Below are 57,671 nucleotides of genomic sequence, written 5' to 3' on the forward strand. Positions count from 1 at the left end.
GTCGTTGAGAGCTTTCCCGATGGATAGTGCGGAGCGGGCAGTCCAACCCCTTGTGGGCGTAGACTTTTAGCGAAGGGTGAAAAGAGAAGCTGGTTTTTTCCACTAAAGTAGGATCAAGGCAATCCTTAAAAATCCCAGCAAGGATTGGATTTTATCAACATAATCATGTACAGTCATATCAATGATAAAGAAATATACGGACAAACGAGGTTACGATATGACAGAAACAGGCTTCAGTCACTATAAAATAAGTAATGAAATTCTGCGAGCATTAGATGGCTTGGAATATAAAAATCCTACAGAAGTTCAAGATAAAGTAATACCTGTGGCTCTAGATGAGAAGGACCTAGTGGTTAAGTCTCAAACAGGAAGTGGCAAGACAGCGGCATTTGCTATCCCTATCTGTGAAAATCTGGAGTGGGCAGAGAATAAGCCTCAAGCACTGGTATTAACACCAACTCGTGAGTTAGCTGTTCAAGTCAAAGAGGATTTTACGAATATCGGCAGGTTTAAACGGATTAAAGCGACTGCGGTGTATGGCAAGTCACCATTTGCCAGACAACAGGCTGAATTAAAACAAAAAAGCCACGTGGTTGTAGGAACTCCGGGACGTGTACTAGATCATATCCAGAAAGGGACGCTAGCTCTATCGCGTTTGAAATATCTTGTAATAGATGAAGCGGACGAAATGCTAAATATGGGGTTCATCGATCAGGTAGGAGCGATCATTGAACAGCTGCCTACTGATAGGATGACTATGTTATTTTCAGCAACGTTACCGGAGGATGTGGAAAAACTAGCGGAAACGTATATGAAAGATCCGATATACATTGAAATCATCGCAACTGGTGTAACAACGGATAAAATTGATCATGCCCTGTTAGAAGTAGAAGAGAGAGATAAATTTTCTTTGCTAACAGATGTTTTAACCGTAGAAAATCCGGATAGCTGTATTATTTTTTGTGGAACTCATGAACAGGTAAATCATGTATGTAGAAAAATGGACGAGCTAGACTATCCATGTGACAAAATCCATGGGGGGATGATACAGGAAGACCGCTTTGGAGTCATGAATGATTTTAAAAGAGGAGAATTCCGATACCTGATAGCGACGGATGTAGCAGCAAGAGGGATTGATATCGAGAATATTACTCATGTCATTAACTATGATTTGCCAACAGACAAGGAGAGTTACGTACATCGAACAGGCAGAACTGGACGCGCTGGTAACTCAGGAAAAGCCATCACCTTTATGGCACCAGATGAACGGGAAAAAGTAGAGGAAATTGAAAAGTACATTGGATTTAGCATAACTAAAATTGATAAGCCTTCCCTTGAGGAAGTTACAAGAAAGAAAGCCGCATTTGAAGAGAAGCTGGATGCAGGTCCTACACTAAAAAAAGATAAAAGTGCTGAGTTAAATAGTGAAATTACGAAGCTATATTTTAATGGAGGAAAGAAAAAGAAGCTGCGAGCCGTTGATTTTGTGGGCACCATTGCCAAAATCGATGGTGTAACAGCTGAAGATATCGGGATTATTACCATTCAGGACACGGCTACCTATGTGGAAATTTTGAATGGGAAAGGGTTGCTTGTCCTGCAAGAAATGAAGAATACAACGATAAAAGGGAAACTATTGAAGGTTCATAAAGCGAGAAAGTAAAGGGGAGCCATTCGTAATGAATGGCTTTCTTTGTTGTTCATAGATTTTCCTCGTAGACTTACTTAATTAACTGATGCCGAAGCGCCAACACAACAGCCTGAGTCCGATCCCCCACTGTAATTTTCTGAAGAATTCCATAAGAAAACAGGTTGCTTAGGTATTTTTAGGCAACCTGTTTTTATTACTGTATCAGAAAGCTTCTTCGAAAAGACTTCGATAGAAGTTTTTATCACTAATTAACCATTACAATCGTATGTTTCGGGAGATAGCCCTGTAAGAAACGGACTAACTCGACCTTTGTAATAAAGATGAAGCCCATGCATAGCCCGAGTACAAGCCGTATAGAACAACTTGCGGTCACTTTCCCTTCCATACTGTTCTTCTGAAGCATTGTAGATAATGACTGCATCAAATTCTACCCCTTTTGCGAGATAAGAGGGAATCACTACCGTACCTTTTTCAAAGGTAGCAGTATCTTTATTTATCAGGCGAATTTGGCAATCACCTTGTAAGACATCATAAGCTTCCTTACTCTCTTTAGCAGTTTTGCAAATTACGGCAATCGTTCGGTGTCCAGCTGCTTGTAGCTCTCTGATTCGTTCTTTGATTTTCCCCACATGATCCACTGAACTTTCAATTCGAGTAAGGGTAGGCTTAGTCCCTTCACGATTAAAAGGTTCAATCATCTCCCCACCTGTAACAAGTTCACGCGTAAACTCAATGATTTGACGTGTAGACCGATAACTCCGAGTAAGGTCGATTGTCTCTGTTTGCTCTGCTCCAAAGAACGAGGATAACTGTGAAAGGTCAATGCTACTGGCGGAAGCATGGGCAAAAATCGTTTGATTTACATCGCCTAGTATGGTCATTTTACTGTGTGGAAACAATTTCTGGATGAAAGCGAGCTGGAAAGGAGAATAATCCTGTGCTTCATCAATGAACACATGTAAAACGGTTGTATTCGTCTGAAAACCCTCAATCAACTCTTTCAAGTACAAGTAAGGAGTTGCATCCTCATAGGCTAACTCAGAGCGATCCAGCTTTTCAATTGTTTGAGCGCAAATAGCTGCCCACTGTTTGGGAATATCCGTTTCAGGTAACAAACGAGATAAATACTCGGGATCTTGAAATAACTGACGATAAATACGAGGTATATCAACATATTTAAATCGTTTTACAGCTGTCCGTATTGGTTTAAAGCGTTTGTTTACAATCATGGAACCAAGTAGCTTCTGCTCCATTGCGAAGTCATCGAAGGTATTACCCTTTAGACGATTCCTTTTGCGAAGTTCCTCATATGCCTGTTGGTACGCATCTTGATTGAGCAATTGGACTTCATCTTCTACCCATGATCTTTTTCGTTCGAGAAGAGCCAGCTTCTTTAATTGGATAAGCATGGATTGCGTAAGTAGTCTCATGCGATTGGGAATTGGTAGAGAAGAATCCCAGGAATAAAATTTCTCCTTCATATGCTCAGAGGAAAGGAGGGTAGCACCTCTGAATGTAATATCTTTAAAAAGTAAGCCTTCCCGTTTAAGCCTTTCCACGTACTGTTTGATGGCTTGTAAAAATGAGAGAGAGGCTTTAAAACGAATTCCTTCCATGCGTGCAGCGTACTCAGGTTCATGCATAGCTATATGCATATACTCGAGTTGAGTGAAGGGATCTTCGATGCGAAATGTTTTTCCAAGTCGTTTCTCTACATAATCCTGGTAGGTAGTCTGTTGCATGTTTTCCTCACCAAGCTCGGGTAGCACGGTGGATACATAGCTGTTGAACATGGAATTGGGGGAGAACAAGACGATTTGATCAGCACGGAGCATTCCTCTGAAACGATAAAGTAAATATGCGACGCGTTGCAAGGCGGCCGATGTTTTTCCACTTCCAGCAGCTCCCTGTACAATCAGCACTTTGCTTTTTTCATTGCGAATAATACGATTCTGTTCTTTTTGAATGGTGGAGACAATGCTTTTCATCTGCGTAGTTGCTTGTTTACCGAGCACCTCCTGTAACATTTCGTCGCCAATGGTAACACCGGTATTAAACATACTGCGAATCTGTCCGTCTCGGATGATGAATTGGCGTTTTAATTCCATGGTTCCGTTTACTGTGCCGTCTGGTGTCTCGTATTGCGCTGGACCGGGTGGATAATCGTAATAAAGACTGGATATGGGGGCACGCCAATCATATACCAGCCAGTTTTCTTCGCTTTCATCCAGTAGGGAAGCTACGCCTACGTAAATGGGTTCTATAAGTTGATTGATGTCGTTCTCATGAAAATCAATACGCCCAAAATAGGGAACCTGCTTCAGTTTCCGCAATGCGATAAGTTGTTTGGTAGCATGCTGATGGGTGCGTTCTCGTTCTGACAGTAGTTCCGCTTGCTGTTTCATGCTGGCATACGTATCAGCAGCCTCACTGTGATCATCAAAATTGACAGTGACATCATCCCAGAAGTTCTTGCGGATCTCCACAATGTCTTCCTTCAATCCGCTAGTATGCTGATCGAGTGATTCCATTTGTTTATCAATTTGATCGATCACCATGTCTACCCGCACTTGTTCTTCTCGCCAATCTTGATCAACTTTACTCATAGAATCGCCCCTTTTTTACTGTATCAGAAAGTATAAACTGCGAAGCTTCTCAGCCTGATATGCATGAAAAACATCCGCTAAGGAAAGAACAGGTTTTTCGAATGTATCTCAAAAAAATCAACTACTGCCTAAAAAAAGATTTGACATCATGGCATGTTTCGTTATATAATTAAATTGGGAAATACTAATCAAAATATTAAATTAACGATAACCAATCTTTATATTATCACGATGTTTATTTGATTTCAACCGATTGATTAATTTTCTGATGAATATAAAACGGAGATGCCTTGGGCACCTCCGTTTTTTTGTGGTCTTTCGATATCCAACCAGACCGATATATCGTTTTCTGAATTAAATCCTTGTAAAAAACCACCTATTGCTCCACACTGCCTCCGGTATCTCGAATCCAGCCATCTTTACCATCAAATGAAATTTGATACCATCCGTCTTTCTCAGCGATTTTCTTTATGGAAGTATTCTTGGCTAGTTGACCGATAACTTCAAAGGTTTCTCCTGGGCCAGCATAAACATTCATCATACCTGCATCAGAAGCATGTTCACCTGTTGTTTCTGTGGCATCTTTAGATGGAGTAGAAGGCTCTGTCCCAGGGATCTCGGAATTATCCAGAGGATCTGCTGGGTTCTCTAGACTTTCCTCGTCTTTTATAAGAGGTATAGAATTATTTTCATCGTATTCCAGCCCGGTATCTTTGAGATTGAAGTAGGCACGTTCATTTTCCCCTGTACCTTTTGGATTATCCACGACTACATTATTCAGACCTTCAATGGCAAAGCTGTCTCCCTCAATTTCAAATCGCTTCACCCATTTGGATTCTGACAGATCAGGAACGAATCCATAGTAGGTGGACAAGCGCGACTCACTATCTGTTTCAACCAGAATGATGGGACTCTTTCTTTTTAAAGGGAATTCAATCGTAGTGAAATTTTTTATGACACGATTGGAAAACGAGTCATCTTCCAGGTAGACAACTGATTTGTCTGGCATTTTTGCGGCAAAATGGATCAGTTGATCATCTTTTGAGAAGGCTGCCACAAAAATCTCTGAGTCCCATTTTTTCTCATCGGACATAACTAACTGGAATGTTTTATCAGGGTATTTCTCTTGTAACAAGCGAAGCGGTTCATGGAAGGTCCAACTTTCTTGCAAGCTAACGATCAACTCAGATGTATCTGTAACAGAGCGAAGACCTTCATAGAGAGCAAGTGCTTTTTCGAATTGATTAGATTCCTCATATCGCTTTGCCTGACGTAACTGGGAATCAATATGTTGGTCAATCAGTTCAAGTACCTGTGAATCAGATGGTAAGGCATTTTTAATGTTGCGATAAGCGGTTGCTTTGGCACTGAACAAATCTAGGTCATTTTTCTGAATAGCAAGATTGATCTCGGTACGTGCGTATTTTTCAAGGAGCGTAGGAAGCCAATCTGCTTCCAAGTCCTGGTCGTTGTAGAAATTGATTCGTTTTGCTGTGGTGGATAAAACGTCCTCAAAGGATTGAGTCGATGCTATATCCTTAAATTTTTTCTGATCGTAGGAACGAAAAACAGTAACAAATTCCTGCTCTTTCTTTTTTTCATCTCCAAAATACTCAGCAGGAACGGCAGCGAAAAAGAGGATCAATTGCTCCTCATCCTTATAGGTTTTTTGAGCGAGATTGGCTTGTAGAGACGCATTAATCTGCTCTTTACCTGTTAGAAAATACGCTTTTAGTTCTGCTTCCATTTTCAAGCGATTAGAAATATCGGTGAAAAAAGCAGAGGTGATCTCATCAGCCTGAAGGGAGCCTTTCTTCAAAAAATGGTAGCTATCATATACATCTACCATCAGTTCTGGATTGGTATATGTCTTGCCTGTCTGAATCTGTTCTGATAATACTTCTAGCTGAGTACGTGTATCCGTTAATGCAGACATCGATTCATTCCAGATTTCATCACCATAACGAATGGTAGTGATGGCATTAGCCTGAGCAAATACTTCCTCAGCAGCCACCCAGTTTTTTTCTTGGTAATAAGCCATCGCCTGATCATATAAAGTAATTTTTTTAATACTAAATCCAATTTTTACGGAGAGAATGATCAATGCTATCGTAAACAGACCGAATAAAATATTGCGCAGTAACAGTGAAGTTTGATAGTCGGACATTACTTTGCGTACGAATTGTTTCATAGAACTCCTTTAAAATCAGGATCAAAGGCATAATGTTGATCCACGTGTTTTTTAGTAGCTTCATATAAATTTGTCCAATCATATTCCTGTTCTGATTTCACTATTTTTGCAAGACGCAATACTCTCTCTTTAGGCAAGAAATCAATGACTTCAATAATAAAGTCTTGATAGCGATATACATTAGCTTTAACGCGAAGCGATGCACCGGCTACTTGACCAAGTATTTGATTGCCATTTTCGCGTTGCTCGATATAAGGCATATATTTGATTACATACTCCAGAACAGCCCGATTAACCAACCATGGCTGAACTTTAAGAGCTTCGTGTAGATAGAGAATAAAATGTTTGTTATAGTCTGATGGTATGAGCGTATCTAGCTCCAGATCCATATCTTTGCGTAAGACAAAGTGGTTCAGGTATTTGAGCTTTAATATTTTGATTAAATCAGAATCAAGGAAATAGCCTACCTCTCGAATTTTTTCATAGGCATCCTTTATCCGTTTTTCCTGCACATCGGCATCTATTTCGTCCAGTTGACGTAAGAGTGAATCCTTTATATTACGTTGCTCAGCCTTGAGGTGTTTTTTAAAATGGTATTCTTTTTCGTAGATGCCATACTGTTTCTGCATCAGTCCAAATAGCAAAAAGAGCAGGAGACCTCCACCACAAGCAAGAAGTAGTTTTTCTGTTGTATCGGCAAAGATTGCTGAGAGACAGGCAAATAAACCGATCCACAAAAAGCGAGTCTGAACGTTTCGTCTCGTAATTGCCAGCGAAATCGTTTTAATAGGAACGAGAGTCTCTTCCTTATCACATATTGTGCATTCTTCATTCCATAAGATCGAATAGGAATGGCAATTTTTACAATATTTTAATCGCTCGAAGGTATGCTGTGTCTTATTGGTTTTTCGAAATTGGACTCCAATTTTTGTCTTCATCTTCGTTCATCCTCATTGTTTAACAGGCTATGTAGCAGCTGATCTGTCTCTTCTAGCGCCTTATTTTTACGTTTGAACTGCAAAAGTTGGATCAATCTCGCTCCAAGCAATAGGAAAGCTATTCCGAAAAAAATATAAGTCATTATCTATCAGTCCCCATATATGCGATGTCGAAATATGTAACATAATAATGAACATCTCCGTATTACTAATATAGCTCACTAGGTCATTCCCATTGATAGGTAGTATAATATAGAGGTAATCTTGTCATATTGTTAAGTTGAATGCAACAGTTCTCCAAATAAGAAAGAAAAGTCGACAATAAATAAAATTGGTAGTGGGGGTTCATAAAGATGTTCCAAATTGGCAGGGTATTTCGGTTCTTACTGTGTGTGGGACTTCTACTTGGTTCAGTAACCACAGGTGCTTCATTTAGCTTTGCACAGACTGGCGGAGATAAAATGGATGCCGTGTTGGTTGTGGACGTTAGTAATTCCATGACGGACAGTGATAAGAACAAAGTAAGTAATGAAGCAATGAAAATGTTTGTTGATATGACTTCTATACAGGGTAACAAGATTGGGGTCGTAGCGTATACAGATAAAATCGAACGGGAAAAAGCATTGTTGGAAGTGAAATCCGATCAGGACAAGGAAGAGATAAAATCTTTTATTGATAGTTTGCAAAAAGGTGCCTATACGGATATCTCTGTCGGGGTAGAAGAAGCGGTAAAAATCCTTGATGCCGGACATGATCCAACTCACTCCCCAATCATTGTACTGTTGGCGGATGGTAATAACTATTTGAATCCAAGTTCGGGTCGCAATCAGCAAATGTCGGATCAAAAGCTGGATGCAGCGGTACAGACTGCAAAGAGCAATGGATATCCCATCTATACCATCGGGCTTAATGCAGATGGACAATTAAATCGAGTGCCCTTGCAGGAGATTGCTACTGAAACAAATGGTAAATTTTTCGAAACAAGCACAGCAGACAAGCTTCCACAAATTTTAAGTGAAATTTTTGCCAATCATCAGAAATTAAAAGTGGTTCCCATCGATAGTATTACATCAAACGGAGAATATCAGGAAGTCGCAATTGAGATCCCTAACAACGATGTAATGGAAGCAAATATATCGATCATGTCAGGAAAGCCTGTCGAAGTAAAGCTTTTCGATCCGGCTGGTAAGCAAGTAAATATTCCTTCTGACGTTGTTCGTTATTCTAAATCAAATGCTTATTCCATGGTGAAAATGCTTAAACCAACGCAAGGTAATTGGAAGTTACAGGTAAAAGGGGTAGCAAAAGATAAAATAGACATCAATATGATTTACAATTACGATGTACAGCTTGCGATGGAGGCAATTCCAGATAAAGCCTATAAGAAAGGTGACATCATTCCAATTAAAGCAGAGCTAGCAAGCAATGGACAGAAGGTAGCAAGTCCAGACCTTTATAAGACAATGAAGGCGAGGCTCATCATCAATGATCTAACGGATAACAAGGTTACAGAGAGTGAATTAAAAAACACGGGAAGCGGATTTGAGGGAAGCTTTACTGTACCTATGGACCATGAATACGAGATTAAGGTTAAAGCCGAGGATACGAGCTTCTATCGAGAAAGTACTCCAGTGAAGGTGGATGCTAGTGGAGCTGGTACTGGTACAGGAACTGTAACGGACCCATCAACTACAGCACCAGAAGAAGAGAAACCATTCCCATGGATGTGGGTTGTAGGTGGAGTACTTGGACTCATCCTGATAGGTGGTGGGGCATGGTACATGTCCACCGTATGGAAAAAGGCGAACAAAGGATTTATCGGACAGATGGCGCTGGAAATCGTTGATGAAGACACAGGTGAAAAATCAAGTCCTCAATACAAGAAACTGAATGCCTTTAAAGGAAAAGTAAAATTGCATCAGTTGTTACAGCTAGCACCAGAATTCCAGGAAACAGATAAAATTATCTTCATACCTGGGAAGAATGATACATTAATCATCCAGAACAATTCTTCATGCCAGATTGAAAAAGCAGGCAGAGTAATTGATGCAAGCGAAGGAAGAGAACTGAAGAAGAATGATCGCATTAAAGTAACGCTTACAAGCGTGAACAAGTCAGTCTTTATAGAGTATATCGTCTAGGAGAGGATCGATTATGAAAGCAATTGTTAGAGAGCATATCCAACAGTTAGATGTATCATTAGGCGGAGGGATTGTCAGTGATAAAATTCGTGTAGACACCATCGATAATCCTATGCTGGTTATTGGACTAGGTGGAACAGGGATCGATGCATTGCTTCGTCTAAAGTATCAGGTTAATCGTCGTTTTAAATTGCCGGTTGACCCTCTTTCCAAAAAAAGAAAAGAAAAGCCGGATAACATTGAGTTCGTTGCCTTTGAAACAAACGAACATGATCGCAACAAGCGTTATAAAGGTATTGGGCTTGATCCAATAACAGAATTTGTATTGCTCTCCAATCCTGAGATCGGGGGAGTTTTGCAAAACCGCAGTATTTTGGATCCTTATATTACAGAGTGGCTTTCTTCGGAGCTAACCATTACCGATGGAATCAGCGGTGCATCAGGGGTTAGACAAGCTGGACGTTTGCTCTTGTTTACTAAAATTACACAGGTTGTACAGACGCTAGAGAAAAAGATCAAAACACTTACCGAAGGCACAAACAAGAAGCTAACGGTCTTCATTTTGACAGGTATTTCAGGTGGTACAGGTAGTGGTTGTTTCCTTGATATCGCCTATATCGTACGTGGTATCCTGGAGCGTGAATTCGGCAGTACAGGCGTAGATAAGGTGAATTCCCTAGGTTATCTGTTTACACCAGACGTGAATCTGGCGAATAAGAGTCTTAGCTCCCATACTCGTGATTACATTATGAAAAACGGCTATGCTGCCTTAAAAGAATTAGATTACTGGATGAATGCAGACGAGCGTTCCGAGCGATTCAAGCAGCAATATGGCAATGTACTGAACGTCTCTTCACCTATGCCTCCATTTAACCTGTGTCACTTGATCTCTGCTACCAATCTGGAGGGCAAGGCACTGGAAAATGCTTATGACTATTGCATGAATGTAACAGCAGAGAACATTACCAACTTCATGGCGAGTGAGGAAAAAAGGTCGGGAGAAGAATTTGCGATTCACGACTATATCAGCAACATTCGCACTAATATTAATCAGATGCCAAAAGCATATGCAGCAAACTATCAGTACAACGTAATCGGTGCTTCTTCTGCTGTTCTACCAACCGAAGAGATGACAACCTATCTCGCCTATCGATTGTTCAAAAAGATGGAGAAGATGTTTACAGTAGCGCCTACCCAGGAGGATGCGGAGAAGTTCGCTCGTAAACTGGCTATTGATATCGATTCTATCTCCCGTAAATTCGAAGAGCGCGTTCCAGAACCAATTCCAGGCTATGAAAATAGTGAACGCTTGAGTTATAGCAATGTCATTAGCCAGCAAGTGGTTAGTATCGATCATGAACTGGAGCAGGGGTACTTATCCAAGGCGAGAGAAGCTTATATCAAATCAAAGAAACAATTGCCGGGTGAATTGGTGAATGTCTTTGGCGAAATGATTACTCGCGTGTTTTTACATCCGCAGCAGGGACCGTTTTATGCTTCCCGCCTGATCCATTCCGATAAAGGGTTCTGTCTGCTTAAAATGATTCTCTCTTATACCGAGAGCTTGAAGAGTAGCTTGGAGAGTTATCCACGCGAAATTGAAGCTGCTCGTGAAACAGCTAACGAGAAGCTGGGAGATGCCAGAAGCGCCTTTATTTCCAAAGAAAAGAAAAAGAATAACTACATTGAAGCAAAAATCAATGAATTTCAACTAGCTGCCGATCAGGAAAAGATCGAACAGATGATAGAGTTTTACGAGGAGCTATACCGCCTCTTAAATGATGAGAACAATCGTGTATATAACGTTTTCACAGAAATCTTGAAAACCCTGAACCAGATTTTTGAGAAGAACGGCGATATTTTACTTAATGGTTCAGAAGAGAGCGACCGTACAGGAAATAAAACGTATTACTGGAATATCGTGAACGTGCCTGATATTGCTAAAGTAATTGGGAACATCATGGATGATAAGGATACGGATGAACTAATTCGTGACTTTACAGCTGAGCTGTTGAAACGCTCTGATAATTGGGTGAAGGAACAGGATGTTGATATTGTCAGCTCCATTTCCGACTTCTTATCCGAGAAGTTCAGTGATCTCATCACAAAATCTATGGAAGACTTTCTTGTCATTAAATACGGGCAAGATGAGACGCTAGATCGTATCGTAGAGCGCAAAATTGCAGGCAAATTAGATGAAGAGGCAATTCCAGTCTTCCATCTTAGCAATAACCTTGGCAATCTTGATTTCCCATCCTGGGGATTCGTTTCTGTTCCGGTGAAAGCACCTTCGATTTTGAAGGGGATCAAAAACTATCAGAACACATCTATCAGTGGTTCACGTTTTACTGTGAAAGAGAGCGAAGTGAAAAACCGTATTTTCTGGTTAAACACGAAAAATGGTATTCCGCTGTTTGTATACACACCGCTCAAAGTATATGAGGAGAGTTACGAGCGTACCATTCTGGAAAGAGAAGGTATTGGTCGTCACCTTGTGCAGACAGATAAGAAAAACTGGACGTATCTTCCATCCCCAATTCCAGAGAAATCATGGGGAGAAACGTATCTCAATTCACGTGTAAAAGAATATAACGCTACGGTACGTCATTTATTTGACCTTGCAATGAAGTATGGTGCAATCGTTTTGAAAGGCGCTGATAATCAAACAAGCAATCGTTATGGTTGCATCATTACCAAACCGTTTGATATTGCTAGCTTCATGGCGAAATATCAGCTTCAAAAAGATCAATCAAAAGTGAATCCTGGTGAGATTAAACGTTGTCTGGCTGAACTAAAAGGCTTCCTACAGGATGGTTTGGAGATAGACTACACCAAGGATATCTTCGGAAGTATTAACGAGGATATGGCAAAAGAGAACCTGATTCGATCTCCAGAAATGATTCGCTTGTTGCAGGATGAGGTTCGTAAGTATGGAGAGATCGCAAGTAAAGTAGCTGAGCTAGAGCAAGTCATCTCAACCATGCAGGATGAAGAAGAATTAATCAACAGCTTTATTGAGGCGATGTATACCGATACAATCACCAAAAAAGGTGCCTTGTATGTATATGACAAGGATGAAGAAGAAGAAGCATGGGACCCATTCGTTAATCTGCTAAAAGTAAACAAACACGTGGAATACGTTATTTTTGAGCAAATTCGTAACCTTGATCCAAAACAGCTGACAGCTCTTAAACGTAAAGCAGGCAAACGAAGCGACCAACTAACTTCTTCTCTTGATACGCAAGACTTGATTACGAAGCTAGGAGAATTGTCAGCCTCTTTCCAAGCTACGAAGAATGATCTGGAATACGATCGAGACGAGTATGTAAATGGAGAAGAGATGTACAGCTTCTACAAAAAAGTATGGTCAAAAGTAAATGATATGCGTAAAACGCTACAGTAAAGAATAAGATAGCGAAGTCTAAGACGTAACGATGACTAGATAGCAGGAGGAAGCATGAGGGATTTGATTGAGCAGTTCGCGACCCATTACGTGTCGGATTTAGAAAAACAACTGGATAATGAAAACGGACAGCGTAGCATTCAGAACCCTGTGCTCTTCCTCTTTCTAGGGGATAAAAGCCTGCAAGCTCTCCAAAACATTTATGCGATCAATGAGCGGAAATGGCAAAACAGCGAGGGTGTACTTTATGTTCACGCCTACTCGGAAGAAACGATAGAACGTCCTAATTTGTACGGATTTCGCTTGCCAGAACGGGATACGCATAAACAAATGATGCGGACATCCTTATATGAAAAGTTCTATCATGATGAGTCTTATTTAGTTGAGTTAAATAGAATTATGAAGCTGATCAGTATTCGAATAGCGGAGCTGAGTAGACGATTTACATCTTACCGACAAATTAACATTGCCGTGGTAACGAGAGCAGATGATACAGCTACCATCTTACTGCCTGAGCTGACGCTCTTAATGAAAAGCTACTTGGCGGAGATGTTCAAGAATGTATCAATGGATTTATACGTCTTGTTGCAGGAACGAAACGATGGGCATGATTTCGGATTTTCTGCATCGCTTGGGGTCAGTTTTCTTGAGGAATGTAATAAGTATCAACGTGGCGACTATCATTTCCGCGCTGATTTACAGATGACAGAAGACAGGGTAAAACTGGCGGTAGAACACCAGCCTGCTCCACTTTTTTCCCTAGTCTATTTACTAAGCGATAAAAATGAGCACGGAATGTTTATCGACAACGGCCGGGAAGAGAATGATGAGGTAATTAGTAATCTTGTCCTTCTTAACAATAAAGAGGTAGAAGAAGAGATTCACGAAGGTAATGAGGGTTATAACAAGGCTCAATTTATACGAAGCATTAATGGAGTAGTAGATCATGCTGCGTTTTCCTCTGCTGGTTATTCCAAAGTAACTCGTCCTACTCATGCGATTGCCCTTACTGTACTGGCACATGTATATGATCATTTTTTGAAGCGAGTGAAAGAGGGAAATAGTCAGGATTGCACAGAAGCAATGGAGATGCTTGGACTAACACCTGCACATATTCAGCGGAAGGTCATTTCCTTCTTACCGGATGAAGAGAAGCTCGATGAAATGAGCAGTCTCATGACTTCAGGAGTGAGCTTCAGCGAGCTTACCAGTATGACAATGAAAGAAGCGGAACAAGCGCTATTTGATAGAAGCAGTCAAACCTTTTTTGAATCTAATTTTGTACGAGTGGCTCGTGAACAAGTTGAGAAAGCTGGAATAGAAGGGAACTTCCGACAGCATTTCAAACAGAGCATGATTGAAAATGAGAAGATTGGACTTTATGTCGCATACGAAATGACATCTTCTCTGGAATCAAAGAGCTCAATACTGCAAGTACTTCGTGGAGCGATAAGGGAAGTCTTGAGGCAACTTGAGCATAGAGGACAAGAACTAGAGGAGATATACCGACTCAGGGTTGATCAGCTGGAAATGAAAAAGGGCGGCTTTTTTACACGGGATAAAGAACGTGTGCGGAGCTTTGTCCGACAGCTATTCCCTATGGTGTATGGTAAAAAATACGAGATTCTGGGATTAGAGCTTGAACTGGAGCTTCTTAGAACCTATGAAAAACAAATAGAAGAGATGCATCAAGAAGTGAAGCTACAGGTAGAACAACTGGAAGGAATCCAGAAACAGCTTAAAAAAATCGCACAGAAAAGTACCCAGGAAGCCGTCGATTACCTGGGGAAAAACATCGATGAATATTACGAGGTCGTGGTGCATGCCTCGATACATGCAGTAGAAGCAAAAAGAGGCCCGCGATTTTATTTTGAGGAGAGATACATGGGTCGTGTATCCGCTCTCTTACAAAATGGCATTACTGATCTCATTCAGAGATTATGTACCTTGTGTCGGAATGAGATTTTGACCAATGAATGCTTTGCCATCTCTTTTGAGGATGAATTGTTGGCACGTGCCAATGTGACTGCTTCCTACGAAAATCGGGATGTATTGACGAAAGAGGAATTGTTCAGAGATTTATCCATAGCTTTGGAGGATCGGTCATCGGTTCATATCGACATATTCCATTTCACACAAAAACATCGCTATGAAGAAAAGTACTTCTTTGCTGATAGCACCAGTGATTTTGTCCAGTATGTACTTGCTACTGAGCAAACCTTACGAACATACAAGCTGGGCTACATCCATGAAGATCAAAAAAGTGGCGTTGAGAAGTTAAAACTAATGGGCGGATTCGGGATGGAAGATCTCATGTATTATCGAAACAACAAAAAATATCATGATTCTTATATAGAAAATGGATTTGTATTTCGCCGCCAAGGAGAGGGTTGATCGTCATGAGCCACAAGAAAATAAATCTACTCATGGTTCTTTGTAGCTTGATTGGTGGGGTAATTGGCTTTTTTGTAGGAGAAATCATATTAAATCAGCTTTCAAATGAGCTCCCGCATTGGCTTTTGATCGGGCTATATTTTGGTCAGTTTGCATTCTTTGTAGGACTTCTCTGCCTGATAGCGGAGTTGATTTCACCAAGACTAAACGGAGAGGGCTGGAAACAGCGGTATAGAGGTTTTTCCTGGAAGATGCTTGTACCTAGCACGTTCATCATGATTGGTGTGGTGGCGATGCTGTTACAGTTTGTATATGGTACCAATTTCCAATGGACAGGTGGAAAAGAAAACATTGTCATGCTCCTTGATACATCGGGAAGTATGCAGGATTCAGATCCAGATGGACAAGTTTTTAAAGCAGCGGCTGATGTTATAGGCAAAATGGAGGAAGACGTGAGCGTTGCCATTTTCACCTTTAATAGTAAAGTTGAGCTGTTACAACCCCTTATTCAACTAGATGGTGCACAGGCTAAGCAGGAAGTCATACAAAAACTAGTGAATCATCCCAAACCTGATGGTGGTACGGAGATTGAACTGGCATTGAATGAAGCCTTAGCTCATTTACAAAAGGAAACTGGATTATCCGGCGCAAGTACCATTCTTCTCATGTCTGATGGTTACAGTGATGTTACGTTGCCTGATGCACTTATACCTTTTCAGGAAGCGAATATTAGAATCCATTCTGTAGGAATGAGCGCAGTAAGTGCTGATGGAACAGATTTATTGAAGCAAATTGCAGAACAAACGCAAGGGAATTATTACGATGTAACCAATGCTGATCAAATCACAGCAGTGTTTGGAGAGATCTATGAAATTAGTCGTCAGGATCGTACTCTGATTACAGAAAGAACCGGCTCTTCCGCAGATAGCTTATGGTATGCGGGACTACGAGTAGGAAGTCTGACTATAATTGGAGCGTTGTTAGGCTTAGCATTAGGATTGATTTTTGATAACAGACATTTGGCCAAGGGCTTTACCATTGGGGGAGTTGTAGGTGGTTTGCTAGCCGGTCTGGTGCTAGAGATGGGACCTACCTCGTATAGCATAATCAATATGCTAGATCGATTTATAGCTGCTATACTGCTGGCTGTTGTGTTAACGCTATTTACCGTATTTTTTCCTGTTCCAAGCCATAGTTCAGGTACTGGTAAGAATCATTTTTCTAAAGGTAGATACTCCACAAGAAATAAGGCAGATGGTGACAGAGCCGGCAATACACGCTTTGATGTATAGAGTAGGAGCATGATGTGTAATGATCAGAATGGATGAAACATCCGACTTGTTAATCAAAGATATCACATACCGTTTGCAGGGAAATGAATGCATTATGAACTGGCATTGGGCTGATTCTGTTCCTTGCGTCTATATTTATAAATCTCCCTTTGGAGAACCAGTTGACCTCGCCGAAATAACAGAAAAGCAACTTAAGCTATACACACGGGAAGAGTACAAGGCAAAAAAAGGTTACTTTGAGGTAGTAGAGGGGTTCGGGAAAAATACCTATCGGATATTCCCTTGTGCCTTGGATAACGGAAAGCCTGTCATGCTCATTCCTGAGGGAGATCAGCACATCGCCCATGTCAATTCAGGTAGAGCCAAAATCTACTATTCTTTTAAAAGAGGCCGAAGCTGGTTTAGTTCGTACCAGTCCTTGCAGATACGTATCTTTTCGGAAACTCCCATTCCAAAAGAGGTACTCTGTTATGTAAAAAAAGAGGGGTCCTCTCCGATTAACAAGGATGATGGTGTTCAATATTCTTTTCTCCGTGATATAGAACCGGGGGTTACCATTATGCCGGAAGTTGAGATTAAGAAAAAAGATTTCATTCGCCTCTTTTTCACAGATGGCAAAAAATATGGGGAGTTCTACGAATTAATTCCAGAATAGGAGGGGACCCACATGTTTTCATTTTTGAAGAACATGTTTGAAAAAAAACAACCACTGAAGGAACGACTTCCTTTTTACGATATTGTGTGCCCCTACTGTTTTTCTAAATTTGCTCCCGATCAAGTCGTGTTCAGGGCGGCACACCATCGTAATGATGATGAGCAGTATGCATTGCAAGAGGACGAGATTTTGAATCAATATCGGGACAAATTCGGCTTGGATGCGATTGAGGAAATGGAAGCAATCATCGACCCGGAAACCATCCCGCCAGAAAATCGTCTGTATATTGACCAAGTATTAGTAGGTCTTACAGATCGATATGACATTGTGACGAAGCGAAGACTGTGCCCCAAATGTCATAATGAATTACCGATCACGGCTGGAAAAGCACCGAGTAACATCATCTCAATCGTAGGGGCTTCTCAGGTAGGGAAATCAGTATACATGACATCACTAATTCACACGCTACAAAACACCACCGCCAACAATTTCAATGCTGCTTGTATGCCACTTAATGCACAAATTAGTCGCAAATTCCGGGAGAATTACGAGGCTCCTCTATTTGAACGTGGACAATTACTTGATTCTACGCAGAAAGAGAAGCGACAGGAACCATTTATCTTCCAATTTATTTTTAAAGACAGTGAACAAGCTCCACTTATTCTTGTCTTTTTCGATGTGGCAGGCGAGGGAATGGTGGATCGTGAATACCTGGACCTGTATGCGTCACATGTGAAGAATTCGTCGGGAATCCTCTTCCTCGTTGATCCTCTGCAAATCAGAACGATACGAGACAAAATTATGTTAACCATTGGAGATCAGCCAGGCGAGTTCACTGCCAGATATGATGAACCTCGTGAGGTATTAATTACGCTGTTTGAAAACTTCATCGGGTATCAAGAGCAAAGCAAAACTCATATTCCAACAGCAGTTGTCCTGACCAAAAGTGATATGCTACATAATCTAAAAGAAGATGATAGCGAGTACATCAAGTCGAATAGCAATGTCTTCCGAAATTATGTGCACCATGAGTATTTAAATCTGGGAGAGTTCGAAAATATAAATGGGGAAATTCGTCGATTTATTGAAAAGGTGGATCGTCCTTTTAAAGATGCGCTGGATGTTTATTTTACCAACACAGCATATTTTGCTGTCTCTGCGCTGGGAAGCAACCCTGTTAATCAAAAAGTAGCGGGAGTGGTTACACCTGTACGTGTAGACGAGCCGTTTATCTGGCTGATGCATCAACTCGACTACGTTGAGGGGAGGGAGCAGCAGTGAGCCGGCAATTCATAGAGCAACAATACTACACGCGCGGCAGACAGGGGATTTTTCGCTCGAATGAAGGATACGATACCGTCTCCAAATCAATAGGATTAGACAATTCCTTTATTAAAAAGACACTCCACCCATTTTGCGTCTATGATGCCCCGAGAGAGTTGCAGGAGAGAGCAGAGAGCAATGTGAAAAATTACCCTGCTGCACTTTTCTCCTTTCGTGCAGAATCAGGCGAAATGGTACTAGGAAAGAGCGTTTATGTAGGCGCCGATTTTACTGGTCAACGTAATACGTTTTTTACCCATAATTATGTGATTCCGGTGTCCCGACGCGAGGAATTTATTAGAACACCCGCCAAGATTTTTGGAGCTCATTCATTTTGCAAACAATACGATGATACAGAAGGAAAAGAGCTATCCCCAGTAGAGAACATCCCTTATCACCATGCGATAACCGAGGATAAAAAACGGTTGTTACAGCAAATGGGTATTACGGAACAATCCTTCAAACAACTGCTGTATGCCATCATGGTCTCTATATCGTCTAAGAAAAAAGTATTTATCAGTCTCGATGTTGATACTCGTGTATTATCTGATTCAGCAAGTACGTTGCTAGAAATCATGTATGGAGCGCTTCCTTATGAAATGCGCAGACATTTTGGCTTTTTAACCTATACGAACGAGCCGGAGAGTAAGAAATATCTTCATGTCATGTTTGTGGAAAAGGGAAGTATTCGACCAGGAAACGGAACTGTTGATAAAGATTTTTTGTTTGATTTTCCTAATCAACGGATTCTTAATGTCGATATCCAAGAAAATCATGAATATCTTGAGTTTGCCTGGAGTAATCTCAATCAACCTCAGGCTCTGACTGCTTTTTATGATTTTGCGGATGAAATCCTTTCGGGTGATGACCCTACAAAGGGTTTAAGCATTACCACATACTATGAACTATGCTCATTGTTTTATATTGAATCGGGTAATATGGTTATCTATGAACGTAATAAAACATCCATATGGCAGGTTCTCTTAAACTATTTAAACAATGCACGATTGGAAAATAAACATAGGCTGTTTAATCTAGGTGAACTTCTTTTTCAAGAGGAAAAGAAGCTGCTTGCTGTAAAAAAGCTACCCGACATTGAGTTGGTTCGATTACTTATTGATTCGTATCAGGTTTTTCCAAAAGAAGGTACACGAAAAGAGATCATTTTGTATTTGATGGATCTCTTGCTTAAAGGAAAGGCATTTGGAAAAATTGATTACGTAAGAGAAGTGTACAAGCATCTGACGAGTAATCGTAAATTATTTACTTTCATGCTAAATACGATTTTGGGCTATCAAGAAGTAGTGAAGCCCTTATTTGAAGAATATGTAGAACAAAGATTATCTGCGATTGTAAAGATGGATGGTGTGTTACAGGAGATCAGCTTCTGGATTGATCATGCACCGCAAGCTTTACAAAATCGTTTTTTCACCCAGGTTACAGAGCAAAAACTGCTTCAATTATATGGGCAGGAGAGAAATAAAGTAGAAGCTGCGGGGCATATTCACCGTTATTTTCAAAAATTGATAAGTGGCAACAGCTTTACCTTCGCCAAGAGAATGATAGATGAGGTAGATCGAACCTTACTGAAATGTATCAAGTGGGATACGTTGTCCAAGGCGGACTTTTGTCAGCTTATCTATCTACTGGAAGAGAAACCGCAAAACTTTTTCAACGATCTCGATTTACAGACCCAACAGACACATCAATTGATTGTAAACCTGTCTTCCCTCCGTAAGCATCCAGATCAGACAGCGCAGGACTTTTTCCACGGTTTTGATGAACAGGATATGGAAATCCAGCAACAGCTCATTAAAAGGTTCCTTAGCAATCCGTTGGAGCCCGAATGCTTCTCACAAGTGATGCTAGCGTTTTATAGCGCCGATTTCCATGATTCATCGGATTATAGGTTCGAAGAGATGCTTGATTACGTAGAACAACACGGTGGGGATGAGGGCGTTTATCTGTTTATCCAGTGGTCTTTAAAACAACGAGGTCAATTTTTTGAGGGAAGACGTATCGTACCTGCCTATAAGAAAGCCTTGAAGCGTTACTTCCTCACTGATAATGGGAAGATGATACGTGATAAAGCGTGGCGCAAACGCTGGCAAGCGATTCGTAATGTCAACTTTCAGGAAATCCTTAAAGAAGTACGGAACGAGACTTCAAGTGGGCTGACCAGGTTTTTTCGCAAGAACAAGGTTTTGGTGAGTGTAGGAGTTGTGGTTATCCTGGCAGGAGGTACAGTTACAGGGATGTACTATAACTCTACCAATTCAGCACAGACTCCGAATCAGCAACCAGCTACAGGCCCTCTTCCTAGTCAAATTGAAGAAGTATCCGAGCAGTCACCAATGATTGAGAAGAAAGATGAGTTGTGGAAATATGATTCGATTCCGCTGCGAAATCTGCTTCATCCACAGGTTAAACTGAATAAGTAAGACTAAGAATCGATCTAGAAGAATAACCCGAACAATGAACGTTCATGTCATTGCTCGGGTTTTATTCTGTTTAGGAACCGATAAGAAACAACTTCTATTGAAGTCCTTTCGAAGAAGCTGGTTCTTCTTTAGAGGATGTTTTTCATGCGCATCAGGAAGTGGCCCTTCGAAGTTTACACTTTCTGATACAGTAAATGAATTATTTGGCATCAAGCGGTTTCTCTAATATGTAACGATAAATAGGAACCTCTGCGCCTTTTTCCACAGGAATGAAGTTAAATGATACGTAACTATCAACAGATTCAGGCTCAAAAGCTAACGCAATGTAGTTGGCATTAGGCTGTGCCATGCTAAAAATATAGCTATCTGCTGGGAAAGTCATCGTTTTAGGAGTTACTTCTGTGATGACATCATTCGTGTAATGACCGTTTTCCTGGACTGCGCTTACTTTATTTTCGGTCACTTTATAGCTTTCGACAGGGACGGGAATCTTTACTGAAGAGTAGCATCGGAATGTCATGACCCTCCAGAGACTGACCGATAATCTCCAGTTTTACATTTGGATTATTATTCGTAAGCGTTAAAAGGAAATCCATCATTTCTTCTTGGCTAGTGAAGGCAACCTTATCTTTTTGGAACGCAGGAGTAATTAATTTTTCTGTAGGCTTGGGAAAAAGAGCTTGGACATTCTCTGGCTGTACGTAAGAAGGACCTGTGCCGTAATAAGGAGTAAAGGTTTTCGTTTCTTCTGCTGCGATTGCTTTGTCCAATAAAACGGGTGAAACAAGCACTATTGGTCCAGTGAGTAGAGAGAGTGTGATAATAAGTGAATAGGTGGAACGTAGACTCTTCTTCATAGTAAATCCTCCTCAGCAAAGAATGATTACTACCTAAAATTTATCACAATATTCAGAAAAAATAAGGAGAAAACCGTATTTTTAACAAAAATGAATCTTTTATACTGGTACTCTATGAAATGAATTATGTTATTCTCATACTTTGGTAGGAGCTGGGATAAAAAAACAAGCAACCACTGTCTAATTGGTAACAGACTGTGGCTACTTGTTTTGTTTTGGTGATTTATTTCTAGTTACAGTATGAGTCATGTAGATAATTCAAATGCAAGACGGAATGATTACACCACAGGAACAAAAATATCCATATAATGTACACCGTCGCGATCATATTCCTCTTCAAAGCAGCTTCTGCCTATAGTAAGCTCTGTTTCATACTTACTGTTATTAATAAAAGAAAGCAGAAGTGCATAACCCTGTGCAACATTTTCGAGAGATTCATTGTGAGGATCAGCTATGGTTAGTTTGGCATAATTACCTTCTTCAATATTAGAAATCTCAGCACCACAGCAAGTGGATTCATAATCCTCCGGAATTACATACGCACAGACATAGCCACGCAATCCAAAGTGTTCTGATTGTTCAATGGATACAAAAGGAAAATCCCAACCAATTCTACGAGGAATATAACCTTCCTTATCCAGCAAGCCGCAATTTTTTGCCCATTGATCCATATAGGAGATAACATCCTTTTCAGGAGCAGGACTGATCATTACATAGCTAGCAATACGCATTCGAGGTACATGCACAATTTCAATTTCATTATAAATACCCACTTTAGTTCCCCCAATCTTAGATGAATAAACTACAGTTATTAAAGGTAACAAAAAGATAGATGCATTAATGATTTGCACATTTCCATTATACGTTAATTTACCAAGATATTCTGTGTCACAGAGGAGACAAGTACAGGAATAAAATGTAATCTGAGCCAGATGATTTTCGATCCCACTAATAATGCACCCCCGCAGGATAAGCGTTGATGCCGGGAATAAAACAGACCATCGTGAGCTGTATCGTATCAATCACGGTCTAAAAGACCAAGGAGTTACTGTCCCAATAACTGATCGAGCCTGTGAGACATGGATTTTTTCAATGATTCCCTCACATATTTCATGATGTGTAAGCCAGCGAGATCGACTGTCCTCCACGATAAATCCTAAGATAATTTCACGGTACACTAAATATGGATAGGTTGTACGGAAGAGACCATGATCATTAAAAGAATGATCTGGATGGGCAGCAGCACTGCCTAGGAGCCTAACATATGTAGAATCTGGGGAGGTTTGATTCAGCAAGGTTGCCAGTGCATAGGGCGCCTCTTTGGCATAACTATGAATCCAGTTAACTGAAAGAGAGATAGGGCCGTGCTGGTTAATTGAATGGGTAACAGAATGGATGAAGCTTTTGATGTCATGGTAATCAACGGGAATCGGATTAATATTTCCAGGCAAATGGGATAAGTCTACTGCTAACTGTTGATGGGTATGTTCATTTCTAGCAACTACCGATACGAGTTTGCCCCGTTCCAAAAAATGTTTGACCATTCCTTTAAGCATTCCTGTACGGCCAACTACTAACACATGCTCATTTGAAGGCATGATTAAGCTCCTTCCCAGTGAAAATATTGGTAATGATTCACATAAATAAATTAATTCTGCTAATTTATGCAATAATGCGAGACTCTTTCTCAATTATAGAGTAATATTGAATGGATACAACCGTGTTACGAATTGATTGTGAGAGAGGGAGATCTATAGAATGGTTCAACAGGCAAAAGCTGGGTGGCGAGCCGATATCGCACCATATGAAAGACCGCAAATGAAGCGTAGTGTGTTTCAAATTGTTAACACACTGGTTCCCTTTTTTGTAATTTGGTACTTGGCTTATCTAAGCCTCTCCATTTCATATTTGCTAACCCTTGTGTTGGCTATACCAGCTGCAGGATTTTTGGTTCGTACTTTTATTATTTTTCATGACTGCTGCCATGGATCTTTCTTTAAGAATAAGGTAGCTAATGAAATACTGGGAACAGTTACAGGAGTATTGACTTGCTGCCCCTATCATCAGTGGAGACGTAGCCATTCCATTCATCATGCTACTAGTGGGAATCTGAATAAAAGAGGTACGGGTGATATATGGACCCTTACCGTTGACGAATATGTTGCCTTGCCATTTTTTAAAAGAATGTATTATCGTATTTATCGTAATCCATTCGTGATGTTCTTTATTGGACCGATTTATATTTTTCTGATTGATTACCGTTTTAACCGTAGACAGGCTGGAATGAAGGAGCGCTTGAACACCTACATCACTAACCTGGGCATTATTGGCATTGCAGTCCTTTTGTCTTGGTTATTAGGCTGGAAAGAATTCTTGCTGGTTCAAGGACCTATCTTTTTTATATCAGGTATTGCTGGCATTTGGCTCTTTTATGTACAGCATCAGTTTGAAGAAACTTATTTTGAACATGAGGAAAATTGGGATTATGTAAAAGCAGCATTGGAAGGAAGCTCTTTCTATAACTTGCCAAAGGTTCTACATTGGATTACCGGAAACATTGGTTTTCATCATATTCACCATCTGGATCCACGAGTACCTAACTATTATCTGGAGAAAGTTCATAATACGAACTCGATGTTTCGTGATGTTAAATCAATAACATTAAAAACCAGTATAAAATCACTTCAATATCGGGTATGGAATGAGCAATCCAAAAAGTTCGTTGGATTTAAAGAAATTAAAAAAATCACTGCTTCGTATAAATTAAAGAGTAAGTTAGAGCAGTAAATGGACACGCATCTTCCATATAACTCCCTTGTTGCATGCTGTTAATCCAACTGAAACGGTGAATGATTAGTGTAGTTACATGCATGCCAGCGGTTTTGAACATGGATAGGTCGTTTAGGTTATCACTTATTCCAACGGTATCTTTTAATGGAATTTGCAAATGTCTTGCAATATACTCTCTAAAGCCCATCCTTTGCTGGCATCAGGATGGGCTATCTCTATTCTTGTCGATCCTCCGATAGTAATGTCCCATCTAAATCAATCGCTATAAGTTTCATTTTTCCTCCTCAACCAATACAAGAACTAAAATTATAAAATACACCTCTTACGGGTTGTATATAATATACATCGTAAGAGGTGCTTACTCTCTCCTTTATTAAGAACTCACGTTAGCTTAGATTCCGGTTCAGATGTTTGAAACAGAATAAATATTATAAAGCATCTGGATCATGTGTGGATACAGCTTCAATACGAACTTCTTCTAAATCCTTTTCTGTGATGTTAAAGGATTTTCCTATAAGTTTTTCCACTCCTTTTACAAGAGAAATAGAATCGAGACCATACTCAGTCATTAGATAATGCTGAGTGGCACCATGAGCAAAAGTATCATTTAGACCAAGTTTCACCAAAGGTTTGCCTATCGCATTTTCTGCCATCACTTCTGCTACACAAGTTCCCAAACCACCGATCACCGTATGATTTTCAAGTGTAATGGCTCCATATTTCACTTTTTTCAAGGCTTCAACAACTAGAGGATCTGTAAAAGGCTTTAATGTAGAGATATGAAGATGTTGAATGGATAACCCTTTTTCTTTTAATACTTTAGTGGCACGCATTGCTTCCTCTGTACAAATACTGCTGGAGAAAACTGCGATATCAGTCCCTTCACTTAAAACCCGAGCTTTATTTATCTTAAAAGGTTCATTACGATCAAATAGCCTTGGAACCTCTTTACGAAGCATTCGAATATATACTGGTCCATTTACTTCTTCTACAGCATCCAAAACCGTTTCTATTTCTGTTGCATCACCCATATCAAGAATAGTCATATTTGGTAAACCACGAAGAACGGATACATCTTCAATAGCTTGATGGGTAACTCCACCTGGAGTCATAATGCCAGGAAGGAAACCTACGAGAGTAACTGGTAGATTAGGATAGGCAATAGACATTGCTAATTGATCGTATGCCCGGCGGTAGAAAAATACAGCAAAGGTATGAAGCCATGGACGAAATCCTTCTCTAGCAAGACCTGCTGCAAAACCTAACATATTCTGTTCAGCAACACCCATAGAGAAAAAACGGTCTGGATAAGTTTCTTTAAAAGGCTTAATTTCACAAGAGCTTGTTAAATCACCAGATAAAACGACTACTTCAGATCTATTTTTTGACCATTCAACAAGGTTCTTAGCATGTACATTTGATAAAACTTCCATTCTGTTCACTCCCCTACATTTGATTCAAGAAATCAATATATTTTTGTTCTTCTTCATCAGACTTAAAACGAACGTAATGTAAGAATGGTTTTCTTTCCTCTAACATTGGTATCCCTTGACTAGAATTCGTATAAGTAAGAATTACAAGTGGTTTTCCATCGTTAGCTGGTTCTGCTGCCTTGATTATGGCTTCCAGATCGTGACCATCGACAGAAAAAACGCGAGTTCCAAAAGCTTCACAACGACTCGCTAGAGGTTCAATATTCATTACATCCTTTGTATATCCATCCAATTGTTGTCCGTTAACATCAACAATAATAGCTAAATTATCTAGTTTATAAAACGAAGCAGCTTGAAGTGCTTCCCATGTCTGTCCCTCTTGAAATTCTCCGTCAGACATATAAGTGAAGATTCTTCCTTCTTCACCCTTTAATTTACGGGCAAGAGCAATTCCTCCAGCCACACTAATAGCTTGTGCAAGGGACCCAGTTGTACACTCAAATCCCGGAGAGTGTTCTGCTCCGATCATTTCTAGCGTACTTCCATCTATATTGAAATTATCGATACTTTCAGGTGACATTCGTCCACTTTCTACTAAAGCAGAATAAACGACAACAGCATAATGTGCGGGTGAAAAAATAAGTCGGTCATAAGGTGCCTTTGTTGAACCGTTGTAGGCAGCTCCTGTAGGATAATCCATATTAGTAGGACCAGGCACACCAGGGAATTTAGGAGGAATGGCAGGTCCTTCACTTGGAGATAGATTCATGATTCTAGTATATAGTGCGGTGATTGTATCAGCTGATGAACACGCTTGACTAAGGTAACCACCTTTTCTGTCAATTGTTAACGTTAGGATACGGCGGCGAATATTATTAGCCATTTTCTGTATTTCTGGAATACTATATTTCTCACTCATTCTATAATCCTCCTATTCTATCAAGTTACTTCTGACCATAATTATTTTGATAGAAGTCATAAACTTCTTGGACATATTTTTTTGATAGTGGCTCAATATGATTTGCTAATGAGAGTGCATAATAAACACTTTGTGCAGTTTCTTCTAGAATAACAGCGGCTTTTAGAGAGTCAGTACTGGACTTTCCAACAGTGAAGACTCCATGGTTTTTTAAAAGTAGAGCAGAATTATTACCAATTTTGTCTACAATTTCTTTTCCAATTGCCGTTTCACCAACAGCTGCAATGTCAGATATCGGAATTTCTCTGCCAAATACGGCTGCTGAAGTAGTTGTATAAATGGGAAGTGATTTTCCTAGAATTGCAAAACAAGTGGCATACGGTGAATGCGTGTGTGTAATACCATGTATGTCTTGTCTATGTCTGTAAATATATAAGTGTGATTCTGTATCGACAGATGGTGCCAAATCTCCTTCAATAACATTTCCATCTAAATCAACGATTGTTAAATTTTCAGGTGTTAAATCTTCAAAGTGTACTCCACTTGGCTTGATTACGACTAAATTACTTTCAGGATCTCTTGCACTGACATTTCCGCTTGTCCATAAAACCAATCCATTGGCTGGTAGTGCAGTGTTATCTTTCCATACTTTTTTCCTTAAATCAGTAAGTAACAACGAAAGACACCCCTTCCTTGAAAATAAGTTCATAATGTTGAACGTTTGCTCGAGAACATTATTTCAATTAAAAGCACATATGTCAACATGTAATTTAATTATTAGAGAAAAGGTGTTAAAAAAATAAACGGTAAGCAAAATTTTTGCTTACCGTTTCGTAATGATCATTATTCTAATATTTTTAAAGCAACTGTCTCATCACATATCAGTACATTAATTAGTTTTCCGTTTAATGCACCAATTGTGGCTTCAGCTCTCTCAGCTGAGACGACGCATCCAATACTCATCGGTGCGTTTCGTAAGATATCCAATTCACCGGTAATAGGGAAATGATTATCTAATTTAATTTCATCACCGTTAATATTGTACATTCTACCCATGATATGACCGACTGTTCCTTTTTCTTTCAAAATAGTGATGTCATGATTGTTTAAAATTCCTGCTTTTCGTAACGTATTATGATGAATATCAAACGTACCAATACCATTAATTGTTATATCTACTTTTCGTCCAAGTTCGATTACTTCTTTAATTTGGGGTTCTTCAAGCATTTCTTGCTGTAGCATTTTAGAAGAAACATAAGCAGGGGAGTTTAAAATACAATATTTCCCATTAAGTTGTTTTGCAAGCAGATAAATCAATTCTGTTCCCTCGAGACTATTATCCTGTACGCCAAGACTACCAATAAGCTGGACAGCGAGTATATTATTCAAATTGGTTTGAGGTAAACTGCTGACAACAGCTTTGAGTGCCCGCCCCCAAGAAATACCGATTGACATATTATCATCTAAGAAACCGAGTAAATATTCAGCAACTGCATGTCCAACATTCAGCATAGATGTATCGTAATCTTCACTTCCAGATATCACAATTACATCTCTTAAATGATATTTGGTTCGGATTGCTTCAGATAAACTAGGATTTTTCTTAATAGGTGTGTTAATGGTAATGGTTACAATCCCCTGTTCTCGTGCCTCATCGAGCAATCTAGACACAGAAGGTCGGGATGTTCCTATGATTTTGGCTATTTCACTCTGATTCATCTTGTGTTGGTAATAAAGTTCTGCAACTCGGATAAGCAGAGAATTTTTCGATGACATGATTATCCTCCATTATTAAAATATTTCAATCATATGAACATATGATAAGTGTAATCTATATTCAAATGTAATAGGAATATAAATTATTGCTATTTAATAAAACCATATGTTCCCTGTTAAATCAAATGATTTAGGTTGCTGTAATAGTTAATTTATCAAATATAAAAACAAAAAATGAAAGCGCTTAAATTATTATTGACAAGTAATGCATAACATGGAACACTTAGCATATGTTCTATTCCATAGACTTTTGTTCAAATTTAGCTTTGAGGGGGTTTTTGATTTGTTAGAGATGCTAAAAAATGTTTTTGATGCTTTTGGTGCCGCAATATTTGTACCTATTATGCTCTACATTATTGCTCTAATTTTAAAAGTTCCGTCGAAAAAAGCATTTAATTCCGCATTATCAGCAGGTGTTGGTTTAACTGGTTTCTCACTTATTACCAACTCATTTATTCCGATTATGGTTCCTATTGTCGATAGAATGGTCAAAACAACAGGAATAGATTTGCCGATTCTTGATATTGGCTGGCAGGCAACATCAGTTGTTGCTTATTCTACACAAGTCGGTCTAGTTTTTATTGGTATAGCACTACTTATTCAAATCGTATTATTCCTTCTTAAATGGACCAATATTTTTATGCCTGGGGATCTGTGGAATAACTACTCCTTTATGGTATGGGGATCAATGCTTTATTTATTAACTGAAAATATGGTTCTAGCAATTGCTTGTATGGTTGTATTAAACCTTTACATATTGCTGTTTGCCGAAGTATATGAAAAAAGATTTTCAACCTATTATAACTATCCTAATTGTGCTTTGACCGCTCCACACCATGTTGGTGCAGTACCGTATGCTATTGCAATGGATTGGGTGTTACGTAAGCTAGGAGCAGATAAAGTAAATTTAAATCCTGCTACGATCAAAAGAAGACTCGGATTTATTGGTGATCCCGTTACACTTGGTCTCATTTTAGGTTGTTTGTTAGGAATCGCTGGTAACTTTGATCAATTAAATCGTTTAGAAGCATGGGGACAAATTTTAACAGTCGGTATTTCTACTGCGGCAGTAATGGCAATTTTTCCAAAAGTTGCTGTTTTTTTCGAAGCATCCGCTTTCACAAGTTTAACAGATGCTTCGAAAAAAACAGCAAAAGGTTCATCTAAAAAGCGTGAATGGTATATAGCTGTTAATGATGCAGTTGGGTATGGAGAACCAGCTACACTAATTACGGGAATTCTCCTTATTCCAATTATGGTTATTCTAGCTGTTATCCTTCCTGGAAATAAAGCATTACCTATGGTGGATTTAATTGCCTTACCGTATATGGTTATTGTCATTATAAGTATTTCAAAGGGGAATATTTTCAAAGCACTTATCTCTGGTGCCATTTGGTTCTCACTGGGATTGTATATGTGTACGATAACAGCAGGGTATTTTACAGAAGTTGCTATGGGAGTTGGAATTGATATTCCTGCAGGTGTCATGATGATTACTAGTTTCGGTATTATGTATAACCCATTTATGGCTGCTATTTTCTTGGCGTTCCTGTCACAAAATGTGCTGATTATAACAGGCGTCGTAGTCCTTTACTTTGTTCTATATGTGCTTTTCCGCAAGAATCGTACTCGGGTTCATGATTATTTAGAGAATGCGGGAGAAACAGAACAAGATGTTAAACCTGAAGTTGCTTTGTAATATGTAGACTTGAATGAAAAATAGGAAGAAATAGGTGTTAAAACACTAGTTTCATAGTGAAATTATTTCAAGATGAAACTAGTCCCTTTAATAATAAATTATTTTGCTGTGAATAAGTGACACCAATTTTTCCATAGGAGGTCGAAAAATGAAAGCATTGGTGATAACCAAACAAGGATACGGAAATATGGAACTAAAAGAAGTTCAAAAACCGGAACCAATAGATAATCTCATTAGAGTCAAAGTAGCATATGCAGGAATTTGTGGAACCGATATTCACTGTTATAAAGGAGAATATGACCGTTTTAATCCGCCACTTATTTTAGGGCATGAATTCTCAGGAATTGTTGATGCGGTTGGAGAAAATGTGACAAAAGTAAAGCCGGGTGACAGGGTTACAAGCGAGACAACGCTGTGGACGTGCGGAGAGTGTGAAAATTGTAAAAATAGGGAATATAACTTATGTAGAAATCGAAAAGGAATTGGCTCCCAAGTAGATGGCTGTTTTGCTGAATATATAATCGTCCGGGAAGAAAGTGTGCATAAATTAGCAGATAATATTAGCCTTCTTGCTGCATCCATTACGGAACCGATAGCATGTGGTGTCCATGCATCTATGGAAAAATCCAATGTTCAAGCTGGAGATATGGTTGTTATTTTAGGCCCTGGACCCATTGGTTTATGTTTGGCTCAGGTTCTTAAATCAATGGATGTGAAGGTTATTGTAGCAGGTATTACCAAAGACGAAAAACGGTTGGAATTGGCCAAAAATCTCGGTGTAGATCTCACAGTTGATACAATGAAAGAAAATTTGCCGAAAATTGTTTCTGAATATACAAATGGCAAGGGAGCTGACATCGTTTTTGAATGCTCAGGCGTTGCTCTTGTCCTTGGGAATATTTTTGATTTACTGAAACAAAAAGGTCAGTTAATTCAAATGGGTGTATTTGCAAAAAATGAAAATTTGTTAGATCTAAATGCAATTGTGCAGAGAGAAATATGCGTGATTGGTTCGCGATCACAAAAACCATCTTCATGGATAACAACGCTACATTTAATGAAAGAGGGAAAAATTACTCCTGAAAAATTGATTACTCGTATAGAACCATTGGACAACTGGGAGGAAGCCTTTCAGGCAGCGATGCAAGGAACAGAAATAAAAGTAGTTCTACAGCCAAATATGCTTGATGTAAAAGAAGGAGGTATATGAATGGAGGTGTTGAAAAATCAATATCCATGCACAGTAGCCTATGAAATTACACAAATGGCTTTTACCATGTGGCAATTAGGTTGGGATGAGCGAAATGGTGGGAATATCAGCTATATAGTGAAAGAAGAGGAATTGGTAAGCGATATTGATTTGCATGGAGAAACAAGGCATATACCGTTAAACTTTGATTTTGAAAGTAGTCTTTTGGATGGAAAACTACTTCTTATAACAGCATCAGGAAGCTATTTTCGAAATATGCTAGATTTTCCTGAAAAGAATATTGGACTTGTTAGGTTAGATTTAACAGGAAAAAAACTGGATGTATTGTGGGGACTAGAAGGTGGTGGAGTCCCAACAAGTGAACTGGCAACACATTTAATGAGCCATGAAACGAGGTTATCTGTTGACCCAGAACATCGAATTGTACTACATAATCATGCAACGAACATTGTAGCACTTACACTCCGAGAACCAGCTGATGAAAAGAGAGTATCGTTACTTCTTTGGAAAACGTTAACTGAATGTATTTTTATTTTCCCAGAAGGTGTAGGAATCGTCCCTTGGATGCCACCAGGGACAGCAAAACTGGGAAAAGCCACATCGGGAAAGATGGAGAAATTCCGTATTGTCATATGGCCAGGGCATGGAATTCTTGCTGCAGGTAACTCTGTTGAAGAGGCTTTTGGTTTGATTGAAACAGTGGATAAATCAGCAAATATATATATGCTTGCAGGTTCTCAGGCAGAATATTTTCTTACAGAAGATCAACTGAGGCTGTTATGTAATGAAAATAATCTTCAAGTGAATAAGGAACTGCTTGAATTACAAATAGAGGAGGTATGAAAATGGAATTAGTTAATGAATCTCTTATCTGTCTACATGCAGATGTGAAAACAGCTGAAGAAGCAATTCATCTCGCAGCAGATAGATTAATGCAGGAAGGCTTTGTAACATCTGATTATGCACAAGCTGTTATTGAGCGCGAAAAAACATATCCGACGGGACTTGCTGGAGCAGGTTATAATATTGCAATTCCTCATACCAATCCAGAATTTGTTATTAAACCAGGAGTAGCAGTTGTCATACCTAAAGATCCCATTATTTTTGCCATGATGGGAACTCCTGCGGAGAAACTAGCATGTCAGATGATTTTCCCGTTGGCAATGAAAAGCCCTGACAAACAATTACAGCTTTTAATGAAGTTAATGTCATTTTTCCAGAATAGTGAAGTACTTAAGCAGGTTTATGAGGCTAAAGAGGCAAAAACAATTATGGAGTTAATGAAAGAACTAGAAAACTAAACACAGAGGAGAAATGTAAAATGAAAAAAGTAAATATTTTATCCGTTTGTGGTTCAGGTACAGTAAGTTCTGCTATGGTGGGTCAAAAAATTAAGGAAATGCTTGGCGAACATGGATATGACTGCGAAATCCATGAAGTGAGTCCTGGAATGGTAGCGGGCGCAGTGGGAAGTAGTCATGTTGATCTTATTGCTTTTACTAGTCCGTTTGATCCCAATGATGCTGAAGGAATTCCACAACTAAATGCAGTAGGAGTTTTAACAGGAATGGATGAAGAAACATTTTTGGAAAAAGCCTTAGAAGTGTTGAAGGATCTTAAATAAACAAAATACTACTAAAACTGCTGTGTTTACATGGCAGTTTTTTTGTAAAGGAGCAAAAGTGATGAAGATAATTGTCATAGGAGATATTCATGTAGATGTGGATTTTTTTGCAAAACAGGCTGCTCAATTTGAATGGAGAGAAAAACCTGAGATTACAAAAGTTATATGGAAGCAAAAAAGTAAAGAGGAATTCCAACACCTGGCAGATATGATCGAAAAAGATGGACCAGAGGCAGTAAAATATCCGAAAGAACTTGATCAAGAAGTAGTCGATGCTGAGGTTATTTTGACACATTTTTGCCCATTGCCGACGAATTTGATTGCAAAAGCAAAAAACTTAAAATTAATTGGTACCTGTAGAGGTGGTTTAGAACATATTGCTGTTGAAGAAGCATCGAAACGTAATATTCCAGTAATTAACGCGATCCGAAATGCAGAGCCAGTTGCTGACTTTACCATTGGCTTGATGTATGCAGAGACCAGAAATATTGCTAGGGCACATCAGCAAATTAAAGCAGGAAAATGGCCGAAGAGTTTTGTTAATTCTCCCTATACAGCTAATTTAAATGAAAAGAGAGTAGGGATTATTGGATTTGGCAATATCGGTGGATTAGTTGCGGAGAAATTAGTAGCATTAGGAGTAGAAACGTTTGTGTACGATTCTCATATGACAGAAGCAAAAATAAGAGAAGCTGTACCATCTGTTATCCCAGTCACTTTAGATAAATTATACAGAGAATCTGATATCATATCTCTTCATGTTCGTTTTGAAAGAGGAATGCCACCTTTGATTAATAAAGCTGCTTTTGAAAAAATGAAGCCAAGTTGTTCATTAATTAATACTAGTCGTGCATATGCAGTGGATGAAAAAGCTTTAATAGAAGCCTTAAAAACCAAAAAAATAGCTGGAGCGGCATTGGATGTATTTAGAGAGGAGCCCCTCCCATCTGGACATCCGTTATTAGAAATTGAAAATGTTACATTAACGTCCCATATTGGGGGAGACACTGTTGCTGCAATTCCAATGTCACCCAAAATACTAATGAAAAATATTAAGAAGTTTCTAGTACATTAATGAGATTATATGAGAGACCTTCTGCAATCAGTCTAGATAAGTAATTGGTAATTTGACACTTTCAATCATGATTTGCATATTATATGATATTTCTGGAATGTACTTGTTTTTTAGGAGAAGATGTAAGTAAAATTAATAGTGAAATTTATGAAGAATCTATAATTATAAACAGTAAGAATAAATGAAAACTTTTTTTACAGGGGTATTATTATGAATGTAAATCATTTGAAAAACTACAGGATATCACTGTTTCTGTTCATAACGCTCTCAATAGTTGTGAAATGTATTTTGTTTACAGCAATAACCGCACAAATTCCTATCACAGAGCCACATTTTTATGGACTAATGAAAACAACTTTGTCACGTACACCTTATTACCTTGGGTTTATTTTACTATTATTATGTTTTTCATTCTTATTTACATCAAAAAAATCTCATTTTATATACCTTCTGATTGCAGACGTTCTGGTAACACTATTAATGGTAGCAGACATATGGTACTACAGAGGGTTCAGTACATTGCCATCGATTGTAATATTACAGCAATTCGATAACCTGGAGAATTTATCAGGTAGTATTATTTCCTTAATGAAGCCCATTGATTTACTATTGTTTGGTGATTTTATTTTGCTTGGATTTATTTATAAACGTCTTACATATGAGAAGAAAAGAGTTAAGTTTTTCATAAGTCTCTTGGTTGCTTTGGTATTGGTTTTTCACGTTCCTTTTTCAAGTAAATATTTAGGGATTAGAGACAGTAAAGCATTGTTTTCTATGCTTGATACTTCTATTACAGCATTAAATCTATCTCCAATCGGCTATCATTTTATGGATGCTTACTATTACGTCAAAGAGAACAAGAAATTACTTTTAACTCAAAATGAAAAAGATAAAATTGAAGAGTGGTTCAATCAAAGTGAAAAAACAGCGGTAATGAGTGCTCCGATCCGGGATAAGAATATTATTGTGTTGCAATTGGAGTCTTTTGAGGATTTTGTTATTGGATTAAAGGTAGATAATCAGGAAGTGACACCTAATTTAAATAAATTGTTGGCTAACAGCTATCGATTTACCAACATATATGAGCAGGTTAAAGAAGGAACTACTTCCGATGCGGAATTTATGATAAATACGTCTTTGTATCCTCTACAAAAAGGGAGCGTGTTTTTCCGTTATCCACATCATGAATTCCCTTCCTTGCCAGATCATTTGGAAAAACAGGGCTATTCCACAATTTCCATGCATGGAGATAGAGGAACGTATTGGAACTGGATGAATGCACATAGATCTATTGGATTCAATACGATGCTTGATAGTAGTGCATGGACGATCGATGAACAAATGGGAATGGGATTAAGTGATCGATCTTTCTTACGGCAAGTGTCTGAAAAGATTGTGCAGCAGCCTAAACCTTTTTACTCCTTTATCGTTACTTTGACAAGTCATTCGCCATTTGTAATTGATGAAAAAGAAATCAGAATTAAAATTCCGGAAAAATTAAAGGGAACGACGATTGGACGTTACATGGAAGCGACCAATTATACCGATTATTCAGTAGGTGAATTCATAAAGGAGCTAGAAAAGAATAATCTTCTGCAAGATACGATTCTGGTTATTTATGGGGATCATGAAGGCGTGCATAAGTACTATGGAGACGAAGAAGCATCAAAACTATATAAAAATGAAAAACGTGTCCCATTTATTATCTATCATCCATCAATTGAAGGGAAAGAAATCGATACCATTGGTGGACAGATCGATATTATGCCAACCGTTCTTTCTTTAGTAGGAATGGAGAAGCCTATATATGCTAAGGGAAGAGATTTATTTACCACCAAGCAGTCCTTTGCGGCTCTGATGAACGGGACAATAGTAGGGAATGTAAATGAAGCGGAGCGAGCAAGGATTTTGGAAGGGATCATACATTCTGACCTGATTATTAGAAGCAACTATTTACAGGCTGTTAACCATGTAGAGAAAGAACACGAAGTAACACGAGAATACAGAAACATACACACCCCGCGGGAGAATAAACTGGAAGAGTAAGCGTATTAATAAAAGAACCTAAGGATATGGGGCAGAGTCAGCCCATTCCTTAGGTTCTTGTTTTATTTAAGAGATGCGTAATAAGAGGTGAGTGCGTTCACAATGCCTAAAGGATTTTTTCGCAAGTCTTTTGCACTAAAGAAGACACTTCCCTGTACTTGAGGGATTCCGGCATTATAGTTCAGCTGATTAATGATCTCTTGGGCAGACTGCCAGCCTACTTCCTTTGTCCCCAGTTTGTAGGCTGCGTGTCCAATGTATAGCTTCACATTGGTACCATTTACTTCTTTTGCCCACCAAGAGACTAATTTATCATAAGGAACAGCATTAAAAGAAAAACTCCAGTAAACTTGTGGCATGATGTAATCGATCCAGCCATTTTGAATCCACGTACGAACATCAGCGTGCATATTGTCATAGGCGGTTACACCTGCCTTGGTGTCGGAACCCGTTGGATCGACAGATTTATTACGCCATACTCCAAACGGACTGATTCCATATTCTACATCTGGTTTTACGCTTTGAATGGATTCGCTTAGTACTCGTACGAATTCATTGATGTTATCACGACGCCATTCCGCTTTATTGGAGAAGCCTTTGCTATTATATGCTTTAAAGGTAGCATCATCCGGGAACACACCATTGGATGGATAAAAATAATCATCCAGATGGACACCATCGATGTCATAATTGCGTACCACTTCCATGATTTCATCGATAATTTGTTGACGTGCCGCAGGAATTCCAGGATTGATATAATACTTGTTGCTGGAGTTGATCAACCATTCTGGGTGTGCTTTTGCAACATGGTTGGAAGCAAGCTGATCTGTTTTAGCATCAGTAGTTGCCCGGAAAGGGTTGAACCAAGCATGAAACTCCATGCCACGCTTATGCGTTTCTTCCACCATAAATGCCAGCGGATCATAGCCCGGATTTTTCCCTTGGGTACCCGTCAAATATTTCGACCACGGTACCATGTTGGATGGGTAGATTGCATCTGCTGAAGGTCGTACCTGAACAAAAACAGTGTTCATTCCCATACTTTGCAATTCATTTAATAAGGTGGTAAACTCCTGTTTTTGTTTAGCAGCATTACCATATGAAGTGGTAGAAGGCCAATCCAGGTTGTAAACTGTAGAAATCCAGACTCCACGCATGTTCTGAATAGTTCCAGGATTTATAACTGGTGGTGGTGTAACAGGCGGTAGGATCGGAAGCAATTCAGGTGGTGTCACACTAGATCCAGAGAGTAGCGTAATAGTTTTAGTATCCTGATCCCAGTTAACTTGTAGACCGAGCTGTTCGCTGACAAAACGAAGGGGTACCATTACACGTCCTTGCTTGTTTTGTGCGGCAGCGTCTAAAGCTACGCTATTCCCATTTACAAAAGCCTTTTTCTCGTTAACAGTCATTTGAAGAGTTGTTTCGGTCGTGCGAATCGTTGCCGTCTCTCTGGATTGATCCCAGTTGACTTCTGCTCCTAGACTCTCACTGATAATACGTAGAGGAACCATTGTTACATTCACATTTGGAATAATAAACGGGGCGACATCGGTATGTACTTGTTGTCCGTCTAAAAAGATGCTAATTCCCTGATCGGCATGCACCTTTTGAATGGAGAAACCAGACATCGGTGTACATAAAGCGAACAACAACAACAGGGTAAACCACTTGCGAAACTTCATTAGTTGAATCCTCCGAATATAGTATATTTGCAAGAAAAAGCTCTCCAACTATAGACGCGTGGAGACAGTTGTTTGTTTCGATTTTCTGGAAAATAATACACAAGTGAGGAAGCAAGTATTAATGGCGGAGGGTAAGCTGTTTTTCAGATCGTAAGTAAAAAAGTAGGGAGATAACCTTGTCTCTACTCTAGCTTCATATGACAATGAGGAGTAAGTGGACAGTAAGAATGTCGCAGAGAGTCAGTTTGGGACAATGAAGTGCGGATAAATGAGGTGGTAACGATGAAACTACTAATTATTGAAGATGATATAAATCTTTCCCATACCATTCGTGAAACAACACATAAAATGTTTGAGGTGACACAGGCATTTGATGGGGAGGAAGGACTTTTTTTAGCCTCTCAACATATTTTTGATGTCATTATTTTAGATATCATGCTGCCCTTTATGAATGGATATGAGGTACTGGAAAAACTAAGGAAGCAAAATATCTTAACTCCAGTAATTATACTGACAGCAAAGGATGGGATTGATGATAAAATCCTTGGATTCAAAAAAGGAGCAGATGATTATCTGGTAAAGCCGTTTCATCGTGAGGAGCTGTTATTGCGCCTGGAAGCGATCCTACGGCGTTCAGGGGGAGATTTTAAACAGAATATCCTTAGCTTTAAGGATTTGCACCTGCATACGCAGAATGTAACGGTTACGATTGGGGACGAGGTTGTTAAACTACATGGCAAACAGTTTTCCTTGCTGGAATACCTCCTGCATAACAAGAACACAATCGTGACTAAAGAGCAGATATTTGACAGAATATGGGGCTATGACTCTGAAACGTCAACCTCGGTAGTTGAGGTATACGCCAGTAATTTGCGCAAGAATCTTAAAAGATTTGGGTACGACAAATATATTAAAACCTTTCGGGGATTAGGCTATATGCTAACTGAAAATGGTGAGGACTGTGACTGAAGAAAAAATCATTAAGAACCAACAGCGCAAATTAATGATCTACAATTTTATTGCTTTCACTATCATATTCACCATATTTGGTTTGATTATTTTTAGCCAAACCAAACTAACGCTATATTCTAAAACTGATAGAGACCTGCTAGCATTTAAAAGCAATATTGAGAGGGTAGGGCTTATTGGTCTTCAGAAGAATAAACCTGCTCCACCAGGCATTATGCCACCACCCGAATTTAGACTTGAGCCTAATCCACGGATTATCATCCTACTCTGGGACAAAAATAAGGAATTGTTGAATCCGGAAAGTACGGCTTTTTATGGTGATTTTTTTGAAGACTTACACTATAAACCATATGAGAGCATAACGAATATTACACTTAGCGGTATGTACACCTATCGTACCATTACCTTCCCCAATCCTGATACGGAAGATACCGCAGAGACAATTCAGCTAATGGTAAATGTGGATGGAGAGCAGAACGTCATAAACAACTACCAGACCTTACTTATTCTTTGTTCGATAGTCTTTCTCTTTCTATCTCTTACGGCCAGTTTTATATTATCTCGCAAAACTATGAAGCCAATCATTCAAGCGTGGGACAAACAGCGGGAATTCGTAGAGAACGCTTCCCATGAGCTGCGAACACCGTTAACGATCATACAAAACAAGCTGGAGCTACTACTTACTACTCCTTATGCTAAAATCATGGATAAATTTGATGCGATAGCCCTGACGCTCTCAGAAACGCGCAGGCTCTCTAAGCTTACCTCTGATTTATTGACCTTGGCTCGAGCAGATTCTATTGAGACCCAGTTGGAAAAAGAGTCGTTTTATCTGGATCAATTTATTCAAACCATATGCCAGCCCTATTACGAGATAGCTGAGGTAGAAGAAAAGGATTTCAGAGTGGATGTTGAAGGTAATACGATGATTGTAGCCGATAAAAACAGGATGCATCAGTTGTTGGTCATCTTACTCGATAATGCACTGAAATACACGGGAAATCAGGACACTATCGTAATCAAAATGGGTGCAGATGAACATAAAATTACGCTAGAAGTGTGCGATACAGGTATCGGAATCAGCGACGAAGGATTAGAAAATATCTTTTCTCGCTTCTATCGGGATGACAAAGCTCGTTCCCGAGAAAAGGGAGGAACAGGACTTGGGCTTGCTATTGCGGAATGGATTGTAACCAGTCACAAGGGAACGATTCAGGCTTCTCACAATACACCTAGCGGAACATGTATTACTATTACGTTGCCAAAATAACGAGAAAGAACGGTACACCCTATTTATCAGGGGTACCGTTCTTTTTTATTATTACACAAGATTCCCTCATTGTTTTAAGGTTTCTTTAAGCTTCACTCCCTATACTCAAAAACGAGCAGAACATCCGAGCAGAAAGGAGTGAGCACGATGAATAACACAGGCATAAATACGTTTAAGGGTCGCGTGGAGCTAAAACATGAAATCACCGCGATGGATTGTTTCCTTTTGAGACATAACCTACAGCATATTATGAAATCGGACCCTCATGCCAACAACAATGGGACCTATGTCATTCGCAGCGTCTACTTTGACAATATAGACGACAAGGTCGTTACAGAGAAAAAGGAAGGCTTCTACAAACGGGACAAATATAGAGTCAGGCTGTATGACCATAACACTGAATATATGAATCTCGAAAAAAAGAGTAAGCGTAATGATCTCTGTCAAAAACAAAAGTGCCGCATTACTAAAGAGGAATATGAACGAATCAGACATGATGATATTGGATGGATGGAAGAGGATGAGAGAGACCTCATCAGAGAATTATACGTTCAAATGAATCTGTTTCAATTAAAGCCAATTACCATTGTAGATTATAAACGGGAAGCCTTTATCTATGAGTATGGCAATGTTCGCGTCACCTTTGACAGTTCGATTAAAACCAGCTTTCGCAATAATGATCTGCTTAATCCTGATATTACGATGATCGACATTTTGGAACCGAATATGGTGGTTCTGGAAGTAAAATATGATGAATATTTGCCTGATGTTATTAGAAAGATGCTACAAGTTAGCGATCGTAGGAAAAATGCATTCTCAAAATACCAGGTAAGCCGGATGTTCGGATAAACATGATAGGGCGACTATCAGTACTTTTCACATGTGAGGGATGGAAAAATGAATAGAACAACTTTTAGCGATATATTTAAGTCTAGTTTTTTGGAAAACACAATAAACTTTTCGATAATTGATTCACTTATTGCAATTGTAACTGCATTTGTGGTTGGACTGTTTATATACTTGGTGTATAAGAAAACATTCTCAGGTGTTATGTATTCACACACATTCAGTATTTCACTGATTGTAATGACAATGGCAACTGCGTTAATTATTATCGGGGTATCAAGCAATGTTCTGTTATCACTGGGGATGGTAGGGGCACTTTCTATCGTTCGCTTTCGGACACCGATCAAGGACCCGATGGATATTGTGTATATTTTCTGGGCAATTGCCTCTGGAATCCTATGTGGAGCAGGTTTTATCCCACTAGTTATTATGGGAGCAATTTTGATCGGCTTGGTATTACTCTTCTTTGTAAACCGGTTAACAGTAGAAAATCCGTTCCTGTTAATTGTTAAATACCAAGACCCCTCTATAGAAAAAGCACTGGAACAAGCTATTTCAGCAAAATCAATTAAGCATACAGTTAAATCCAAATCAGTTACAGCAGGAAATGAACTAGAAGTTATTTATGAGATACGCGTGAAAAAGAATGATACTGCATTCCTAAACAAGATATCAGGTATGGAAGGCGTTAAAACAGCAATGATGCTTAGCTATGATGGTAATTTTACTGCTTAATAGAAACGAAGTATGAACGGCGGGCATAGGGTATTCCTGTTTCTATGCCCGCTTTTTTCTTTATTCGTAGGACGTGACTGGAAAGGAGTAGAGACATAGTGAAAACAAAATATGTTTATGCAACGATAGGTTTGCTGCTACTACTTTTTGTGGGAGCGGTTCTGGTGCTTCCTCAACTAAATCTAGAGATTAGGGAGCAGGAAGCATCTTATGTTGAAACTATTTTTGATAAAAGCAGAGTTACCACGGTGGATATCACATTAAGTGAAAAGGATTTGGAAAACATTCTGGCTAATCCAATGAAAGAGGAAGTTGTCTCTGCGGATGTAGTCATTAATGGAGAAAAGGTAGAGAATGTAGGATTCCGTACAAAGGGGAACATGACATTGCGTTCTGTTGCTCAAATGGATGATTCCGATCGCTATAGCTTCAAAATTGATTTTGATAAGTATGTAGACGAACAAAGTTTACATGGATTGAAAAAAATAAATTTAAACAATAACTACACAGATCCTACTCAGCAGCGAGAGTACTTATCCTATGATCTGATGGAAAAAATGGATGTACCTACTCCTGCCAACTCTTATATGTACGTGACGATAAACGGAAAAGAGTGGGGGCTTTATCTGGGGGTGGAGGCAATCGAGGAAACCTTTCTTGATCGGAACTTTCTCTACAGCAAAGGTGATTTATACAAACCTGATGGGGTTGGCAGTGATCTAAAATGGATCAGTGATGATATTGATGAATACAAGGATTTGAATTTGAAAACAAACAAAAAAACAAGCGACGAGACGGCCATTATAAACATGTTAGATGCGATTAATAATGGCGGTACAATCGAGGAATTCTTGAATGTAGATGAAATGCTTCGCTATTTTGCGACCAATACTGCCTTGGTTAATTTGGACAGCTATCAGGGGCAATTGAAGCACAATTATTATTTATATGAAGAGAACGGTGTATTTTCCATCTTACCGTGGGACTACAACATGTCATTTGCAGGATTTGGAACAGGAGGAGGGGGAGGTGTTGGTAATCCAGGCGATCCAGGAAACCAAGGAAACCCAGGAAACCAAGGAGGAATCCCAGGCGATCGTAAGGAGCAAAACAACGCTTCGACTAAAAAGGAGCGAGCAGCTGGAGAAATGAAAGCTCCTGGTGGCGGTGGGAACCCAGCTGGGGATATGGCCGCTAATTTTATGAATGAGGAAAACATTAATTTTAGTATTACAACACCAGTTGGTGGCGTAAGTCTTGAAGATCGTCCTTTGCTACAAGTACTTTTGTCTGTGGATGAATACCGGGAGAAATACAATTCTTATTTAAAGGAAATTGCTACAACTTATTTCACTGAGGAACACATGCAAAAGATGACTACAGAGGCTTCAGCTGTTATCCGTAGTTATGTAGAGAAGGACCCTACCAAGTTTTATACGCTAGAGCAATTTGATGCAGGTGTATCTGGTGATAAAAGTTTAGTGGCTTTTTCGATAAAACGGGCAGAGTCGATAGTAGCACAATTATCGGGGGAGTTGGTAGTTGAAGCGAATACGACAGGAGCAGGTAGCGGTGAAAACCAAGGGATGCCTGAGGGACCGGGGGGTCAAGGAGGTCCAGAGGGTCCCGGGGAAAGACCACAAGGTATGGCCCAAGAAATACCACCAGATATGGCTCAGGGTCAGATGCCGGGAAATATGCAAATGAACGATGGAAATGGACAAGGAAATAGAATGGCGCCACCAAGTGACTGGAGAGGAAGAGGCCAAACAGCCAATGAAGGCTACTCACAAGAAATGGTGGTCATGACCGCTATCGGGTTGGGACTCATGGGAGCTGCGATTCTTTTTACCGTGTTTTTTAAGCGAAGAAGAGGATAACATTTATAGCATTTCAACTCAAAAGCCAGCCTCGTTATTTGAAGAGGCTGGCTTTTTCCTGTCAGTACTGCTTATACGATGCGTTTTCTGGAACCGAGGGCATCATAATTTCGTTTCCATTCGATAAGTCCCTGAATGCATAGGCAGAGGTTAATGGCAGCAAGGATAATCATGACATATAAACCTGTTTGTAAATAAATGATGATGGAGAGGACATTAGCAAGAATCCAGAGATGCCAGTTTTCCAGGATTTTTTTACTTAGCATAAATTGAGCAACCAGGCCGATTACTGCATTGAAGGCATCAATATAAGGTCTACTTGCATCGGTATACGTAACCTGATAATACGCCCATAAAGCCCAGAGAATAACGATTGCTACCAGATATTTTATCCATCCGGGAACAGAAAGACGAACGGTTGGGCGTACATCTGCCTCCCCTTTGCTTTGGAGCCAGTAATACCAGCCGTACACGTTAAAACCAATCTGGATCACAGAAAGTATCGACATCGCATACAATCCCTGTTGCATGAAAATGATTAAAAAGCAGGCAACCGCAATGATTCCAAAAATGAAGTTAAGTACCTTTTCCCTAGCTAATAACCACACGTTTGCAATACCAATCACAGAAGCAAAAATCTCCAGATAGCTCGATTCAAGATACAGACCTACAGCCAGACAAAGTACACTGGCAATAAGTAAAAATAAAGGATGTTTGACCATAAATAAGTCCCTCCCCAAAAGGTGTAAAGCACTGTAATGGGTAATTGTAATAGAATTATTACTTCAAGATAAGTAAAATCATACCATAATAAAGGGGAAAATCACCCCTCCAGTCAACAGTAATATTTTCATGATAAGCTCAAGTTTTTTAACTGACTACCGTAAGGGGATGGTATCACTATCTATCATGTTAAGCACACGTTCTACCTCAGAAACTATGATAGGTTTTTTCTCTATGGTGATCCTTTGAAAAATAGTAGAATCAGATTAAGTTATTGACAAATTCTCCTTACAAAGTATAATGAGAATTGTTACCAACTAATTGATAATGAATATCATTATCTACATTATACTAATTCTAAAGAAGTAGCTATACTAAATTTGCAACGAGTGGGAAGATAAATGAAGAAGAGATATTTAATACTTGCCCTAGTTATATTTTCAATTGCTTCCGTTTTTATCGGAGTTTCCAACATATCTCCGCTCGACTTGTTCAGCCTGACTGAAGAAGAGCTACAGGTATTGTTTGTGAGCAGAGTTCCAAGGCTGGTTAGTATTGTCATCGCCGGCATGAGCATGAGTATTATTGGTTTAATCATGCAACAGCTTACTCGCAACAAATTTGTTTCTCCAACGACGGCTGGTACGATGGATTCGGCACGCTTCGGGATTCTAATTGCATTGATGGTCTTTTCCAATGCTACTCCTATCCAGAAGATGCTGGTTGCTTTTATCTTTGCGCTTTTAGGGACTTTCATCTTTATGAAAATCCTGGACAGAATCAAGTTCAAGGATGTTATCTTTATCCCGTTAGTTGGATTAATGTTCGGTAACATCGTCAGCTCAATCACTACTTTTTTTGCATATAAAAACGACATGATTCAAAACATGGCATCTTGGTTGCATGGTGATTTTTCCCTGATTATTAAGGGGCAGTATGAAATGATTTACATAAGCATACCGCTACTAATTATCGCCTATCTATTCGCTAATAAATTTACACTTGCGGGAATGGGAGAGGAATTCGCTATCAACTTGGGACTTAACTACAAACGAGTCGTAAATATCGGCTTGGTGATTGTAGCAATGGTCTCCTCCGTAGTCATTCTGACAGTAGGAACGATTCCTTTTTTGGGATTGATCATACCAAATATTGTGACAATATATCATGGCGACAATCTTAAAAAGAATCTTCCTCATACGGCATTGCTCGGAGCGGTTTTCGTTCTGGCCTGTGATATCTTTGGCCGCGTGATTATCTATCCATATGAAATCTCCATTGGGCTAACAGTAGGAGTAATCGGCAGTGCGATATTTATCTACTTACTCTTGAGAGGAAAGGCACATGGATTATGAAAGCAAAGCTAGGGGTACTTGCCGGATTCGCATTAGTATTAATCGCTCTCTTTATATTTATGGATGCCAATGGAAATTGGGATTATGTCCTACCCAGAAGAGGCAAGAAAATTTTAGCCATTATCCTGACAGGTGGGGCTATCGCTTTCTCAACAATGGTGTTTCAAACCATTACCAACAATAGAATTTTGACACCTAGCATCATGGGTCTTGATTCTCTATATATGTTGATTCAAACCATTGTCGTTTTCTTTTTCGGTTCAACCAGCTTAACCATGATTAATAAAAATGTTAACTTTGCAATCTCTGTCAGTGTAATGATTCTGTTCTCAGGACTCCTATACAAGTTTCTCTTTAGAAGAGAAGGACAGAACGTTTACTTCCTGCTCCTAGTCGGGATCATCTGCGGGACATTTTTTCAGAGCATGTCTTCCTTTATGGAAGTGCTTATTGACCCGAATGAGTTCCAAAATTTATCTGACAAAATGTTTGCCAGCTTTAACAACGTAAACACAGATTTGTTGAATCTCTCGATCGTATGCTTCGGTGCGATCATCCTTTATTTTATGAAATTTACCAAGTATCTCGATGTTCTTTCTTTGGGAAGAGATGCAGCGGTTAACCTGGGTGTCGATTACGACTTTGTAGTAAAACGATTGTTAATTGTTGTAGCAATCTTGATATCCATTGCAACAGCTTTGATTGGCCCTATTACCTTCCTTGGTCTATTAGTAGCCAATGTTGCACATCAGTTTTTACGAACGCACAAACACAGCATTTTGATTACGGGTTCAATTCTGATCAGTATCATTGCTCTAGTGGGCGGACAACTCATCGTGGAGCGGGTATTTACATTCTCTACAACGATAAGCGTTATCATTAACTTTGTAGGTGGAGTGTACTTTATCTATCTTCTATTAAAGGGGAAAAAGTAAATGATAGAAGTGAAACAGCTTTCTAAAAAATACGGAAGTAAATATGTTGTTGACGATGTCTCTCTTACCATCGAAAAGGGAACCATTACTTCTTTTATCGGACCAAATGGTGCAGGTAAAAGTACGTTACTGTCTATGATTAGTCGCCTTTTAAGCAAAGATGCAGGCGAAATCTATATTGATAATCAGATTGTAGGGCAAGTGAAAAGTAATGAGTTGGCTAAAAAGATTTCTATCCTGAAACAAGCTAACCACATTGATATCAGACTGACTGTTAGAGACCTGGTAAGCTTCGGGCGTTTTCCTTACTCTCAAGGCAAGCTGACGAAGGAAGATTGGATTTATGTAGATGAAGCAATAGAATATATGGAGCTTGAGGATCTACAAGATAGATATTTGGATCAGCTAAGCGGTGGGCAGAAACAGCGTGCTTTTATTGCGATGGTCTTGGCGCAGAATACAGAATATATCTTGCTAGATGAGCCGCTTAATAACCTTGATATGAAGCACTCTGTGCAAATCATGAAAGTGCTTCGTAAATTGGTGGATGAGAAGGGGAAAACGATTGTTATCGTGATTCACGATATTAACTTTGCTTCTTTCTATTCCGATCATATTGTAGCGTTGAAAGACGGGAAGATCGTGAAAAAAGGTCCAACCGCTGAGATTATTGATTCTTGTGTCTTGAAGTGTGTCTATGACATGGATATCTGTATTCAAGATATTAATGAGAATAAAATGTGTGTTTACTTTTCGTAATACCTGATCAGTGATGGATGGTACTGTGGTGAGAGGAGTACTACTCGCATCATAGTCTTTCATAAATAAAAACAAAACTCTTTTGAGGTGACAAAAATGAAAAAGAATGGCTTACTGTTTTTTATGACTTTAATGCTAGCTGTTTTAGTAGCAGCTTGCGGTACAAATAATGCATCTAATACAAGCGCTCCTGAATCAACGAATGGTGCGGCACCAGCTCCTGCTCAAGCAGAAGAAATCGTTGTAAAGCACAAACTGGGTGAAGCAAAAGTGAAGAAAAACCCAGAGAAAGTAGTAGTATTTGACTTCGGTTCCCTTAGTACCCTGGATAAATTGGGTGTAGATGTATTAGCAGTACCAAAAGATAGTGTACCTTCTTATATGCCTAAATATAAAGAAGACAAATACAAAAATGCTGGTGGAATTAAAGAGCCAGACTTTGAAAAAATCAGTGCAATGGCTCCAGACCTGATCATCATCTCTGGAAGACAAGCTGATGCTTATGAAGAATTGAATAAAATTGCTCCAACGATCTACTTAGATGTAGAATACGAGAAGTACATGGAATCTTTTGAGACAAATGCAAAAATTATTGGTCAAATCTTTGGAAAAGAAGCAGAAGTAGAGAAAGAATTGGAGCAAATCAACAAAGACATTAAAGCACTGGAAGAAAAAGTAAAAGCGAAAGGCAAAAATGCTTTAATTATCTTGGCTAATGAAGGAAAAGTAAGTGCATACGGTAGCGGTTCTCGTTTTGGTATCATCCATGATGTAATGGGCTTCACACCTGTTGATACTAACATTAAAGCTTCTACCCACGGTAACAGCGTTTCCTTTGAATATATCGTAGAAAAAGATGCTGATTACCTGTTTGTTGTTGACAGAGGATTGGTAGCAGGCGGTAAAGCAGAACAAATCCCTGCAAAACAAGTAATTGAAAACGATCTAGTTAAAAATACAAAAGCGTTCAAAGAAGGTAACATTGTTTACCTAGATCCTAACTACTGGTACCTATCTGGTGGCGGACTAGTCTCCGTAGCTGAAATGGTTAAAGCAGTAGATGCTGCAGTAAAATAATTGATACAAAACGTCCATGACCGTTTTGTTTGACCACAAGCGGTCACATCCAATTTTAAGAAAAAGCTATCTCTTCTCATCGCTTAGATGATAGGAGGTAGCTTTTTTCTATAATTTCTTCCCACAGGAAGGACAGTACTGATAATCTTCATTTGTTTCCGTGCCACAGTATGGGCAGAAGCGTTTCGCTTTTTGACCAGCTACCTCTGCACCTGGTTCATACGATCGTTTATAAGGGTTGTGATCATCATCAGAGGAACGCCGGTGTCTGTCTAACGGATCTGGTTCCTGATTGCTATCTACAATATCCACAATGGACATTCGGTTCTTACTGGTTGCATTTTTATAATGATAGATACCTTGTACGATAGAAATGATGATGAAAAGAACACCAAAGAACGGAAAGATAAAACCAACTAAGCCAAACGGAGAATCTTGAGTTATTTGAAATGCCATAATTGTCCAAAATACTCCAAAAATACCTGTTACAACACTGCCCATTACACCCATAGAGGAAGGGCCACGGCCTGGTTTGATGCTTTTCATGATTAGTACACCCCCACACGTTATGTATACTTCTTATACGTAAGGAAGGTGAGGTAAGTTTCTTTTCTTGCCAATATTGACGCTTTGCTAAGAAGACAACACCATACTCATACTGAGATTGGCATTCCAGCCATGTTTACATGTAGCCAATTGCATGTGCGATGATAACAAATATGATTGCAATGGCATACTGAAGTACCAATAAAGGAATTAACCATCTAAACCATTTGCCATAGGGGATTCCTGCAATTCCGATCCCGGCTACTGCTACCCCAGGTACGAATAGATTAGAAATACCGTCTCCAAATTGGAAGGCTAGAACAGCTGTCTGTCTGGTGATCCCAACTAAATCAGCTAGTGGGCTCATCAGTGGCATAGTAAGTGCTGCCATTCCGCTACCGGAAGGAATGAAAAGGCTTAAGAATGTTTGTAATCCCAGCATGCCCACAGCTGTTAGCATTGCTGGAAGTCCTTCAATTAGCATAACCAAATAGTACAGAATGGTATCCATGATATGCCCTTGTTCCAATATGATGACAATTCCACGAGCGACACCAATCAAAAGAGCACCGTAAAGAACGGTAGAAGCACCCGACATAAAGGAATCAACAATGTTTTGTGTGGACAATCGACCAAGGAATCCAATGACAATACCAAGCAATAAAAAGAGTCCAGCAATTTCAGTTATATACCAGCCATATTGAATGACACCGGTTGCAATTACGATCAGGTTTAGGACAAAAGCGGCAAGAATCCATTTATGACGTTTTTTCAACACCAGATTAGCATCCACAAGATTACTCGTATCTTGTCCTTCAAACAGCCCATAATAACCCATGGAAGGTGTTTTCTTTACTTTCATCGCATAACGGTAAACAAAAGCTGTTGAGACAACGTACATCACGATGAAAACAACAATGCGAAAGCCTAATCCGGAAAAAGGTTGTAGCTCAGCAATGCCCTGTGCAACCCCAACGGTAAAAGGGTTCATAATGGCGGAGGTAAAACCAACAGAAGCTCCCACCAATACGATAGCCGCCCCTGTGATGGCATCAAATCCAAGCGCAATACAAAGTGGGACAAGTATAGCGATGTAAGGTAGAGTCTCCTCAAACAACCCGATCAAGGCGCCAGATTTTTTTTCACCATTATTTGTTGAGAAACAGAGTACATGATTCGGGTCACTCTAAAGAAAATATGCTATAACTCGTAGTGATTTATAGCAAAAAATACCGGGTAAGGAATGGAAAATAAATATGTTATTCGTTGAAACTTATATGATTTAGCTTACGTATATCTCACTATACCTATTGGATTGATAAAAAATGGTAATGGGATTTATTTTTAGTAAGGGAGGGAACCATATGGATACAACACTATTTATTGAATACTTTTGGGTATTGATTATCCTAATTGGCCTTGAAGGTATTCTGGCAGCTGATAATGCTCTGGTGCTAGCTGTAATGGTTAAAGACTTACAAGAGGAACAACGGAAAAAGGCGCTATTTTATGGTCTTGCTGGGGCATTTGTTTTCCGATTTGCATCCTTGTTTGCCATCTCGTTTTTGGTTGATGTATGGCAGGTTCAAGCACTTGGTGCCCTCTACCTGTTGTTTATTGCTAGTAACCATATCGTTCGAAAATGGGTAGGCAGCAATAAGGAAAAGAAAGTGAAAGATAAGGAGCCAAAGGGTTTTTGGGCTACAGTAATTAAAGTTGAGCTGGCTGACATTGCATTTGCGGTGGATTCCATTTTAGCTGCCGTTGCTTTAGCAGTTTCCCTACCGCTCACTCCACTTCCTAAAATTGGAGGAATGGACGGTGGTCATTTCCTCGTTATTTTTACAGGAGGTTTAATCGGGCTTATTATCATGCGATTTGCAGCAAATAAATTCGTGGCTCTACTAAAGAAAAGGCCTGGTTTGGAAACGGCAGCCTTTATGATTGTTGGTTGGGTAGGGGTAAAACTAATGATATATACTCTCTGCCATCCTAACGTTGGTGTACTGCCGGAGGCTGTTGCCCATTCGCCAGTGTGGAAAATCACATTTTATATTGTGCTTGTCCTGATTGCGGTAGGTGGATGGTTCCTTTCTCCCAAGAAGAAGAATGGGGAAATGGAAGGAACTGGAAACGCTTAAACATACATGAAAATAACGAAAAGAGCCGAATGTATATTTCAACGGGCAAGGCACGTAAAGCCCACTTGCAACATATAGGTACATGGAGTCCTTGTTACCAAGGAAAACATGTACTTTTTTGTTTATCGCACGAAAATGAACCTCGATAGAAGATTTTCTTACTTACCTCTAACAATTGGAGAGGGGAGAGATTATGACGAAAGAATTGGTACTAGGCGTTCATTTATTAGTGCGTGATGAAGAAGAACTATTACCGCACTGTTTAAGAAGCATTGTAATGATAGCAGATGAAATTATTATCATTGATACGGGTTCTACTGATAAAACTGTGGAAATTGCTAAAGCATTTGGAGCAAAAGTAATTGCTACCGAGTGGCAGGATGACTTCGCACAGGCAAGGAATGTGGGGCTTCAACATGCTACAACAAAATGGGTTTTTTATATAGATGCAGATGAAGAGGTACTTACGGGAGAAGCAGAGATCCGTCATTTCCTGGAAAAGACTACAGCTGATCGATGCATGGTGCATGTAACTAACCGGGTAGGAGAGAGACCCGAAGAGAAGATAGAGCATGGCTTAATCAGGATATTTCGTACAGATAAAGGTTTCCGGTTTCAAGGAAGAATTCATGAGCAGCTTCTTTCAGATCAAGAGATGATTTCAGAAATACCAGTAAGTCCGTTACGCCTGAATCACGATGGCTATCTGCCATCCCTAATGAAACGAAAAGAGAAAGTAAATCGAAACATGCATATATTGACACAGTGCCTGCAAGATAGCCCTACAGATCCCTTCATCTTATACAATCTGGCAGTTACACATTGTCAACGAGGAGAGTATCAACAAGCGGTAGATAAGTGTGCTGAGTCATTTCGGAATATTGATTTTCAAGCACCTTACCGCCCTACATTATTGCGTGATTGGGCAAAAATTTTACTGAAATTAGGTCAAAGTAATCAAGTTGTCCATTTACTGCAAAATGAAGTTCAGCATTATAGGAATTATGCTGACTTACACGTTTTATTGGCACAAGCATTAGAAGAACAAGGCTTTCTACTGGGGGCCTTCGCTTCTTATGAGCAAGCATCAGGATGTAAAGCGGAAGCGGGTAATTCATATGTATGTGAAGCAGGAATGAACAGCTATCGTCCTTATACTGCGATGGGAAGGTTAGCTCAGCAGAAAGGCGAGTTACAGGTGGCGCGCCACTTATTTGAACATGCACTTAAGCTTCATCCTCGATATGAACCTGCGTTAATTAGTTGGGCCGATTATTTACAGGAAACAGGTGCTAGTGACTCCGAAATAGCAGAACAACTAATGGGACTGGTTCAGCCGGAGCAACCAGAAGATACGTGTATGACTATTCATGCTCTCTTGCATATTGGGGCATTTTCAACTGCATTGTTCATTCTGGATGAACATATGCTGCATACGCCCAAATACACGAACCTTCAGCTAATCTGCCTCATCCAAACGGGGCAACTATCTGTTTCTGTTGCTCTCATCAAGAAAATGATCGCAGCGTTTCCCGAGGAAAATAGGCAGACCTTATTGATTGATTGGGCATTGTGTAGTTGGAGTGAACAGAGGATACTGCCTTATACCTTTTATGAAGCAATGGAAGTGGAACAAAAAATTATGATTCGATCAATAGAAAACTGGGTCTTGGAAGAAAAAGGTGTTCAACAAACAACAGATAATAAAGCAACCATCGATTTTATTCAGATTATCATGGAACGAGCAGTTGAATACCGCCTGCTGCGTTTGGCAAAAAGACTTTCTGAGTGGAATAGCTGCTTATTAATTCCCTATGCCAAAGCTTTGTATCAGGAGGGACATATTTTACTTTCGGCAGATATTTTACTTGATTTACTGGAGCAACAACAATTAGATGCGGAAGGTCATTTGTATCTTGGAGAAATTTTATATCTAAAAGGATTTTATGCTCAGGCATCAACGATGTTTGAGGGTGTTATATCCCTTGCTTCAGATAATTGGAAAGCAAGAATGGGTGCAGCAGCCAGCTATTTACACCTGGCAAGAGAAGTTGCTTTTGACACCATTACCGCGCATCCGGAAGCAGAGATTGTCAGGCAGGATCTGCAAAAGCTAGAAGCTTCGTTAAAGGCAATGGGCGGCATCAGTTGGCAAATGAAGCAACAGGGCAGACGGAGGAGGAATATACGTGCAGAATAAGCTGATTTCTCTTTGCATGATCACGAAGGATGAGGAAGAGATGATTGGCCGTTGCCTGAAAAGTGTTACTGGAGTAGTGGATGAAATGATCGTGGTAGATACAGGTTCGAGTGATCGAACGGTTGAAATCGCCAGAGAAATGGGAGCAAAAGTGCTTACGCATACCTGGACTGATGATTTTTCTGCTGCAAGAAATAGAGGATTGGCAGAAGCAGCAGGGAGATGGATTCTGTATCTGGATGCGGACGAAGAATTGGAACAAGATCACAGGGAAAAGCTGCGTTTGCTTGCAAGTCACACAGAATTTGACGGTTTTTTTCTTCAGGTACACAACTATGTTGGTAATGAATCACAGAGAGCAACCATCAATCCAATTATGCGGCTTTTTCCTAATCAACCGTATCATCGATTCGAAGGTGCAATTCACGAACAGATTGCGGAATCAATCTGTCGTCATAAGGAGAATCCACGGTTTCATCTGACCGAAGTGAAAATACATCATTATGGCTATCAACAGGAAATCGTCATTCGAAAAGAGAAGGTGCAACGTAATATCGATTTGCTTCAAAAAGCTCTGTCTGAAGAACCTGATCATCCGTTTTATCACTTCAACATGGGTGTGGAATATTTACGAACCAATCAAGTTGCTCAAGCTTTGGATTCCTTTTTGCTGACAAAAAGAATGATTGATGTAAAGACATTAAGCTACGCACACCTTTTATATAAGTATTTGATTCGTTGCTACTTCACCATGGCTAATTGGGAGAACGCAGTGGCTGTATCAGAGGAGGCCATTACACTATATCCAGACTATACCGATTTATACCATTATCTTGGGATTACGGAAATGGTCAGGGGGCAATCACACAAGGCATCAGAAGCTTTGCTCAAAGCAATGGAGATCGGCCCTGCCCCAACCACCTACCATACAGAAGAGGGCATGGGTACATTTCAAACTGCCTTTTTACTGGGAAAGCTGGAGGAGGAACGTGGAAATAGCAACGAGGCTATCAATTGGTATTCCGAGTCTGTTCGACATCAAACCAGTCTGATTGCTCCCTTGTATCGAATATGTAAGGTAATGAAGATTGCTGGGAAAGAGACTGAAATTCCTTCGTTGATCTTCGAACGTTTTCAGATTGACAAGGCTGATGCTGTGAATAAGATTGCCATGATTCTTTTACATTGCAGATGTATAACGGCTCTTCGTATTCTGCTTGATACGGGGAAAGGTAAAAAAATTCCCGATCTAGAGCGAGAACAATATCTACTCTACGGTGCATTGATACAAGGTGATCTGGCATCAGCAAGGCGACAGTTGGCTAATGGACCACTGCGAAAAGTCAGTAAGGGGAAAAACGAGTGGGGCGAGCTGTCAAAGCAACTTACTTGGGTAGAAGGAAATCAGGACAAGGTAACGGGTGCTGTTCGAGCGATTTTTACACAGAGAAATAGAAAACATCCCAGATCGGTTACAGCTGAGAAGAAAAATTATGAGAGTCAGTCTTCCTTGGTGCGTCTTCAAATCTTGCTAGAGTCGGCTTATGCTTCAGGAAAAGTGAAATCATTTCAGTGTCTGATGCAAACCTGGCTTGAACATCAGGAAACATTGGAGCAGGAGAGTAGGGTAGCTAGTACGAACGCATTGATAAAAGGGATTGTATCTGTAGCAGACCAGCATCTTTCTCATTTAGGGCAACAGTTTACAGAGCTTGGCTCAGCATACCTACAACAACTACGTAGCAAATTTCCTTTTGAAGAAGGATATGATGCGTGATCTTTCCTATTCTCTGATACAAAGGGGAGTTGGTAGTGGAAAGGTTGAACATTTCTTTGTGCATGATTGTACGAGATGAAGAATTGCCTGGTACGTTCTCTCCAGTTTTTTTCAGGAATCTTGCAAAAGGGAATTTTTGTCCCTCTGTGATACACTATAATAGAAAATATTGTTCAGGACATAGCAAAATTGCTGGAGGAGGGTGTAGGTATTTTGTTACAACGTGCAGAGGAAATATTGCAATCTTATTATGGCTATCCCTCTTTTCGTGACGGACAGAAGGAGATTATAAGCAGTCTTCTAGCTGGTCATGATACAGTTGGGATTATGCCTACTGGTGGAGGAAAATCAATCTGTTATCAGGTTCCGGCACTTACCATGGAGGGAATCACTTTAGTAATATCTCCGTTGATCTCATTGATGAAGGATCAGGTAGATGCTTTACATGCCATGGGAATATCAGCTATAGAGATTAATAGTAGTCTGTCAGTGAGTGAACTACAAGAACGGATGTATAACGCCAGTACGGGTTTATATAAATTATTGTATATTGCTCCAGAACGACTGGAATCGGAGCGTTTTCAATCATTGCTTCGGGACATTCCCGTCTCGATGATAGCAGTAGACGAAGCCCATTGTGTTTCTTCTTGGGGACATGATTTTCGCCCCAGTTATTTAGCTATATCTCGATTTATTGAATCCTTACCAAGTAGACCACTTGTAACGGCTTTTACTGCCACAGCTACTCCTGAGGTTATCACTGATATTCGTACACTCCTTGGATTAGTGAATGAACAGGTGTATATTACAGGTTTTGAGAGAGATAATCTACGGCTACAAGTACGTAGAGGGGAAAATAAAAACAAGTTCGTAAGTGAGTATATTCGATCTCATAGTGATCAGGCAGGTATTATTTATGCTTCTACTCGAAAAGAGGTAGACAGTTTGCAGGAGCAATTGGTAGAGGCAGGTATTGAAGCAACGAAGTACCACGCAGGATTGTCGGAGATTGAGCGAAAAACGAATCAGGATGCTTTTCTGTTTGATGATGCAAGGGTGATGGTAGCTACCAATGCTTTTGGTATGGGAATTGATAAATCCAATGTGCGATACGTCATTCATTACAATATGCCAAAAAACATGGAAGCCTATTACCAGGAAGCAGGTCGGGCTGGACGCGACGGAGATGTGAGCGAGTGCATCTTGTTGTTTCATCCACAAGATATTCAGACTCAAAAATTCTTTATTGAGCAGGGGGAGCAATCGCAGGATCGTAAAGAATTGGAGTACAAAAAATTGTATACCATGAACGATTACTGCCGTACGTCACGCTGTCTTATGCAGTATATTGTCGAGTATTTTGGAGATACAACATGCAAGGAGTGTGGGGAATGCAGTAACTGCACCAATCATGCTGAATTGGTTGATATAACGGTTGAAGCACAAAAGATTTTTTCCTGTGTAAAGCGAATGCGTGAACGCTTTGGTTCAGCCCTAATCGCACAGGTATTAAAGGGATCAAAAAATAAGAAAGTACTTCAATTCGGATTCGATAAGTTGCCTACGTACGGTATTATGGATCAATGTACCGAGCGGGAAATTGTTGATTTGATTCAGCTGCTAATAGCGGAAGGCTACATGAATATAACGGAGAGTCAGTACCCGATTGTCATGCTTGGTGAGCGGGCAGCAAACGTACTACGAGGTGAAGAAAAAGTTTGGCAAAAAGTAACCTTGAAGGCTGCACCACAAGAAGTAAACGACGAATTATTTGATCATTTGAAAATGCTACGTAAACGAATCGCCGGGCAAGAGGGGCTCCCTCCTTACGTCATTTTTCATGATAAAACGATAAAAGAGCTAAGTAGCTTATGTCCCAAGGATAAAGCAAGCATGCTACAAATTAAAGGAGTTGGGGAAGCAAAGTTCGAGAAGTATGGGGAAGCGTTTCTGACTGCGATTCACGAATATGAAGAGCGGAATAAAGAGCGGGAAAGCAGTTACAACTAAGGAACAAAGATAAAAACACCTCAAGGCAAATGGTAAGAGCGAAAGGCTCTGTTACCCTGCATGAGGTGTTTTAGCGGTTGCACACTTCGTGAAAAAAATCAGTTGATATCTGCTGAAAGAGTTGTAAGTGGACCAGGGTCTGCCGAAATGGATTGCAGCGAGTAAACGGAGATAGGGAACATGGGAAATCCGACATAGTAAGGAGTAATTTCATAGAGAGCAAAGAAAATAACTAGCGCCTTATCTGCCAAGTAATAACTCTGATTAGGTGATATGGAGTGGAATGGTTCAAGTAGCGG

Annotated in this window: 47 protein-coding genes (1 of these 47 running past the window's edge); 29 read left to right on the forward strand and 18 right to left on the reverse strand. The window is 39.6% G+C overall.

Annotation, left to right across the window (positions count from 1 at the left end; translation table 11 throughout):
• Positions 1 to 217: 217 nt before the first annotated feature.
• On the forward strand, positions 218 to 1,663 hold the full coding sequence (locus tag LM917_RS13725) for a DEAD/DEAH box helicase (protein ID WP_232698102.1): 1,446 nt from the start codon (positions 218 to 220) through the stop codon (positions 1,661 to 1,663).
• A gap of 236 nt (positions 1,664 to 1,899) precedes the next feature.
• On the opposite strand, the gene helD is transcribed toward LM917_RS13725, so the two are convergent.
• The 4 genes from helD to LM917_RS13745 all read right to left on the reverse strand — a co-directional run bounded on the left by helD (position 1,900) and on the right by LM917_RS13745 (position 7,529).
• Positions 1,900 to 4,257: an RNA polymerase recycling motor HelD gene (gene helD / locus LM917_RS13730; RefSeq protein WP_232698103.1), complete on the reverse strand. Its 2,358-nt coding sequence runs from the start codon at positions 4,255 to 4,257 to the stop codon at positions 1,900 to 1,902.
• A gap of 376 nt (positions 4,258 to 4,633) precedes the next feature.
• Entirely contained in the window at positions 4,634 to 6,448 is a 1,815-nt protein-coding gene (locus LM917_RS13735) for an SH3 domain-containing protein (RefSeq protein WP_232698104.1), read from the reverse strand.
• On the reverse strand, positions 6,445 to 7,386 hold the full coding sequence (locus LM917_RS13740; RefSeq protein ID WP_232698105.1) for a hypothetical protein: 942 nt from the start codon (positions 7,384 to 7,386) through the stop codon (positions 6,445 to 6,447). Before LM917_RS13740 ends, LM917_RS13735 begins: the two co-directional genes overlap by 4 nt.
• Positions 7,383 to 7,529 (reverse strand): hypothetical protein, encoded by a 147-nt coding sequence (locus tag LM917_RS13745; protein WP_232698106.1) that lies wholly within the window; start codon positions 7,527 to 7,529, stop codon positions 7,383 to 7,385. The genes LM917_RS13740 and LM917_RS13745 overlap by 4 nt, the downstream gene beginning before the upstream one ends.
• A 210-nt stretch (positions 7,530 to 7,739) precedes the next feature.
• Between LM917_RS13745 and LM917_RS13750 the strand changes: the two genes are divergently transcribed.
• The 7 genes from LM917_RS13750 to LM917_RS13780 are packed head-to-tail and all read left to right on the forward strand — an operon-like array spanning position 7,740 to position 21,035.
• Complete coding sequence (locus LM917_RS13750; RefSeq protein WP_232698107.1) at positions 7,740 to 9,527, forward strand: vWA domain-containing protein; 1,788 nt, start codon at positions 7,740 to 7,742, stop codon at positions 9,525 to 9,527.
• 13 nt (positions 9,528 to 9,540) lie between these two features.
• Complete coding sequence (locus LM917_RS13755) at positions 9,541 to 12,930, forward strand: tubulin-like doman-containing protein (RefSeq protein ID WP_232698108.1); 3,390 nt, start codon at positions 9,541 to 9,543, stop codon at positions 12,928 to 12,930.
• Between the two features lie 54 nt (positions 12,931 to 12,984).
• Positions 12,985 to 15,324, forward strand: coding sequence for an FtsZ/tubulin family protein (locus LM917_RS13760; protein ID WP_232698109.1), 2,340 nt, complete (start codon positions 12,985 to 12,987; stop codon positions 15,322 to 15,324).
• Between the two features lie 5 nt (positions 15,325 to 15,329).
• On the forward strand, positions 15,330 to 16,616 hold the full coding sequence (locus tag LM917_RS13765; RefSeq protein ID WP_232698110.1) for a vWA domain-containing protein: 1,287 nt from the start codon (positions 15,330 to 15,332) through the stop codon (positions 16,614 to 16,616).
• Positions 16,617 to 16,635: 19 nt separating this feature from the next.
• The gene (locus LM917_RS13770) at positions 16,636 to 17,271 is read left to right on the forward strand and encodes a beta-mannanase (RefSeq protein ID WP_232698111.1); all 636 of its coding nucleotides are present in this window, start codon (positions 16,636 to 16,638) and stop codon (positions 17,269 to 17,271) included.
• A gap of 12 nt (positions 17,272 to 17,283) precedes the next feature.
• Positions 17,284 to 18,552: a TRAFAC clade GTPase domain-containing protein gene (locus LM917_RS13775; protein WP_232698112.1), complete on the forward strand. Its 1,269-nt coding sequence runs from the start codon at positions 17,284 to 17,286 to the stop codon at positions 18,550 to 18,552.
• A complete protein-coding gene (locus LM917_RS13780; RefSeq protein WP_232698113.1) occupies positions 18,549 to 21,035 on the forward strand; it encodes a GAP1-N2 domain-containing protein in 2,487 nt (828 codons plus the stop codon). The genes LM917_RS13775 and LM917_RS13780 overlap by 4 nt, the downstream gene beginning before the upstream one ends.
• 199 nt (positions 21,036 to 21,234) lie before the next feature.
• On the opposite strand, the gene LM917_RS13785 is transcribed toward LM917_RS13780, so the two are convergent.
• From LM917_RS13785 to LM917_RS13800, 4 genes are all read right to left on the reverse strand, one after another.
• Complete coding sequence (locus LM917_RS13785; protein WP_232698114.1) at positions 21,235 to 21,498, reverse strand: hypothetical protein; 264 nt, start codon at positions 21,496 to 21,498, stop codon at positions 21,235 to 21,237.
• Between the two features lies 1 nt (position 21,499).
• Positions 21,500 to 21,892 (reverse strand): hypothetical protein, encoded by a 393-nt coding sequence (locus tag LM917_RS13790; protein WP_232698115.1) that lies wholly within the window; start codon positions 21,890 to 21,892, stop codon positions 21,500 to 21,502.
• 278 nt (positions 21,893 to 22,170) lie between these two features.
• Positions 22,171 to 22,665 (reverse strand): GyrI-like domain-containing protein, encoded by a 495-nt coding sequence (locus LM917_RS13795; RefSeq protein WP_232698116.1) that lies wholly within the window; start codon positions 22,663 to 22,665, stop codon positions 22,171 to 22,173.
• A 249-nt stretch (positions 22,666 to 22,914) separates the two neighbouring features.
• The gene (locus LM917_RS13800; RefSeq protein WP_232698117.1) at positions 22,915 to 23,490 is read right to left on the reverse strand and encodes a Rossmann-fold NAD(P)-binding domain-containing protein; all 576 of its coding nucleotides are present in this window, start codon (positions 23,488 to 23,490) and stop codon (positions 22,915 to 22,917) included.
• A gap of 160 nt (positions 23,491 to 23,650) precedes the next feature.
• Between LM917_RS13800 and desA the strand changes: the two genes are divergently transcribed.
• Positions 23,651 to 24,679 carry a Delta(5) desaturase DesA gene (gene desA, locus LM917_RS13805; RefSeq protein ID WP_232698118.1) on the forward strand — a complete coding sequence of 343 codons (1,029 nt, stop codon included), beginning with the start codon at positions 23,651 to 23,653 and terminating at the stop codon, positions 24,677 to 24,679.
• Here the strand turns inward: desA and LM917_RS13810 are convergent.
• The 5 genes from LM917_RS13810 to LM917_RS13830 form a co-directional block, all read right to left on the reverse strand.
• Positions 24,639 to 24,869 (reverse strand): HAD hydrolase family protein, encoded by a 231-nt coding sequence (locus LM917_RS13810; RefSeq protein WP_232698119.1) that lies wholly within the window; start codon positions 24,867 to 24,869, stop codon positions 24,639 to 24,641. The two genes, desA and LM917_RS13810, sit on opposite strands and share 41 nt — an antisense overlap.
• A gap of 241 nt (positions 24,870 to 25,110) precedes the next feature.
• Positions 25,111 to 26,115: a transketolase family protein gene (locus LM917_RS13815; protein WP_232698120.1), complete on the reverse strand. Its 1,005-nt coding sequence runs from the start codon at positions 26,113 to 26,115 to the stop codon at positions 25,111 to 25,113.
• Between the two features lie 13 nt (positions 26,116 to 26,128).
• The gene (locus tag LM917_RS13820; protein ID WP_232698121.1) at positions 26,129 to 27,034 is read right to left on the reverse strand and encodes a transketolase; all 906 of its coding nucleotides are present in this window, start codon (positions 27,032 to 27,034) and stop codon (positions 26,129 to 26,131) included.
• Between the two features lie 25 nt (positions 27,035 to 27,059).
• Entirely contained in the window at positions 27,060 to 27,710 is a 651-nt protein-coding gene (locus tag LM917_RS13825) for an L-ribulose-5-phosphate 4-epimerase (RefSeq protein ID WP_232698122.1), read from the reverse strand.
• A 167-nt stretch (positions 27,711 to 27,877) separates the two neighbouring features.
• A complete protein-coding gene (locus LM917_RS13830) occupies positions 27,878 to 28,810 on the reverse strand; it encodes a sugar-binding transcriptional regulator (protein ID WP_232698123.1) in 933 nt (310 codons plus the stop codon).
• 292 nt (positions 28,811 to 29,102) lie between these two features.
• Here LM917_RS13830 and LM917_RS13835 point away from each other — a divergent pair, with 292 nt between their 5' ends.
• The 7 genes from LM917_RS13835 (at position 29,103) to LM917_RS13865 (ending at position 36,464) form a co-directional block, all read left to right on the forward strand.
• Positions 29,103 to 30,509, forward strand: coding sequence for a PTS galactitol transporter subunit IIC (locus tag LM917_RS13835; RefSeq protein ID WP_232698154.1), 1,407 nt, complete (start codon positions 29,103 to 29,105; stop codon positions 30,507 to 30,509).
• 148 nt (positions 30,510 to 30,657) lie between these two features.
• The gene (locus LM917_RS13840) at positions 30,658 to 31,719 is read left to right on the forward strand and encodes a zinc-binding dehydrogenase (protein ID WP_232698124.1); all 1,062 of its coding nucleotides are present in this window, start codon (positions 30,658 to 30,660) and stop codon (positions 31,717 to 31,719) included.
• The gene (rhaD, locus tag LM917_RS13845) at positions 31,720 to 32,562 is read left to right on the forward strand and encodes a rhamnulose-1-phosphate aldolase (RefSeq protein WP_232698125.1); all 843 of its coding nucleotides are present in this window, start codon (positions 31,720 to 31,722) and stop codon (positions 32,560 to 32,562) included. It begins immediately after the preceding gene.
• 2 nt (positions 32,563 to 32,564) lie between these two features.
• A complete protein-coding gene (locus LM917_RS13850; RefSeq protein WP_232698126.1) occupies positions 32,565 to 33,020 on the forward strand; it encodes a PTS sugar transporter subunit IIA in 456 nt (151 codons plus the stop codon).
• Positions 33,021 to 33,040: 20 nt separating this feature from the next.
• A complete protein-coding gene (locus tag LM917_RS13855; RefSeq protein ID WP_232698127.1) occupies positions 33,041 to 33,343 on the forward strand; it encodes a PTS sugar transporter subunit IIB in 303 nt (100 codons plus the stop codon).
• Positions 33,344 to 33,404: 61 nt separating this feature from the next.
• The gene (locus LM917_RS13860; RefSeq protein ID WP_232698128.1) at positions 33,405 to 34,418 is read left to right on the forward strand and encodes an NAD(P)-dependent oxidoreductase; all 1,014 of its coding nucleotides are present in this window, start codon (positions 33,405 to 33,407) and stop codon (positions 34,416 to 34,418) included.
• 210 nt (positions 34,419 to 34,628) lie between these two features.
• Positions 34,629 to 36,464, forward strand: coding sequence for an LTA synthase family protein (locus LM917_RS13865; protein WP_232698129.1), 1,836 nt, complete (start codon positions 34,629 to 34,631; stop codon positions 36,462 to 36,464).
• Between the two features lie 62 nt (positions 36,465 to 36,526).
• Here the strand turns inward: LM917_RS13865 and LM917_RS13870 are convergent, their stop codons facing one another.
• Positions 36,527 to 38,149, reverse strand: a complete 1,623-nt coding sequence (locus LM917_RS13870; RefSeq protein ID WP_232698130.1) for a family 10 glycosylhydrolase — start codon at positions 38,147 to 38,149, stop codon at positions 36,527 to 36,529.
• A gap of 282 nt (positions 38,150 to 38,431) precedes the next feature.
• Here LM917_RS13870 and LM917_RS13875 point away from each other — a divergent pair, with 282 nt between their 5' ends.
• The 5 genes from LM917_RS13875 (at position 38,432) to LM917_RS13895 (ending at position 43,849) form a co-directional block, all read left to right on the forward strand.
• Entirely contained in the window at positions 38,432 to 39,118 is a 687-nt protein-coding gene (locus LM917_RS13875) for a response regulator transcription factor (protein WP_232698131.1), read from the forward strand.
• Positions 39,111 to 40,388, forward strand: coding sequence for a sensor histidine kinase (locus LM917_RS13880; RefSeq protein WP_232698132.1), 1,278 nt, complete (start codon positions 39,111 to 39,113; stop codon positions 40,386 to 40,388). Before LM917_RS13875 ends, LM917_RS13880 begins: the two co-directional genes overlap by 8 nt.
• Positions 40,389 to 40,535: 147 nt before the next feature.
• Positions 40,536 to 41,237, forward strand: coding sequence for a polyphosphate polymerase domain-containing protein (locus tag LM917_RS13885; protein ID WP_232698133.1), 702 nt, complete (start codon positions 40,536 to 40,538; stop codon positions 41,235 to 41,237).
• A gap of 48 nt (positions 41,238 to 41,285) precedes the next feature.
• A complete protein-coding gene (locus LM917_RS13890) occupies positions 41,286 to 41,969 on the forward strand; it encodes a DUF4956 domain-containing protein (protein ID WP_232698134.1) in 684 nt (227 codons plus the stop codon).
• Between the two features lie 98 nt (positions 41,970 to 42,067).
• Positions 42,068 to 43,849, forward strand: coding sequence for a CotH kinase family protein (locus LM917_RS13895; protein ID WP_232698135.1), 1,782 nt, complete (start codon positions 42,068 to 42,070; stop codon positions 43,847 to 43,849).
• 71 nt (positions 43,850 to 43,920) lie between these two features.
• On the opposite strand, the gene pnuC is transcribed toward LM917_RS13895, so the two are convergent.
• Positions 43,921 to 44,571 carry a nicotinamide riboside transporter PnuC gene (gene pnuC / locus LM917_RS13900; protein ID WP_232698136.1) on the reverse strand — a complete coding sequence of 217 codons (651 nt, stop codon included), beginning with the start codon at positions 44,569 to 44,571 and terminating at the stop codon, positions 43,921 to 43,923.
• 402 nt (positions 44,572 to 44,973) lie between these two features.
• Here pnuC and LM917_RS13905 point away from each other — a divergent pair, with 402 nt between their 5' ends.
• From LM917_RS13905 to LM917_RS13920, 4 genes are all read left to right on the forward strand, one after another.
• A complete protein-coding gene (locus LM917_RS13905) occupies positions 44,974 to 45,927 on the forward strand; it encodes an ABC transporter permease (RefSeq protein ID WP_232698137.1) in 954 nt (317 codons plus the stop codon).
• Positions 45,924 to 46,862 carry an iron chelate uptake ABC transporter family permease subunit gene (locus LM917_RS13910; protein WP_232698138.1) on the forward strand — a complete coding sequence of 313 codons (939 nt, stop codon included), beginning with the start codon at positions 45,924 to 45,926 and terminating at the stop codon, positions 46,860 to 46,862. Before LM917_RS13905 ends, LM917_RS13910 begins: the two co-directional genes overlap by 4 nt.
• Complete coding sequence (locus LM917_RS13915; RefSeq protein ID WP_232698139.1) at positions 46,863 to 47,621, forward strand: iron ABC transporter ATP-binding protein; 759 nt, start codon at positions 46,863 to 46,865, stop codon at positions 47,619 to 47,621. It abuts the gene before it with no gap.
• A 96-nt stretch (positions 47,622 to 47,717) separates the two neighbouring features.
• Positions 47,718 to 48,698 carry a siderophore ABC transporter substrate-binding protein gene (locus LM917_RS13920; RefSeq protein ID WP_232698140.1) on the forward strand — a complete coding sequence of 327 codons (981 nt, stop codon included), beginning with the start codon at positions 47,718 to 47,720 and terminating at the stop codon, positions 48,696 to 48,698.
• 108 nt (positions 48,699 to 48,806) lie between these two features.
• Here LM917_RS13920 and LM917_RS13925 read toward each other — a convergent pair whose 3' ends face one another.
• Complete coding sequence (locus LM917_RS13925; protein ID WP_232698141.1) at positions 48,807 to 49,244, reverse strand: zinc-ribbon domain-containing protein; 438 nt, start codon at positions 49,242 to 49,244, stop codon at positions 48,807 to 48,809.
• Between the two features lie 136 nt (positions 49,245 to 49,380).
• Positions 49,381 to 50,370 (reverse strand): YfcC family protein, encoded by a 990-nt coding sequence (locus tag LM917_RS13930; protein ID WP_255668298.1) that lies wholly within the window; start codon positions 50,368 to 50,370, stop codon positions 49,381 to 49,383.
• A gap of 238 nt (positions 50,371 to 50,608) precedes the next feature.
• On the opposite strand from LM917_RS13930, the gene LM917_RS13935 reads away from it, so the two are divergent.
• The 4 genes from LM917_RS13935 to recQ all read left to right on the forward strand — a co-directional run bounded on the left by LM917_RS13935 (position 50,609) and on the right by recQ (position 57,372).
• Positions 50,609 to 51,385, forward strand: a complete 777-nt coding sequence (locus LM917_RS13935) for a TerC family protein (protein ID WP_232698143.1) — start codon at positions 50,609 to 50,611, stop codon at positions 51,383 to 51,385.
• A gap of 193 nt (positions 51,386 to 51,578) precedes the next feature.
• Complete coding sequence (locus LM917_RS13940) at positions 51,579 to 53,585, forward strand: glycosyltransferase family 2 protein (protein WP_232698144.1); 2,007 nt, start codon at positions 51,579 to 51,581, stop codon at positions 53,583 to 53,585.
• Entirely contained in the window at positions 53,575 to 55,362 is a 1,788-nt protein-coding gene (locus tag LM917_RS13945; RefSeq protein WP_232698145.1) for a tetratricopeptide repeat-containing glycosyltransferase family 2 protein, read from the forward strand. Before LM917_RS13940 ends, LM917_RS13945 begins: the two co-directional genes overlap by 11 nt.
• A gap of 213 nt (positions 55,363 to 55,575) precedes the next feature.
• A complete protein-coding gene (gene recQ / locus LM917_RS13950; protein WP_232698146.1) occupies positions 55,576 to 57,372 on the forward strand; it encodes a DNA helicase RecQ in 1,797 nt (598 codons plus the stop codon).
• 98 nt (positions 57,373 to 57,470) lie between these two features.
• On the opposite strand, the gene LM917_RS13955 is transcribed toward recQ, so the two are convergent.
• Positions 57,471 to 57,671: the 3' portion of a DUF3298 and DUF4163 domain-containing protein gene (locus LM917_RS13955; protein ID WP_232698147.1), read on the reverse strand. The gene runs 426 nt beyond the window's last position; only the last 201 of its 627 coding nucleotides appear in the window; its start codon lies off the right edge, out of view; its stop codon occupies positions 57,471 to 57,473.

The sequence above is a fragment of the Brevibacillus daliensis genome (assembly GCF_021245735.1).
Lineage (GTDB): Bacteria > Bacillota > Bacilli > Brevibacillales > Brevibacillaceae > Brevibacillus_B > Brevibacillus_B daliensis.

What these genes read in the sequence shown, in the direction of transcription:
- LM917_RS13850 (WP_232698126.1), top strand. Translation starts at nt 32,565, where the DNA reads ATGGAATTAGTTAATGAATCTCTTATCTGTCTACATGCAGATGTGAAA.
- LM917_RS13840 (WP_232698124.1), top strand. Translation starts at nt 30,658, where the DNA reads ATGAAAGCATTGGTGATAACCAAACAAGGATACGGAAATATGGAACTA.
- LM917_RS13940 (WP_232698144.1), top strand. Translation starts at nt 51,579, where the DNA reads ATGACGAAAGAATTGGTACTAGGCGTTCATTTATTAGTGCGTGATGAA.
- LM917_RS13865 (WP_232698129.1), top strand. Translation starts at nt 34,629, where the DNA reads ATGAATGTAAATCATTTGAAAAACTACAGGATATCACTGTTTCTGTTC.
- LM917_RS13750 (WP_232698107.1), top strand. Translation starts at nt 7,740, where the DNA reads ATGTTCCAAATTGGCAGGGTATTTCGGTTCTTACTGTGTGTGGGACTT.
- desA (WP_232698118.1), top strand. Translation starts at nt 23,651, where the DNA reads ATGGTTCAACAGGCAAAAGCTGGGTGGCGAGCCGATATCGCACCATAT.
- LM917_RS13810 (WP_232698119.1), bottom strand. Translation starts at nt 24,869, where the DNA reads ATGGGCTTTAGAGAGTATATTGCAAGACATTTGCAAATTCCATTAAAA.
- LM917_RS13885 (WP_232698133.1), top strand. Translation starts at nt 40,536, where the DNA reads ATGAATAACACAGGCATAAATACGTTTAAGGGTCGCGTGGAGCTAAAA.
- LM917_RS13765 (WP_232698110.1), top strand. Translation starts at nt 15,330, where the DNA reads ATGAGCCACAAGAAAATAAATCTACTCATGGTTCTTTGTAGCTTGATT.
- LM917_RS13775 (WP_232698112.1), top strand. Translation starts at nt 17,284, where the DNA reads ATGTTTTCATTTTTGAAGAACATGTTTGAAAAAAAACAACCACTGAAG.
- LM917_RS13920 (WP_232698140.1), top strand. Translation starts at nt 47,718, where the DNA reads ATGAAAAAGAATGGCTTACTGTTTTTTATGACTTTAATGCTAGCTGTT.
- LM917_RS13905 (WP_232698137.1), top strand. Translation starts at nt 44,974, where the DNA reads ATGAAGAAGAGATATTTAATACTTGCCCTAGTTATATTTTCAATTGCT.
- LM917_RS13915 (WP_232698139.1), top strand. Translation starts at nt 46,863, where the DNA reads ATGATAGAAGTGAAACAGCTTTCTAAAAAATACGGAAGTAAATATGTT.
- LM917_RS13755 (WP_232698108.1), top strand. Translation starts at nt 9,541, where the DNA reads ATGAAAGCAATTGTTAGAGAGCATATCCAACAGTTAGATGTATCATTA.
- LM917_RS13760 (WP_232698109.1), top strand. Translation starts at nt 12,985, where the DNA reads ATGAGGGATTTGATTGAGCAGTTCGCGACCCATTACGTGTCGGATTTA.
- LM917_RS13870 (WP_232698130.1), bottom strand. Translation starts at nt 38,149, where the DNA reads ATGAAGTTTCGCAAGTGGTTTACCCTGTTGTTGTTGTTCGCTTTATGT.
- LM917_RS13815 (WP_232698120.1), bottom strand. Translation starts at nt 26,115, where the DNA reads ATGGAAGTTTTATCAAATGTACATGCTAAGAACCTTGTTGAATGGTCA.
- LM917_RS13875 (WP_232698131.1), top strand. Translation starts at nt 38,432, where the DNA reads ATGAAACTACTAATTATTGAAGATGATATAAATCTTTCCCATACCATT.
- LM917_RS13800 (WP_232698117.1), bottom strand. Translation starts at nt 23,490, where the DNA reads ATGCCTTCAAATGAGCATGTGTTAGTAGTTGGCCGTACAGGAATGCTT.
- LM917_RS13740 (WP_232698105.1), bottom strand. Translation starts at nt 7,386, where the DNA reads ATGAAGACAAAAATTGGAGTCCAATTTCGAAAAACCAATAAGACACAG.
- LM917_RS13735 (WP_232698104.1), bottom strand. Translation starts at nt 6,448, where the DNA reads ATGAAACAATTCGTACGCAAAGTAATGTCCGACTATCAAACTTCACTG.
- LM917_RS13820 (WP_232698121.1), bottom strand. Translation starts at nt 27,034, where the DNA reads ATGAGTGAGAAATATAGTATTCCAGAAATACAGAAAATGGCTAATAAT.
- LM917_RS13935 (WP_232698143.1), top strand. Translation starts at nt 50,609, where the DNA reads ATGGATACAACACTATTTATTGAATACTTTTGGGTATTGATTATCCTA.
- LM917_RS13770 (WP_232698111.1), top strand. Translation starts at nt 16,636, where the DNA reads ATGATCAGAATGGATGAAACATCCGACTTGTTAATCAAAGATATCACA.
- LM917_RS13745 (WP_232698106.1), bottom strand. Translation starts at nt 7,529, where the DNA reads ATGACTTATATTTTTTTCGGAATAGCTTTCCTATTGCTTGGAGCGAGA.
- LM917_RS13925 (WP_232698141.1), bottom strand. Translation starts at nt 49,244, where the DNA reads ATGAAAAGCATCAAACCAGGCCGTGGCCCTTCCTCTATGGGTGTAATG.
- LM917_RS13855 (WP_232698127.1), top strand. Translation starts at nt 33,041, where the DNA reads ATGAAAAAAGTAAATATTTTATCCGTTTGTGGTTCAGGTACAGTAAGT.
- rhaD (WP_232698125.1), top strand. Translation starts at nt 31,720, where the DNA reads ATGGAGGTGTTGAAAAATCAATATCCATGCACAGTAGCCTATGAAATT.
- LM917_RS13890 (WP_232698134.1), top strand. Translation starts at nt 41,286, where the DNA reads ATGAATAGAACAACTTTTAGCGATATATTTAAGTCTAGTTTTTTGGAA.
- LM917_RS13830 (WP_232698123.1), bottom strand. Translation starts at nt 28,810, where the DNA reads ATGTCATCGAAAAATTCTCTGCTTATCCGAGTTGCAGAACTTTATTAC.
- pnuC (WP_232698136.1), bottom strand. Translation starts at nt 44,571, where the DNA reads ATGGTCAAACATCCTTTATTTTTACTTATTGCCAGTGTACTTTGTCTG.
- LM917_RS13790 (WP_232698115.1), bottom strand. Translation starts at nt 21,892, where the DNA reads ATGAAGAAGAGTCTACGTTCCACCTATTCACTTATTATCACACTCTCT.
- LM917_RS13835 (WP_232698154.1), top strand. Translation starts at nt 29,103, where the DNA reads ATGCTAAAAAATGTTTTTGATGCTTTTGGTGCCGCAATATTTGTACCT.
- helD (WP_232698103.1), bottom strand. Translation starts at nt 4,257, where the DNA reads ATGAGTAAAGTTGATCAAGATTGGCGAGAAGAACAAGTGCGGGTAGAC.
- LM917_RS13910 (WP_232698138.1), top strand. Translation starts at nt 45,924, where the DNA reads ATGAAAGCAAAGCTAGGGGTACTTGCCGGATTCGCATTAGTATTAATC.
- LM917_RS13725 (WP_232698102.1), top strand. Translation starts at nt 218, where the DNA reads ATGACAGAAACAGGCTTCAGTCACTATAAAATAAGTAATGAAATTCTG.
- LM917_RS13860 (WP_232698128.1), top strand. Translation starts at nt 33,405, where the DNA reads ATGAAGATAATTGTCATAGGAGATATTCATGTAGATGTGGATTTTTTT.